Source organism: Streptoalloteichus hindustanus (assembly GCF_900129375.1).
Taxonomy (GTDB): domain Bacteria; phylum Actinomycetota; class Actinomycetes; order Mycobacteriales; family Pseudonocardiaceae; genus Streptoalloteichus; species Streptoalloteichus hindustanus.
Map to the genome: position 1 here is coordinate 460,489 of NZ_FQVN01000003.1, position 56,204 is coordinate 516,692.

A 56,204-nucleotide genomic window follows, 5' to 3' on the forward strand; every position below is an offset into this window, starting at 1 on the left:
GCCGTGCCGCTTCAGCGCGTCGTACCACTGGGCGACCTGCTTGGTCTTGACGTTCCAGTCGTTGAGGCCGTGCACGGCGAGCACCGCGGCGCGCACGCGACCGACGTCGTTGAGGTAGTTCCGCTCGTCCCAGAACTGGTTGTAGTCGCCGGTGATCCGGTCCTGCTCCTTGGCGAGCTTCTCGATCACCGGCTTGCAGACCGCGCGGTCGGAGCGGGTGTGCACGTACTCCGCGAGCACGTCGGCGTCCTCGCCCTGGTACCCGCCCGGCGCGACCACGGCGCCGTCGGCGCGGTAGTAGTCGTACCAGCTGGAGATCGCGCCGATCGGCACGATGGCCTCCAGGCCCCGGACACCGGTGGTGGCCACGGCGTTGGGCAGGGTGCCGTTGTACGACACGCCCATCATGCCGGTCTTGCCGGTGGTCCAGCCGGCGCGCACCTGCTCGCCCTTGGCGTTCCTGGCGCTGGCGCGGCCGTTGAGCCAGTCGACGACCGACTTCGCGCCGATGGTCTCGTTGCGGCCACCGGTCGTCGGGCAGCCGGTGGACTTGCCGGTGCCCAGCGACTCGCCGTAGACGACGGCGTAGCCGCGGGAGACGAAGAACTGCTCGTACTGCCAACCGATCGGCAGCGCGTTCGGCCCGGCGCTGCCCAGTGCGGCGGCGACGCGCTCGTCGCCGCGCGTGTCGTGCGACTGGCCGCTCCGCCCGCCCGGTCGACCGGGGCGCTCCGGCACGTGCAGCTCGACGTCGACGTTGTGGTTGGCGACCTTGTTGCCACCGGAGAAGTAGGGGCTGGCCTGGTACACGACCGGCACCCGCACACCCTGGTCGGTGGCGCGCGGCCGCACGACCTCCAGGTGGACCTCGTCGTCCTTGCCGTCGCCGTCGCTGTCGACGGGGGCCCGCACCCACACGTCCTCCCGGACCACGTCGGCCGGGTCGTAGACGGGCTGCGCCTGGCCGTCGGCGAAGACCGGACCCGGCGGCGCGGCGGACGCGATCCCCCCGGTCAACGGCAACGCCACCAAGGCGGCGAGCAGTGCGGCTCGTGCGGATCTCATGTTTACCCCCGGGATCTCCGGTCGAACGGCTCCTGGCACCCTCACCGCGCGCGCACGCCAATGTCAATCCCTCTTTCGTCGTCCACAGTGGACACCAAAGTCGGTTGACACCGCCCCGGCCGCGTCCGCGAGACTGCCGACGTGGACCCGTATCTGGCCGGACTTCTTCCGCTGCCGCTGTACGGCGAGGACCACTGCCGGGGGGACCTGGCCTGGTGAGACGCCCCGTCGTCGCCACGCCCCCGCCTCCCTCCCGGAAAGGACCCGTCATGCCCACCGACGTCCCGTCGTTCGTCGACGCGCTGCCCAAGGTCGAGCTCCACGTCCACCTCGTGGGATCGGCCTCCGTCGACACCGTCCTCACCCTCGCCCGCCGGCACGCGGACGGCCCGCCCCGCGCCCTCGCCGTGCCGACCGACCCCGAGCGCCTGCGGGCGTTCTACGAGTTCACCGACTTCGCGCACTTCATCGAGGTGATCCTCGCCGTCGGCGAGCTGGTCACCACCGGCGAGGACGTGACCACGCTGGTCGTCGGGCTGGCGCGGGACCTGGCCAGCCGGCGGGTGCGCTACTCCGAGGTCACCGTCACCCCGGTCAACCACCTGCTGGCCGGCGTCGACCAGGACGAGCTGGCCGAGGCGCTGGCGGTCGGCCGCCGCCGCGCCGCCGAGGAGCACGGCGTGGAGCTGGCCTGGATCTTCGACATCCCGGGCGAGAAGGGCCCGAAGGCCGGGCTGGACACCGTCGACTGGGTCCTGCGGCACCGGCCCGAGGGCACCGTCGGCTTCGGCCTCGGCGGCCCGGAGGACGGCTTCCCGCGCGAGCTGTTCCGGGAGGCGTTCGACCGGGCCAGGGCGGCCGGGCTGCGCAGCCTGCCGCACGCCGGGGAGACGACCGGGCCGGAGACCGTGTGGTCGGCGCTGCGGGACCTGGGCGCGGAGCGGATCGGGCACGGCATCAACGCGGTGGACGACCCGCGCCTGCTCGACCACCTCGCCGAGCACGGCATCCCGCTGGAGGTCTGCCCGACGTCGAACGTGCGCACCAGGGCGGTGCGGTCGCTGGCCGAGCACCCGCTGCCCCGGCTGCTGGCCGCCGGCGTGCCGGTCACCCTGGCCACCGACGACCCCGGCATGTTCGACACCGACCTGAACCGCGAGTACCTGCTGTGCCACACCGAGTTCGGGATGTCCCCCGCCGAGCTGGCGGAGCTGTCCCGGGCCGGGGTGCGGGCCGCGTTCTGCGACGAGGCCACGCGGACCCGGCTGCTGACCGAGATCGACGAGGTCGCCGCGGGGGCCTGACCTGCGGACGGCGTGGTCGCCCCGGGGCCGGTTCCCTGGGCGACCACGCCGACTCCGCCGGCCGGCCGCCGCGCGCCCGTCCTGGCGGCCGCCTGTCGTGGCGACCACGCCGACTCGTCCGTACGCTCGCCCCGGTACGCGTTGGCCCTCCTCGGGAGGTCCCGATGTCCGACAGCGGCGTGGACTGGCGCTTCGAGCTCGTCAGCCAGCTCGACTGGTACTGGATGAACCAGTTCCGGCCCCGGCTGGCCGGCCTCACCGACGACGAGTACCGGTGGGAGCCCGTTCCCGGCTGCTGGACGGTGCGCCCGGCGGCCGACGGCCGGCCCGTCCCGGACTGGGAGTGGCCAGCGCCGGAGCCGCCCCCGGTGACCACGATCGCCTGGCGGGTGGCGCACATCGGCGGCCCGGTGCTCGGGTTCCGGGCGAGCCAGCACTTCGGCGACGGCTCGCTCACCCTCGACACCGTCGAGTGGCCGGCCACCGCCGCGGCCGGGCTCGACTTCCTGGACCGGCAGTACGCCGCGTGGCGGTCCGGGCTGGAGGCGCTCGACGTGGCCGAGCTCGCCCGCCCGTGCGGGCCCGCCGAGGGACCGTACGCCGAGCTCCCGCTCGCCGCGCTGGTGCTGCACGTCAACCGGGAGGTGCACCACCACGGAGGGGAGGTCGCGCTGCTCCGCGACCTCTACCGCGCCAGCGGCGCGGGCAGCCGCTGGACGCCGCCGGGGTTCACCGGGGAGCGATGAACCCCGACTCGTAGGCGGTGATCACGGCCTGCACCCGGTCGCGGGCCCTGAGCTTGCCCAGCACGTTGCTGACGTGGGTCTTCACCGTCTGCACGCTGACGAACAGCTCGCCGGCGATCTCGGCGTTCGACAGGCCCCGCGCCATCAGCCGCAGCACCTCGGCCTCCCGCTCGGTGAGCTGGGCGCGCCGCAACCCGTCCGCGGCCTCCCGGCTGCGGCTGCGCTCGGCGAGCCCGCGGATGGCCGTCGGGAACAGCAGCGAGTCGCCCTGCACGACCACCCGCACCGCCTGCACGATCTCGGCCGGCCGCGCCCGCTTGAGCAGGAAACCGCTCGCGCCGGCACGCAGGGCCTCGTAGACGTAGTCGTCGTTCTCGAACGTGGTGACGACCAGGATCTTCGGCGGCTCGTCCAGGGTGTCCAGGAGGTGCCGGGTGGCCTGGATGCCGTCCACAGCGGGCATCCGCACGTCCATGAGCACCACGTCCGGGCGGAGCCGCCGCACCAGCGGCCCCACCTCGGCGCCGTCGGCGGCCTCGCCCACCACGCTCAGGTCCGGCTCGGCGTCGATGATCGCCCGCAGGCCGGTCCGCACGAGGTCCTCGTCGTCGACGAGCAGCACCCGGACGCTCATCGCGCGGCCCGCAGCGGGAGCCGGACCGCGACGCGCCACCGGTCGTCCTCCTGGCCCGCGCTCGCCGCGCCGCGCAGGATCGCGACCCGTTCGTTGATCCCCTTCAGGCCGCGGCCCCCGCCGTGGCGGGTGCGCCTGCGGGGCGCGGCGTCGATGGGATTGGTCATCTCCAGCTCCAGCTCGTCGACGTTGACCGCGAGGCGCACGGTCACCGGGACCTTCCCGGCGTGGCGCAGCGCGTTGGTGAGGCCCTCCTGCACGATCCGGTACGCCTCCCGCGAGACCACGAGCGGGATCCGGTGCACGTCCCCGTCCAGCCTGGCGTCCACCGTCACCCCGGTGGACCGGGTCTTGGCGAGCAGCCGGTCGAGGTCGGCGAGGGTGGGCTGCGGTTTGGTGGAGCTCGCGCCGTCCCGCAACAGGCCCAGCACGTGGTCGAGGTCCTCCAGCGCGCTGCGGCCGGTCTCCTCGATGGCCAGCAACGCGTTGCGGACGAACTCCGGGTCGGCCTCCAGCACGCGCTGCGCCGCACTGGCCTGGAGCGTCGTGATCGTCAGGGCGTGGCCCACCGAGTCGTGCAGCTCGCGCGCCAACCGGTTCCGCTCGGCGAGCTGGTCGGCCTGCTCCGCCAGCTCGGCCAGCCGCTCGGCCGCCGAGGGCCCCAGGAACGCCGGCGCGCACCGGCCGAGCAGCGCGCCGGTCGCCGCGCCCAGGTAGAAGGTGCCGACGATGACGGCGAGGCCGACCAGGGGCACCCAGGCCGCGGCGAGCGTGCCGTTGGTGGGGAACCGGACGCAGCCGAGTTCCATGCCGCCGGAGAGGAAGAAGGGCCCGACGAGCAGCGTGACGCCGATCGGCAGGGCCATCAGCAGGAGCAGCGTCAGCAGCGCGCCGACGGCCATGTGCAGGACGAACCACGCCGCCGCGCGCCACCGCGCGCTCCACGAGAGGGGCGCGCCGACGTGCGGGGGCACCCCCGCGTCGAGCAGCGCGCGGGCGGCGGCGGCCTCCAGCACGCGGACGCCGGGGATGAACGCCGGCATCCAGGAGATCGCGACCGCGAGGACGGTGAGCACCAGGCCCACCGGCCGGCCGCCGTCGGCCAGCTCCACGGTCATCAGTCGCAGCAACATCGCGTACAGCGCGATGTAGGGGATCACGAAGACGCCGCCGAGCAGCAGGAACACCCAGCGGCCGTAGGTGGACCTGCTCAGGAACGGACGCACCAGCGGGCGCGTCCATGCCGCGACGACTCCGGACACCGGCAGAGTCTGACAGACCCCCGGTCGGGTGACCTCCCCCACGCGCGGGAGCCCCACGATCCCCCGCGAGAGGGAGGCGGATCGGGCGTGAGCGGGACCTGTCGGGTGGCCCGGGCGGGAAGGCTGGGTGGGCCGTTGGGGACGGCGACGGGGCGGCGGGGAGCCGACTGGGGGTGGCTCCCCGCCCGCGACGCCGGCCAGTCACACGGTCTTGATCACGCCGCCGTCGACCCGGTAGTCGACCCCGGTGATGTTGGCGGCGTGCGGCGAGGCCAGGAAGGCCACCAGCGCGGCGATCTCCTCGGGCTCGGCGAGCCGGCCCGTGGTGATGCCCATGGTCTCCGGCAGCCCGGCGAGGAACTCCGCGTGGTCCAGGCCGGCCGCGCTGGCCAGGTCGCCGGCGAAGCCCTCGGGGTCCCGCCAGTTCTGGGTCAGGGTCGGCCCCGGCGAGACCGTGTTCACCCGGACGCCCCTGGGCCCGAACTCCTCGGCCAGCGCCTTGCCCAGGTTGGTGAGGGCGGCCTTGGCCGCGCCGTAGTCGACCGGCGGGTGCGCGAAGCGCGCGCCGATCGAGGAGATGTTGACGATCGCCCCCCGGCGCTCGACGAGGCTGGGCAGCGCGGCCCTGGTCACGCGCACCGCGCTGAGCAGGTTGAGGTCGAGCGTGCGCTGCCACGCGGCGTCGTCGATGGCGAGGAAGCCGTCGGTGTGGGTGGCGTTCTCCGCACCGCCGGCGTTGTTCACGAGCAGGTCAATGCCGCCGAGCTGGTCCAGCGCGTACGCGGCCAGCCGGTCGCCGGCGTCGGGCGCGGTGAGGTCGACCGGGAACGCGGCCACGTCGAGCGCGGCCAGTTCGGGGGTGACGGTGCGGGAGGCGCCGACCACGCGCATGCCCTCGGCGCGGAGCAGGCGGGCGATGGCCAGGCCGATCCCCTTGCTGGCTCCGGTGACGACGGCGGTGCGGCCGGACAGGCGAAGGTCCACGACGGACTCCTTTTTGACCTGTAGTTACAAAACAACGGTGGACGAAACCCCGCGACGCGCCCGGCGTCGCGAGGAGAAAGGGGGGTCAGAGCAGGTCGAGCGTGGCGTCGACGACGCGGCGCAGCTGGTCGGGGTGCTCGGCGGTCTTGGTGAGCACCCGCATCCCGTTGATGGCGCTCAGCAGGAACCCGGCCAGGGCGCCGGCGTCCCGACCGGGGGCGATCTCCCCGGAGCGCTGCCCCTCCTCGACCAGCGCGCGCAGCGTCCGCTCCAGGCGGTCGAACATCCGCCGCACCAGCCGCGTGGCCTCCTCGTCGCGCCCCGCGAGCTCCATCGCGGTGTTCACGGCGAGACAGCCTCGGCGGTCCGGGTCGGCGAAGTCCTCCTCGATGATCGTCTCCAGCGCGAGGCGCAGCCGCCGCCGCACCGGACCGGGACGGTCGAGCAGCTCGATCATGCGCACGGACTCCTGGTCGTGGTAGCGCCGCAGGACGCGGTGGAACAGCTGGTTCTTGCCCTGGAAGGCGTTGTAGAGGCTGCCCCGCCCGATCCCCAGCGCGTCGACCAGGTCCTGCGGGGACGTGCCGGCGTAGCCCTGACGCCAGAACACCTCCATCGCCTGGTCGACGGCGACGTCGGGATCGAACTTCCTGGGACGACCCATGACCGCACCCTACGCAGTTTTGTAACTGTAGGTCAATTACTACGGCGGCGGGGCGGGAGCGTCCCCCGCTCCCGCCCCGCCCGCCCGCCCGCCGGCTACAGGCTCGCGCCGCCGTCCACGACGACGTCGTGCCCCACCAGGAAGCTCGACTCCGGCGAGGCCAGCCACCGCACGGTCGCGGCGATCTCCTCCGTGGTGGCCACCCGCCCGGCCGGGACGGCCTCGCGCATGCGCGCGGCGCGGTCCTCCTCGGTCTCCCCCGGCTTCATCGACATCGACGTGTCCACCGCGCCCAGGCTGACCGCGTTGATCCGCACGCCCTCGCCGATGTACTCCAGCGCCGCGGTCTTCGTCATGACGACCACACCGGCCTTCGAGACCCCGTACGCACCCATGTTCTGCCGGGCCATGTGCGGGCCGAGGTTCGAGGCGACGTTGACGATGGCGCCGCCGCCGTTGGCCCGCATGTGCGCGATCTCGTGCTTCATGGACAACCAGGCGCCGGTGAGGTTGGTGGCCAGCACGGCGTTCCACTCCGCCTCGGCCAGCTCGCCCAGCGGGGCGGGGGTGCCGAGCACCCCCGCGTTGTTCACCGCCACGTGCAGGCCGCCGTGCCGGGCGACGGCCGTCTCCACCATGCGCGCCACGTCGGCCTCGTTCGTCACGTCCACGGTGACGTACGAGCCGGTCGCGCCCTCGGCCTCGACGAGCTCGACGGTCCGGGCCAGCGGCTCGGCGCTCCGCCCGGCGACGACGACGGTCGCTCCGGCGCGGCCGAACGACACCGCGATGTGCCGACCGATGCCCGAACCGGCGCCGGTGACCAGGACGACCTTGCCGGCGAACGACGTGCTCATGACTTCCTCCTGTGCTGACCGCGTGGGCCCTGTTGTTCGTGGACGCCGCACGGCACGCGACGTCCGAGGCGGCCAGAGCACGCCTCATTCAAGACTGATCGTTCTTATTTGTGGGCACACCACGCCCACTGACGCGGGGCGAACCCCGCCGACCGGGACCGGCTACCGCAGCAACCGGAAGGCCTGGGTGGTCGCGTCCCGCAGCCGCTCGGCCGAGGACGCGCCCCTCGCGAGGACGCGGATACCCTGGAGCAGGGTCAACAGCAGCCGGGCGAGCGCGCGCGGCTCGCTGTCCGCCGCCAGCTCCCCCTGTGCCCTGGCCCGGACCAGAGCCGTGGTCATGGCCACCTCCAGCGTGTCCCAGCTGGACGCGACCCTGCGCGCCACCAGCGCGTCCACCGGCGACCGCTCGACCGCCGCGTTGACGACGAGGCACCCCCGGCACCGCTCGTCCGCGACGGACTCGGCGACGTACCGCTCGACCAGCGCGCGCACCGCGGGCAGGGCGGGACCCGGCTGGGACAACGACTCGACCACCGCCGCGTCCTTCGCCCCCATGTACCGGTCGATCGCCTTCAGGTACAGGTCGTGCTTGCTCCCGAAGGTGGCGTAGATGCTGGCCTTGGCGACCCCGAGGCGCTCCACGAGGTCCGCCATCGAGGTCGCCTCGTAGCCGCGCTCCCAGAACAGCTCCAGCGCCGCCTCCAGGGCGACGTCCGGGTCGAACTCCTTGCTCCGTGGCACATGATCACCCTAGCCGATTCGAGACCGATCGGTCAAGAACGGAGCCCCCACACCGACGAGACCCCGACGACAGCCACCCGAGCCGACCGGAACGGGAGAACCGACGGAAACCGGACCGCGTCACGACCCGCGTCGTTACAGTCCCGTGCACAGGGACTCGCCGAACTCCCGGGAGACCAAGGTGACCGGACCCAGCTCCGAGCAGGCGACCCGACAGGTGCTCCTCCCGATCGTCTACGGCTTCGCGCTCTCCCAGATCGCCGGAACCGCGGTCCGGCTGGGGGTCTTCGAGGCGCTCGGCGACTCCGCGCTGCCGGTCGAGGAGCTGGCCGCGGCCACCGGCGCCCAACCCGACCCGTTGGCCCGACTGCTGCGCGCCGGCGTCGGGGCCGGTCTTCTCGCGTTCCGGGACGACGGCCGCGTCGTGTCGACCCCGCTCGGCCGAATGCTCCGCTCCGACTCGGGCTGGCCGCTCCACCGCTTCCTCACGCTGTACGGCGATCCCGCCGTGTGGCGCGCCTGGGGAGCGCTGGAGGACGCCGTGCGCACCGGGAAGCCCGCGTTCGACCTCGTCCACGGCACGCCCCTGTTCGACCACCTGCCGACGGACGACCGGCTGGCCGCGCGGTTCCACGCCGCGATGGCGGCGGGGACGGCGATGCAGAACCCGGTGATCGCGCGGAGCTACGACTTCGGCCGCTTCGAGCAGATCGTCGACGTCGGCGGCGGGAACGGCACGCTGCTGGCCACGGTCCTGGCGGCGCACCCCGAACAACGCGGCACGCTCTTCGACAGCACGGCCGCCCTGCGGAACGCGCCGAGCGTGCTCAGCGAGTTCGGTGTCGCCGACCGCTGCTCACTGGTGGCCGGCGACTTCTTCGCATCCGTGCCCGAAGGCGGCGACGCGTACCTGTTGAAGAACGTCCTGCACGACTGGAACGACCAGGAGTGCGTGGTGATCCTGCGCAACTGCCGGAACGCGATGAGCCCGGGCGGTCGGGTGCTCGTGCTCTCCGCACTCCTCCCGGAGCAACGGCAGGCCCCAGCTCCATCCACTGTGGACCCCTTATCTCCAGAGGACACAGTGGACAGTCCTGAAGGTGCGCTTTTCGTGTTGCTGCAAGACATCGAGATGATGGTCATGACAACCGGGCGCGAGCGGACGGTGAGCGACTACGCACGCCTCCTCGGCGACGCCGACCTCGTCCTCGGCGAGGTGATCCCGTTGTCCACGTCGAGCAGGTACCACCTGGTCGAGGCGCTGCCGGCCTGAGCCGAACCGCCGACCCGACCTGACAGCCGAAACCCGCCGCCCCGAAGGAGAACCACCCTGGGGCGGCCCTCTCGGGGCGGCGCGCGAACTCAGGACTTCTGCGCTTTCTCCCTGGCGTAGCGAAGAACCGCCTCCCGCTCCTCGACGTCGAGCACGATCCCGAGCTCGTCGGTGAGCAGCGCGGGCAGTTCGTCCAGGGTCACCGCGGCGGTCTCGCGAGCACCGTCCGCGAAGGTGGTCGTCAGGGTGTCGCCGTCCAGCGCCCGTTGCCGCCGCTCGTCATACCGCTGCACGACGATCCGCGTGACGAACGGCGACCGGGGACTGGTGGAGACGAAGTGGTTCCGCACGCCGAAGTCCGCGTGGTACTGCCGGTCGAGCCCGAAGCTGTAGAGGTCGAGCCAGCCGTCCGGGGTCAGTGAGCGCAGCACCCACTCGTCGGAGTCCTCGCGGTCGAGCCGGATGGTCCACCCGCCCTGGCGCGCCTCCGCCCCGTCGCGCAGCTCGATCGGCTCCAGCAGGCCCCCGCCCCCGAAGCCGACGTCGGCCAGCCACGAGTGCCCGTCGATCTCGATCCGCAGCAGCGCGTGGGTGGCCGGGCGGATCTTCCGACTGCCCATGAGGACCCGGGCGGCGAGCCCGCGCACCGGGTACCCGAGCCGTTCCAGCACCGCCGCGAACAGGGTGTTCTGCTCGTAGCAGTAGCCACCCCTGCGGCGTCGGACCAGTTTGTCCTGCACGCTCTCCAGGTCGACGAGGACCGGGCGGCCGAGGATGACGTCCAGGTTCTCGAACGGGATCGCCGCGATGTGGGCGCGGTGCAGTCGCCGCAGCGTCTCCAGCGTCGGCTCCTGGGGGCCGTCGTCGCCGAGGCGGTCCAGGTACGCCGGCAGGTCGAGCCGGTCCCCGCCCCACGACCGGCCGTCGGGCTCCGCGTCCCGACGTCCGGCTCGCTCGTCCATGCTCATCGCCGTCGCTCACTCCCCGCTATCGTCAGCCGCGCAGTGATCAGGTCGCGAAACACGTTAGGCGGCTAACGATCAGGTCGTCAAGGGGAGGGGCGCCACCGTGCGGGAGTGGGAGATCAGCGAGTGGGCCGACGACTTCCAGCCCGTGTTCTGGGCCGCCAAACGGGCCCTCACCCAGGCGGCGGAGGCCGCGTTCGCCGGCCACGGCGTGCGGGAGGGCCAGCAGTTCGTGCTGCTGTGCCTGTGGCGGGAGGACGGCCTGCCGCCAGGGGAGATCGCCCGCCGCCTCGGCCTGGCCACCCCCACCGTGACCAGGACGACCAGCCGGATGGAGGCGGCCGGGCTGGTCGCCCGCCGCCCGCACCCCACCGACGCCCGACTGGTGCTGATCCACCTCACCGAACGGGGGTGGGCGCTGCGCGAGACGCTGAACGCGGAGGCCAGGAAGCTCTCCGAACGCGCGTTGCACGGGCTCGACGCCGACGAGCGACGGGAGTTCGTCCGGATGCTCGACGTGCTGCGCCGCAACCTCGCCGAGGGCTAGCGCCGGTGGCGGTCGGCGGCCTCCCACCCTGGCGAGTTCCCTCGTCGGAGTGACATCCTCCTCGGTGACCAGGACGGAGGCACAGCATGATCGTGGTGGCACACGTGAGCGACATCCACCTCGACGGCGGGGAGCGGAGCGCGGAACGCGCCGAGCGGGTGTTCGCCTACCTCGACGCCCTCCCCCGCCCGGTGGACGCGGTGCTGGTCACCGGGGACATCGCCGACCACGGTCTCGCCGCCGAGTACGAGCGGGCCAGCAAGATCCTCCCCACCTCGGCCCCGGTGTTCACCTGCCCCGGCAACCACGACGTGCGCTCCGCCTACCGCCAGGACCTCCTCGACCAGCCGGTCGGCGACGAGCCGGTGAACCAGGTCCACCGGGCGGGCGGCGCGGTCTTCGCGCTCTGCGACTCCACCATCCCCACCCGCGACGACGGCGTCCTCACCGACCAGACGCTCTCCTGGCTCGACGAGGTCCTCACCGAAGCGGCCGACGAGCCGGTGTTCGTCTGCTTCCACCACCCGCCCGTCCGGTTGCACAGCCCGTTCATCGACGAGATCCGGCAGTACGGCGAGGACCAGCTCGCCGCCGTCCTCGCCCGCCACCCCCAGGTCGTCGCCGTCCTCTGCGGACACGCGCACACCGCCGCCGCGTCGACGTTCGCCGGCCGACCGCTCCTGGTGGCGCCCGGCGTGGTCTCCACGCTCCGCCTCCCGTGGGAGTCGGGCAGGACCCTGGACCACAACCTCCCGCCGGCGCTGGCCTTCCACGTCCTCGACGACGACCGCCGCTTGACGACCCACTACCGCGTCATCCCCTGACCACAGCCAGAGCCTCCGCCCTACTCAGCACCCGGCCACGTCGCCTCCGCCTCCGCGACCAGGCCCGCCGGCAGAGTGGTGGCGAGCAGCGTGCCCTTGGTCACCAGGAGCTGGCGGGTGGGCGAGAGCGACCGAAGGGCGCGGAACCGCCGCGTCACCGGAAGGCGCTCCACGACCCGTCCCTCGGCGTCCAGGTGGTGCAGAACGCCGGAACTGCCGGCGACGAGGAATCCGGCCCCGGTCGGGACCACCTGATCGACCAGGGTCTTCCGGAGATCAATCCGTCCCAGCACCCGGCCGTCCGTCGGATCGCCCACCGTGTAGCCGCCGCGCGGCTCCCTGAGCCACAACCGGCCACCGGCGTGTTCCGGCGCCACAGCGAGGAGATCGTGCCCGGCCCGAAGGAACTCCCGCCCCTGCTCGACCGAGGACCTGATCTCCGCGACAACACGGTCGCCGCACCGCACCAGAAAGCGATCCGGGTCGATTCCCAGGAAGGCCGCGTCGTCATGGTGATGCGCGAGAGGCTCCGGCAACGCCCAGGAGAAGAGCTCGCGGCCGTGGTTCCGGTCGATCAGGCGCACGGTGGTGTCACCAGGCTGGCCGATCAGGAAACCGTCTCCTGCGGCCGAGGGCTGGACCGTGTGAACCCGACGGCCCGTTTCCCACCGCGACCGGCCGGATTCCAGGTCCAGCGCGCGAAGTGGGGTGTACCCGCGCCAGCCACCCACGAGCACCACGTCGGCCGCCACCGCGAGATGCCCGGTGAGACAGGGGACGTCGGCACTCCAGACGCACTCCCCGGTCGCGAGGTCCAGACAGAGCACCTGGTTGGTGTTCTGGGGAATCACCAGGCAGCGCTGCCCGGCGATGACGACCTCCCGCGGCCACGTGCCGACGGCCGCGTCCCACCGCACCGACCCGTCCACCGGATCAAGGCTGACGAGCCTGGTGCTCCGCTCGTGAACGACGAGGTGCCCCGGAGCCAGCGCGAGCCCGGCGGTCGAGCCGCGCTGGTGGAGCGGCCGCTCCCAGCTCACGTGGATCACGGGGGAAGTTCAGCAGCCGCTCTCGTGCGGGGCCAACGAACTGTCGGAGCGCGCGGCGCGGGAGAGCACGTAACGCAGGATCAGTTGGTGGAGCGGGATGAGCGCCGGCCAGAGGACTCGGCTGGCGCGAGTGTCGAGTTGGACGAAGGTGGCCAGCACGACCGAGGTCGGGAGCGCGCGCAGCACGAGGTTGGCCCGCAGCCCGATCGTCCACTCGACCTCAAGGCGGACGTGGTCGGGCTCGTTCTCGCCGATCCGCCACCCCATCACGTGCGCCGGGGACGGGTACGGGCCGAGTCGCGCGCCGAACAGCGACCACCCGAACCGGAGGAACGCCCGGAGGGGCGCCGGCGCGTCGTCGAGGACCGCCCGGACCCACCGCTCGGCGCCGTCCCGCGCGGACGTGTCCACGGGGACGGCGAAGGCGTCCTGGTAGTCGACCCGCTCCACGGCAGCGTGCGACCGGACCACGTCGGGCACCGCGACCTTCCGCGCCCGCCGCCGCCCCGCCAGCCCGGCACCAGTCATCGTGCCGCCCCCCTTCCACCGTCCAGCCCTACTGGACACGTGTCTCACAGGAAGGTACGACCGCTAAGAGACACACGTCAACTAGTGTTCGCGGCATGGGACCACGCCGGCGACTCACCCCGGAACAGCGCCGTGGCGAGCTGCTCGACGTCGGGGCGGAGATGTTCGCGACCCGCCCCTACGACGACGTGCTGATGGAGGAGGTCGCCGAGCGCGCCGGCGTGTCCCGCGCCAACCTGTACCGCTACTTCGCGAGCAAGCGCGACCTGTTCGCCGCGATCTACCGCCGCGCGGCGGACGACCTGCTGGCGGCGACGCGGATCGACTCGGCCGGCTCGCTGGTCGACCAGGTGTCGGCCGGCCTGGACGCCCACATCGACTACTTCGTGGCGAACCGGCGGACCGTGCTGTCCGCGAACCGGGAACTGGCGGGCGACCCGGCGATCCAGGCCATCATCGCCGACGAGCTGACCCAGCTCCGCCGACGCGTCCTCGACGCCTCCGACCCCGACGGCCTCCAGCGCGAGGTCATGTCGGCCACGCTGCACGCGTGGCTGGTGTTCGTGCGCGCGATCTGCGTCGAGTGGCTGGCGCACGAGACCTTCTCCCGCGCCCAGCTCCGCGACATCTGCGTGGGCGCACTGCTCGGCGCCCTGAACCCGGCCACCACGCCGGAACAGTCCGCAAAGGACTAACCATTTTTCCTTGCCCTGCAAGGACAACACACCCCAGCCACAGTCTGGGGCTTTCGACTCCGATCCCGCCACCAGAAGCCCGCGCCGACCGCGCCGCAGAAATCCTTGCCCTGAAACAGAAACACGAGGTGGGGCCAGTCGACGACTGGCCCCACCTCGTGTCATCCGTCATCCGCTACCGCGGACCCCGAACCGGGGTCAGCTGCAGCCGGAGGTCGAGCCGCAGCCCTCGCAGACGTAGCAGGAGCCGGCGGGGCGCATCTTCGTGCCGCAGGTCAGGCACAGCGGGGCGTCCGCCGCCTTGCCGGCGTGCAGCTCGATCAGCTCGGTCGAGCTGCCCACCTTGCGCTCCCGGTCGGCGCCGTTGGGCACCGGCGGCTGCGGGCTGGCGTCCACCGTCGCCCGCAGGCCCTCGATGTCCACCTCGTCGCCACCGCCGGACGCGGTCGGCGTCTCCCCCGCCACCTGGGCCGCGCGCTCGTCGGCCGTGAAGACGCCGAGCTGCGACCGCTTCTCGTACGGCAGGTAGTCCAGCGCCAGCCGGCGGAACAGGTAGTCCAGCACGCTGGTGGCGAACCGGACGTCCGGGTCGTCGGTCATGCCCGCCGGCTCGAAGCGCAGGTTCATGAACTTCGAGACGTAGAACTCCAGCGGGATGCCGTACTGCAGGCCCACCGAGATGGACATGGAGAAGGCGTCCATCACGCCGGCCAGCGTCGAGCCCTGCTTGCCCAGCTTGACGAAGATCTCGCCGAGGCCGTCGTCCGGGTAGGAGCCGGCGTGCAGGTAGCCCTCCGCGCCGCCCACGGTGAACGACACGGTCTGGCTCGGCCGCTTCTTCGGCAGGCGCTTGCGCACCGGCCGGTACTCGACCACCGGCGCGTCCTTCTCCGCCTTGGCCGGGGCGGACTTGGCCGCCGACAGCGGCTGGCCCACCTTGCAGTTGTCGCGGTAGATCGCCAGCGCCTTCAGGCCGAGCTTCCAGCCCTCGAAGTAGATCTCCTCGACCTCCTCGACGGTGGCCGTCTCCGGCATGTTCACCGTCTTGGAGATCGCGCCGGAGATGAACGGCTGCACCGCGGCCATCATCCGCACGTGGCCCATCGGCGCGATGGAGCGCTCGCCCATGGCGCAGTCGAACACCTCGTAGTGCTCGGTGCGCAGGCCCGGCGCGTCCACCACGTGGCCGTGCTCGGAGATGAACTCGACGATCGCCTCGATCTGCTCGTCGACGTAGCCCAGCGCCTTCAGCGCCCTCGGCACGGTCTGGTTGACGATCTGCATCGAGCCGCCGCCGACCAGCTTCTTGAACTTCACCAGCGCCAGGTCGGGCTCGATGCCGGTGGTGTCGCAGTCCATCATCAGGCCGATGGTGCCGGTGGGGGCGAGCACGCTGGCCTGCGCGTTGCGCCAGCCGTTGCGGGCGCCGATCTCCAGGCCCTCCTGCCACGCCTTCGTCGCCAGCGCCTGCACGGCGGCGTCGTTGCGGTGGTAGGTGCGCACCAGGTCGTTGGCGGCGGCGTGCTTGCGCATGACGCGGCGGTGCGCGTCGGCGTTGCGGGCGTAGCCCTCGTACGGGCCGACCACGCCGGCCAGCTCGGCCGAGCGCTTGTAGGCGGTGCCGGTCATCAGCGAGGAGATCGCCGCGGCCAGCGCCCGACCGCCGTCGGAGTCGTAGGCGTGGCCGGTCGCCATCAGCAGGGCGCCCAGGTTGGCGTAGCCGATGCCGAGCTGGCGGAACTTCCGGGTGGTCTCGCCGATCGACGGGGTCGGGAAGTCCGCGAAGCAGATCGAGATGTCCATCGCGGTGATGATCAGCTCGACGGCCTTCGCGAAGGTCTCGCCGTCGAACGTGCCGTCCTCGCGGAGGAACTTCAGCAGGTTCAGCGAGGCCAGGTTGCAGCTGGAGTTGTCCAGGTGCATGTACTCGCTGCACGGGTTCGACGCGGTGATCCGGCCCGACTCCGGGCAGGTGTGCCAGTCGTTGATCGTGTCGTCGTACTGGATGCCGGGGTCGGCGCACTCCCACGCCGCCTTGGCGATCTTGCGGAACAGGCCCTTGGCGTCGACCTTCTGCACCGCCTCGCCGGTGGTGCGGGCGCGCAGCGCGAACTCGCCGCCGCCCTCCACCGAGCGCATGAACTCGTCCGAGACGCGGACCGAGTTGTTGGCGTTCTGGTACTGGACGCTGGTGATGTCCGAGCCGCCCAGGTCCATGTCGAAGCCGGCGTCCCGCAGGACGCGGATCTTCTCCTCCTCGCGGGCCTTGGTCTCGACGAACTCCTCCACGTCGGGGTGGTCGACGTCGAGGATGACCATCTTGGCCGCGCGCCGGGTGGCGCCACCGGACTTGATCGTGCCGGCGGAGGCGTCGGCGCCGCGCATGAACGACACCGGGCCGGAGGCGTTGCCGCCGGAGGACAGCAGCTCCTTCGAGGAGCGGATGCGGGACAGGTTCACCCCGGCCCCGGAGCCGCCCTTGAAGATCAGGCCCTCCTCCTTGTACCAGTCGAGGATCGACTCCATCGTGTCGTCCACCGACAGGATGAAGCAGGCGCTGACCTGCTGCGGCGAGGCGGTGCCGACGTTGAACCACACCGGCGAGTTGAAGCTGAACACCTGGTGCAGCAGCATCCAGGTCAGCTCGTGCTCGAAGATCTGGGCGTCGGCGTCCCCGGCGAAGTAGCCGTGCTCCACGCCGGCCGCGGTGTAGGTCCGCACCACGCGGTCGATGAGCTGCCGCAGGCTGCTCTCCCGCTGCGGGGTGCCCACGGCGCCGCGGAAGTACTTGCTGGTCACGATGTTGACCGCGTTCACCGACCAGAAGTCGGGGAACTCGACGCCACGCTGCTCGAAGTTCACCGAGCCGTCGCGCCAGTTGGTCATCACGACGTCACGGCGCTCCCAGGTGACCTCGTCGTACGGGTGGACACCCTCGGTCGTGTAGACCCGCCGCACGCGCAGTCCCTGACGCTTGCCGCCCCGGCGCTTGCCGTTCGGCGACGCCGTTGACTCCCCCGCGCCGGCTGCCGGGGTCCCGACGGTCTCCGTCATGACCTGTCTCTCTCCCTCTGCTGCTGCTCGCTCGACCGGCATCGGCCCCGTCCGGTCTCCCCGTCCGGTGCGGTCCGAACCGCCACTGCTGGAGCGATCTGTCTTCAGCGGTCTGATTCCTGGCAATGTGTCTTCACCGCTGCTCGGCGCACGCCGAACACCGGTTGAGTTCGTGTTCGCGGGCCTCCCGGCCCGCCGCTCGCCCCGCTGGGCGCGCCTGGCGGCCCGACCCGGCCGCCGCGTCTCCCGCCTACGCCGTCGGCGTCTCGGCGGTGCGCACCGATCTGAGGTCCGCGATCTCCTTCTCGAAGTCCTCCACCGAGGAGAAGGACCGGTAGACGCTGGCGAACCGCAGGTAGGCGACCTCGTCCAGGTCCCGCAGCGGGCCCAGGATGGCCAACCCCACCTCGTGGCTCGGGATCTCGGCGCACCCCGTCGCCCGGATCGACTCCTCGACCCGGTGCGCGAGCTGCTGCAACGCGTCCTCGTCCACCGGCCGGCCCTGGCAGGCGCGACGCACGCCGCGCACCACCTTCTCCCGGCTGAACAGCTCGGTCACACCGGAGCGCTTCACCACCGCGAGCACGGCCTCCTCCACCGTGGTGAAGCGTCGGCCGCACTGCGCGCAGGACCGCCGGCGGCGGATGGCCTGACCCTCGTCGACCTCACGGGAGTCCACGACCCGGGAGTCGGAGTTGCGGCAGAACGGGCACCGCATCTTCGTCACCCCTTTCCGCCCCGACCGCCCCGGCGAGCCCACGAAGGGGTGCGTCAGGAACGCGTCACCAGCACGGCCCGTAGACCGTCCGGCACGCTCCGAGACCCAACCTGTGGACTAACTACAGCGGTGTAACCACTAGATGTTGGGGAATCTATGCCTCGGCAGCCCAACGCGCAAATTGGCCTGGACACCCGCGCGTCACCCGTCTGTCCCAGTCCGGACACCCCGCCGGACCCCACTCCGAAGCACCCCTCCAGTGGCCCCGCCAACGCCCCGGGGCCGCGTGGCCGACCCCCGACACACGGCCGCGGAGGCCGCCCGCAGGGGCCCGCTCAGCGGTCCACCGGAACGACGAGCGCCTGTCCGGGGAGCACCGCCACCCCGTCGAGGGGATTCAGCTCACGAATGCGCCGGACGACCGCGTCCGGGTCGTGCCGGGGCGCCACCCGCCGCGCCACGTCCCACACCGACTCCCCGGGAGCGACGTGGACCGTCTCGGTGCCCGTCGGCACGGCGTCACGCCGGTCCGGCCCGCTCACGCCGAGCAGGACGACGGCCAGGCAGGCCGCGCCGACGAGGACCACCAGGGTCCACACGTGTGAGATCGGGCGCACACGACAGGGGGACAGCCGAAGGGAGGGCCGGGCCACCACCGGCTGGGGCCGGCCGGGCGGACGCCGCGTGCCGTCCACCACAGGACGCGCGCGAGGCGGGCCGTACCCGCGGGATGCCACCACCTCGCCCACCAGGACCGGAACCTCGCGACGCCACTCCCCCTGCGACGCCGGCGCCTTCTCCCGCTTACGGACGGCCATCAGCCTCCTTCCGCGCACCGGACCAGCGCGACACTCCGCAAGATCGAACAAGTGTTCGATCGAACTCCCGTGCGACTGTCTACCACCGCCGAAGATCGAACTGAAGCCACCCGGGCGATATCCTTCGAACAGGTGTTTGATCTCCGGGCGGAACCGGGCTAGCGTCGTCCTGTGGCGCACGTGACCGGCGACCCGAACGGGCAGGAGGGCAGCGACGTGGCACCCAGGCGTGACGGGGACGGGCCGACCGCCCACGGAGCCCCTGGAGACAGAGCCCTCGCGGACAGAGCCCCCAGCGCCCCGACAACCAGCGCCCCGACAACCGGCGCCCCCATCGACAGGGCGCCCGGGGCCGGAGCTCCCGGAGGCGGGGTCGACACGGACACCAGCGCCGGCGCCGGTCTTCCCGACGTGGCCGAGGTGCACCCGTTCCCCGAGCCGGCCGACAACTCGGCCAACACCGACGAGCTGACCCCCCGCCAGCGCCGCGTGCTGGAGGTCATCCGCGACCACCTGGAGCGCAACGGCTACCCGCCGAGCGTGCGGGAGATCGGCGAGGCGGTCGGCCTGACCTCCACCTCCTCGGTCGCCCACCAGCTCCGCGCCCTGGAGCGCAAGGGCTACCTGCGCCGCGACCCGCGCCGACCCCGCACCGTCGGCGTGCTCCCGCCGGACGCCGTGCCCGGCGCCGGCGTGTGGGCGCGGCCCGGCGGGCCGTCCACCGCTCCCGCCGAGCCGGGGGAGGCCGCCCCGGCCGCGTCGTCCCCGGCCGTCCAGCCCGCCTACGTCCCGGTGGTCGGCCGCATCGCCGCCGGTGGCCCGATCCTGGCGGAGCAGGCCATCGAGGACGTCTTCCCGCTGCCCAAGGAGATCGTCGGCGAGGGGTCGCTGTTCCTGCTGCGGGTCGTCGGCGACTCGATGGTGGACGCGGCGATCACCGACGGGGACTGGGTGGTGGTCCGGCAGCAGCCGGACGCCGACAGCGGCGACATCGTGGCCGCCATGATCGACGGCGAGGCCACGGTCAAGACCCTGAAGCGCCGGGACGGCCACGTGTGGCTGATGCCGCACAACCCGGCCTACGAACCCATCCTCGGCGACGAGGCCGCGATCCTGGGCCGCGTGGTGGCCGTGCTCCGCCGCCTCTGACGACGCCGGCGCTCGGGCAGCACCGGCTCGGGTAGCACCGGTTCCGACGGCACCAGTTCCGACGGCACCGACTCCGGCGTCGCTGGGCGGCCGGCCCGCCGCCGGAGGTCAGCGAGCCCGGCGTCGCCGGCCGAGCACCACCACGACCAGCGCCACCGCCACCCCGGCCACGCCCAGGGTTGACCAGGGCGTTCCCGACTCCGTGCCCTGTCCGGTGTCCTTCGCGGCGGCGTCCGCCCCGCCGTCCTGCGGGCGCGGTGTCGTGCCCGTGGCCGGAGGAGCGGCCGCACGCGCCACCAGCCCGGTCGCACCGGGGATGGCGCGGATGGGCGCGCTGGAGCCGCCGTCCCCGAACTCACCACCCGCCAACAACGTCCCGTCCGGCTCGAACGCGAGCGCCTCGCCCTGGGGTTCGTCGGGGAGCGGCACCCGCACCGGCTCCCGACCGAGAGCGGCGACCACGTCCCCGTCAGGAGCGCTGAACAGGTACGCGTCGGTGTAGGTGCGGAGCGCGACCACGGTGCCGTCGGCGCTGACCGCTCCCCCGGTCACGAGGACGGACCCGAAACTCCCGGCGGCCGGCGGTCCGCCCTTGGTGTCGGTCGGCCCGAGCCGGACGGTGCCCACCTTCTCCAGCGCCGTCGGGCCGGGCGCCGCCAGCGGCCCCACCGGCCGGTAGATGCCCGACGAGCCGAGGGGCTCCTTCGTCACCAGGTGCGGCACGCCCTTGCGGTCGAGGAGCAGGGCCTCGGCGTCGTGCGCCCGGTCCGGGTAGGTGAGGCGGTGCAGCACGGCCTTGCCGTTCGGCGAGACGGCGTGCAACGCGACGGTTTCCCGCTTCGCCCGGTTGTCCCCCGTGTCGGCCAGCCACAGGGTGCCGTCCGCGGCCCGGGCCATGTCCTCGACGTCGAACGGGTCGATGGGCGCGGTGATCACCCGCCGCACCGCGCACTCCCGGTTGAGCACGAAGACCTGGATCTGGCTCCCGTCGTCGGTGACGGCGTACCAGTTGGCGCCGTCCGACGCGAGCCCCGACACCTCGGCCAGGCGCGGGTCCCGAGTCCGGCAGACCTCACTGACCTGGGGCGACGCCGTGCGCGTGCCCGGCTCGGCCAGCGCGGTCGGCGCCAGTGGCCCGACCGCCAGCCCCACGACCGCGAGGGCGGCGGACAACACCGACAGGAACGGACGAGCTCGGTGGGCAGTCACCCCACCCAGTCTGGCGCAACCAGCCGACCGACGTCGGCGACGCGGAGCCCCCAAGCAGAACGCGAGGGTGGTCGTGGAGGGAGACCCCCACGACCACCCTCGCGCGGGTGATCCGTCGGACCGGGCGCGCCCGGTCCGTCAGCGGGCGCCGGCGGGGACGTCGAACTCCCCGAGCACGCCCGCGAGGTCCGGCCGCACCTTCGCCCGGAGCTGGGTGCCCTCGGCCGTGTGCTCCTCGGCCAGCACCTCGCCCTCGGCGTGCACCCGGGCCACCATGTCGCCCCGGGTGTAGGGGACCAGGACGTCGACCAGCACGTCGGGGTGCGGCAACCGCTCGGCGACGCGCTCGTGCAGCCGCGTGATGCCCACGCCGGTGCGGGCCGAGACGAACACCGCGTCCGGCAGCAGGTGGCGCAGCCGGGCGAGCGCGAGGTCGTCGGCCGCGTCGACCTTGTTCACCACCAGCAGCTCCGGCGGCATCGGCGCGTCGCGCTCCTCGGTGATCTCCGCGAGCACGTCGCGCACCGCGGTGACCTGCCGCTCGGGCGCCGGGTCGGAGCCGTCGACGACGTGCAGCAGCAGGTCGGCGTCGGCCACCTCCTCCAGCGTCGAGCGGAACGCCTCCACGAGCTGGTGCGGCAGGTGCCGCACGAAGCCGACGGTGTCGGTCAGCGTGTACGGCCATCCGTCCGGCGTGGTCGAGCGGCGGGTGGTCGGGTCCAGGGTGGCGAACAGGGCGTCCTCGACCAGCACGCCCGCGCCGGTGATGGCGTTGAGCAGGCTGGACTTGCCGGCGTTGGTGTAGCCGACGATCGCGACGCTGGGCACCGCGTTGGCGGTGCGCCGCCCCCGCTTGGTCTCCCGCACGGTCCGCATCCCGGTCAGCTCGCGACGCAGCTTGGCGATCCGCTTGTGGATGCGCCGCCGGTCGGTCTCCAGCTTCGTCTCACCGGGACCGCGCAGGCCGACGCCGCCGTTGCCGCCGCCGGCCCGGCCGCCGGCCTGCCGGGACATCGCCTCACCCCAGCCGCGCAGCCGCGGCAGCAGGTACTGCAGCTGCGCGAGCTCCACCTGCGCCTTGCCCTCCCGGGACCGGGCGTGCTGGGCGAAGATGTCCAGGATCAGCGCGGTCCGGTCGATGACCTTGACCTTGAGCTGCTCCTCCAGCTGGCGCAGCTGACCGGGCGAGAGCTCGCCGTCGCAGATCACGGTGTCGGCGCCGGAGGCGATCACGACCTCCCGCAGCTCCCTGGCCTTGCCCGCGCCGATGTAGGTGGCCGGGTCCGGCCGGTTGCGGCGCTGGACCAGGCCCTCCAACACCTGCGAGCCGGCGGTCTCGGCGAGCCGGGCGAGCTCGGCCAGCGACGCCTCGGCCTCGGTGCCGTCGCCCTCGGTCCACACACCGACCAGGACGACCCGCTCCAGTCGGAGCTTCCGGTACTCGACCTCGGAGATGTCTGCGAGCTCGGTGGACAGTCCGGAGACGCGGCGCAGGGCCACCCGCTCCGCCAGCTCCAGGTCGCCCGTCGAGGGGACCGCGTCCGGCTCGTCTTCGTGGACCCACAGGGGGTCATGCTTGATATCCGTCATACGCCTTCCATGCTCCCACTCCCGGCTACCCGTTTTCCCAGCTCGGCAACCGGAGGTGGTGGGGAGGCCGGGAGCGGGGCCGAGCGGCCCGACCCGTCGGCCGTCTTCTCGCCCCGTCCAACGTCGCGCGACCCGCGCGTGTTCCGCCGGCGCCGCGCCACCCGGACCGGTTCGGGTGGTACCCGGAGAAGTCCCCGGTCAGTACGGTCGGCGACCATGAGCGACACCGAGGTGCTCCTCGCCGACCTCCGGTTCGGCGAGGCGCCCCGACGGGGACCGGACGGCCGCCTCTACCTGTCCGACTTCTACGACCGGCAGGTGCTCGCCGTCGACCTGACGACCGGCGCCCGCGAGGTGGTGTGCGAGGTGCCCGGCCAGCCGTCGGGGCTGGGCTGGCTGCCGGACGGCCGGATGCTCGTGGTGTCGATGCTCGACCGCACGGTCCTGCGGCTGGAGCCCGACGGCCGGCTGGCGCTCCACGCGGACCTGTCCGGCCTGGCCACCTTCCACACCAACGACATGCTCGTGCACCCGAGCGGGCGCGCCTACGTGGGCAACTTCGGGTTCGACCTGCACGCCCAGCTCACCGAGCACGGCATGGCGGCGCTGGCCGCGCTGGCGGCCGACCCGCCCACGGCGGCGCTCGCCCTGGTCGAGCCGGACGGCGAGGTGCGGGTCGCCGCGAGCGGCCTGCGGTTCCCCAACGGCATGGTGCTGCTCTCCGACGGCACCCTGGTGCTCGCGGAGACCCTCGGGGCGCGCCTGCTCGCCTTCGACGTCGCCGAGGACGGCTCGCTGGGCGCGCGCCGCGTCTGGGCGGACCTGCGCGAGCATCTCGTGGCGCCGGACGGCGTCAGCGTGGACGTCGAGGACCGGGTGTGGGCGGCGGCGGGGATCAGTCCGTCCGCCGTCCGGGTGGGCGCGGGCGGCCACCTCCACGGCCGGGTGACGACGAGTCAGAACTGCTTCGCGGTCGGCCTGGCCGGCCCGGACCGGCGCACCCTGGTGTGCTGCACCGCGCCGTCGTCCCTTCCTGGCGAGGTCGCGGACCGACGGCTCGGCCGGCTGGAGGTCGTCGAGGTGGACGTCCCCGGGGCCTGACGGGTCCCCGGCGCGCCCCTGCCGGCGTCCGCCGCGGTGGTCGGTCGCGGCCGTCAGCGGTCGCGGGCCAGCGACGCGCGAGGTCAGCTATCGGCGGCGGCAGCGGACGCGGCGTCAGCGATCGGCGGCGGCCCACCAGTCGGCGTCCAGCTCGCCCCTGGCCACCAGCACGGCCGGTCCGGTGAGCGTGCTGCCGTCCTCGGTGATCTCCACCTGGACCGTGCCGCCGGGCACGTGCACGGTCCGGCGTCCGGCGCGCTGCCCCTCGGCGTGCAGGGCGGCGGCCACGACGGCGACGGTGCCGGTGCCGCAGGACCGGGTCTCCCCCACGCCCCGCTCGTGCACCCGCATCCGCAGGGTCCCCGCGTCGACGGTGTTGACCAGCTCGACGTTGACCCCCTTCGGGAAGACCGAGGTGTCGTAGGCGGGCTGGGTGGTCAGGTCGAACTCGTCGACCGGGAAGTCGGTGAGGCAGGCGAGGTGCGGGTTGCCGACGTCCACGGCGAAGCCGGGGAAGGACGTGCCGCCCAGGTTGGCGGTGGACCGGCCGGTCACCGTGGCCGGCCCCATGCCGACCGTGACGACGCCGTCGGCGCGCACCCTGGTCGGGCGCGGGCCCGAGCGGGTGCCGACGACGACCTCGCCGGCCTCGGCCAGCCCGGCCGACACCAGGTAGGTGGCGAACACCCGCACGCCGTTGCCGCACATCTCCACCACGGAGCCGTCGGCGTTGCGGTAGTCCATGAACCAGCCCGAAGGGTCCACAGTGGACGGAGCATCCTCCACGTGCGCCGCCCGGACCACGCGGAGCACGCCGTCCGCGCCGAGCCCCCGCCGTCGGTCGCACAGCGCGCGCACCCGCCGGTCGGTCAGCTCCAACACGCCCTCGGGATCGGGCAGCACGACGAAGTCGTTCTCCGTGCCGTGCCCCTTCACGAACTCCACTCCGCGCACGCCGCCAGCGTACGTGCGCCGGGGGCCCGACATCAGAGCAGGGACAGCGCGGCGTCCAACAGGTCGGGACGGGCCGCGTCGAGCCAGGTGATCCGCCGGTCGCGCCGGAACCAGGAGCGCTGCCGCCGCACGAACCGGCGGGTGGCGCGGGCCGTCTCGGACGCGGCGGTGTCCAGGTCGCACTCGCCGTCGAGCGCGGCCAACACCTGCTGGTAGCCCAGCGCCCGGGACGCGGTGCGCCCCTCGCGCAGCCCGACCGCCTCCAGCGCCCGGACCTCCTCGACCAGGCCGGCGGCGAACATGCGGCGCACCCGCTCGTCCACCCGCTCGTCCAGCTCGGCGACGTCCCGGTCCAGCCCGACCAGGACCGTGCCGTACCGGGCGGGCCCCGGGCGCGGCAGCGTCGCGGAGAACGGCCGGCCGGTGATCTCGATGACCTCCAGGGCCCGGACGACGCGCCGGCCGTTGCTGGGCAGGATGGCCGCGGCGGCGGCCGGGTCCGCCGCGGCGAGCCGGGCGTGCAGCGCGGCCGGGCCGACCTCGGTCAGCTCCGCCTCCAGCCGGGCCCGCACCTCGGGGTCGGTGCCGGGGAACTCCAGCTCGTCCAGCACCGCCTGGACGTAGAGGCCGGACCCGCCGACGAGCACCGGCACCCTGCCCCTGGCGAGCAGGTCCTCGACCGTGCGCCGGGTCTGCCGCTGGTAGGCGGCGACCGACGCGGTCTCGGTGACGTCGAGGACGTCCAGCAGGTGGTGCGGCACGCCGCGCCGCTCGTCGACCGCCAGCTTGGCGGTGCCGATGTCCATGCCCCGGTAGAGCTGCATGGCGTCGGCGTTGACCACCTCGCCACCCAGTCGGATCGCCAGGTCCACGCCGAGGTCGGACTTGCCGGTGGCGGTGGGGCCGATGACGGCGACGGGACGGAGCGGGCGGGTCGTCACGACGGGCCAGGGTACGGGTGGCCTCCAGAGATGCCACCGCCGCGGGCCGCCGCGGTGCTCACCCGCCGCCGCCGCTCAGTCCTCCGGGTCCCACACGGCGACGTGGTAGCCGACGCCGAGCGGCGCGTCCGAGTACAGCAGCTCACCCCGCCAGCGCCGGCCGTCGGCCAGCACCGCCCCGGCCAGCACCTGCCAGGCGGCCCGACCGCCGACGACCAGCTCGTCGGCCGTCGCGACGTCCAACGCCAGCAGGGCGGGGGCGTCCGCCGCCGCCAGCGCGTCCCGCACCCGTCCGTCGAACTCGGGCGCGCGGGAGTCCGGCCGGCCGGGCGCCCGGTCCGGGTGGCGGGCCGACCCGTCGCCCAGGACGAGCAGGCCGACCGGCTCGGGACGCGCGGCCAGGTCCGCGCCCAGCCGGCGGCACTCGTCGACCGACAGGTCGGGCGGGACCAGCTCGACGCGCACCGACCCGGCGTCCACCCGACCGCGCAGCCAGCCGGCGACGAGGGCGGGCAGCGGCAGTTCCGGGTCGACGTCGCCGGCCTCGGGGCCGAGCGCGACCGGCACGTCCACCCCGAACCCGCGGAACGTGCCGCGCGTGGTCGGCCCGACCGCCACCGGCCCGGCCAGGTCGGCCGCCACGGCCACCCAGTCGCGTGACCGCGCGGCCAGCCGGCGCGCGGCCGCCAGACAGGCGGCGCGGACCGGCTCGGTCCGGTCGGCCGCGCCCGCGACCAGTTCGGGCACCAACAACGGCGGGTGCGGCAGCGCCGCGGCTCCGACGATCACTCGGGCAGGCTAGCCGGCGACCGCCGGGGGCCGCCGCCGCGAGATCGGACCCGGAATCGGGATCGGAGTACCGGGGCGCGCTGTGACCTGTTTGAATGCGCGCACGGGGACAACTCGGGCAGACGGCGCCCACGGTGTCCCCGGTGGCGCAGGCCCCGCGGCGCGGGGCGCCCGCGACGCGCGGGCACGAGGTGGGCAGGCGAGGAGGAAGCCGGCATGACCGAGCACGGAACGACCCCGGAGACCACGGCCCCGGAGACCACGGACCGGGACGGTGGCGTTCAGCAGGCTGGGGAGCAGCGGTCTCCGGCGCAAGGGGACACCGCGCAGCCGGCGCCCCACGTGCCGGTCGCGTCCGACAACCCCGGACGCTGGGGTCGGGTGGACGCCGACGGCACCGTGTACGTGCGGACCGCGGAGGGCGAGCGGGCCGTGGGCTCGTGGCAGGCCGGCGAGCCGGCCGAGGGCCTGGCGCACTACGCGCGCCGGTTCGACGACATCCGCACCGAGGCCGAACTGCTGCAGGCGCGGCTCGCCTCGGGGGCCGGCGACCCGAAGCAGGCGCTGAACAGCGCCAAGCACCTGCGGGACAGCCTGGCCGACGCGTCGGTGGTCGGCGACCTGGTCACCCTGGCCGCCAAGGCCGACTACCTGGTGATCAGGGCCGAGGAGGCGGTCGAGGCCGCCAAGGTCGCCCGCGACCACGCCCGCGCCGAGGCGGTGGCCCGCAAGCAGGCACTGGTCGAGGAGGCCGAGCGGATCGCCGCCGAGGCCACCCAGTGGAAGGCGGCCGGCGACCGGCTGCGCGGGATGCTGGACGAGTGGAAGGCGGTCCGCGGCGTCGACCGCAAGACCGACGAGCAGCTCTGGAAGCGCTTCTCCCGGGCCAGGGACGCGTTCAACCGGCGGCGGGGCTCGCACTTCGCCGAGCTGGACCGGCAGCGGCTCGCGGCGCGGGCCCGCAAGCAGGAGATCGTCGCCGAGGCCGAGGAGCTGGCCGAGTCCTCCGAGTGGGGGCCCACCGCGGGCCGCTACAAGGAGCTGATGGTGGAGTGGAAGGCCGCGGGGCGGGCGCCGAAGGACGCCGACGACGCCCTGTGGCAGCAGTTCCGGGCGGCCCAGGACCGGTTCTTCGCCCGCCGGTCCGAGGCGTTCAGCGAGCGGGACGCGGAGTTCTCCGAGAACGCCAAGCTCAAGGAGGAGCTGCTCGCCGAGGCCGAGCACATCGACCCGAGGACGGACCTGGAGGCGGCCAGGGCGCACCTGTACCGCGTCCAGGAGCGGTGGGAGCAGATCGGCCGGGTGCCCAGGGAGCGGATCCGCGAGCTGGAGGGCCGGCTGCGCGCGGTCGAGGAGAAGGTGCGGTCCGCGGTGGACGCCCACTGGCGGCGCACCGACCCGGAGGCCGAGGCCAGGGTCGCCCAGTTCCGGGAGCGGGTCGAGCAGTTCGAGTCGCAGGCGGCCAAGGCCCGCGCGGCCGGCGACCGGCGCCGCGCCGAGCAGGCCGAGGCCCAGGCCGCGCAGTGGCGGGAGTGGCTGGCCGCAGCGGAGGCCGCCGTCAGCAGCCGCTGACCGACGACACCACGGGGGCCCGGGACCGCGCTGCGGTCCCGGGCCCCCGTCTTGAGTTCGTCCGGTCGATCCTCCCCCAGGGCCGCAAGCCTTCCCGGGCCCGGAAACACCGCCTTCTTCTTCCCTACAAGGGATCTACCCCAGGGGTGAACCCCCCATTTCCAGAGTTCCGGCCGGCACCGACAAAAAGTCCACCGGCGAGGACAACAGGGGGCAGAAGAACCAGATCAGGTGAATCCGCACTCCCGCGCGAGCCATGCGAGGCCCACTCCCCTCACGACCTGCGAAAATTAGGCCGCACCCGCACTACAGACTTTGCTAGGGGGATCCCCCCATTTCCAGTGTCCCCGACTGGGTCTGACACTTTTTCCGGCCGGAGCGGGCACCTGAGCCGAAAAACACGCAATCAGGTGAATTCACGCGGCGGAGCGGCCCCGAATGCCGACGGACCCGGCCACGAGATCGTGACCGGGTCCGTCGGGCGGTTCGAGGGGGTCAGCCGGTGGGGCGGGACGAGGCGATGCGGAACCACTGGATCGTCAGCAGGAACACCGCGGCCACCGCGACGATCAGGCCGGCGCCCGGTCCGGGGCCCGGGTCGTGGATCCGCCCGGTCTGCTGCGTCCACACCGAGAGCGCGCCGAGCACCGTCGAGAACGCGCAGCCCCACGCGCTGGCCCAGGCCAGCGCCCAGCGGCGCGTCGCGAGCGTGAGCACGGAGAGCAGTCCGCCGAGCAGGAAGACCGCCCCGGAGAACAACACGGGCACCAGGTGGACGCGCTGGCCCGGCGCGGCCTGGCCGAGCAGCACCTGCCAGCCGGTGGTGTCACCGACCCAGGGCAGGATCGCGGCGACGAGCAGCGCGACCACGCACACCGTCACCAGCATCGCCTTCGCGCCCGGCTCGATCCGGCGCAGCACGCCGTGCTCGACGGCGTCGATCTCGGCGCGGAGCCGGGCCAGGTCGGTCGGCTCCCCGGGGCTGGACGCGTGGCTCATCGGACCGAACACCCACCTGTCGGCGCTGGTTGGGCCGCGGGCGGCCCGAACGAGGGCAGTCCGAGGGTGACGCCGGACGTCTTCGGCCGCACCCCCGCCTCCCAGTTGTCACCCGCCCGCGTGCGGCGGTGGTCGAGGAGCGGGCCGTCGGCGACCAGGTGGTGCGGCGCGCCGTAGGTCACCACGGTGCGCACCACGTCGCCGGGGCGCACCTCGCCGGACAGGGCGTCGCCCACCGGCGTGAAGTGCACCAGCCGGCCGTCCCGCGCCCGGCCGCTCATCCGGTGGGTCTCGGCGTCCTTGCGGCCCTCGCCCTCGGCCACCAGCACCTCCACCGTCCGCCCGACCAGCTCCCGGTTCAGCTCCCAGGCGATCTCGTCCTGGAGGGCGACCAGCCGCTCGTAGCGCTCCTGGACGACCTCCTTCGGCACCTGCTGGTCCATGTCGGCGGCCGGGGTGCCGGGGCGCTTGGAGTACTGGAACGTGAACGCGCTGGAGAACCGCGCGGCGCGCACGACGTCCAGGGTGCCCTGGAAGTCCTCCTCGGTCTCGCCGGGGAAGCCCACGATGATGTCGGTGGTGATGGCCGCGTCCGGCATCGCGGCGCGCACCCTGTCGATGATCGACAGGTAGCGGTCGGAGCGGTAGGAGCGGCGCATGACCCGCAGGAGCCGGTCGGAGCCGGACTGCAGCGGCATGTGGAGCTGGTGGCAGACGTTGGGGGTCTCCGCCATCGCGGCGATCACGTCGTCGGTGAAGTCGCGGGGGTGCGGCGAGGTGAAGCGGACCCGCTCCAGCCCGTCGACGTCGCCGCAGGCCCGCAGGAGCTTGCCGAAGGCGTACCGGTCGCCGAACTCCACGCCGTAGGAGTTGACGTTCTGGCCGAGCAGCGTCACCTCCAGCACGCCCTCGTCGACCAGCGCCCGCACCTCGGAGAGCACGTCGCCCGGCCGGCGGTCCTTCTCCCGGCCGCGCAGCGACGGCACGATGCAGAAGGTGCAGCTGTTGTTGCACCCGACGGAGATCGACACCCAGCCGGCGTAGGAGGACTCGCGGCGGGCGGGGAGCGTGGACGGGAAGACCTCCAGCGACTCCAGGATCTCGACCTGCGCCTCGGCGTTGTGCCGGGCGCGCTCCAGCAGCACCGGCAGCGAGCCGATGTTGTGCGTGCCGAACACCACGTCCACCCACGGCGCGCGCCTGACGATCTCGCCGCGGTCCTTCTGCGCGAGGCAGCCGCCCACGGCGATCTGCATGCCCGGGTGGTCCTTCTTCACCGGGCGGAGGTGGCCGAGGTTGCCGTAGAGGCGGTTGTCGGCGTTCTCCCTGACCGCGCAGGTGTTGAAGACCACGACGTCCGGCGTGTTCTCCTCGTCGGTCGCGCGGACGTAGCCGGCGTCCTCAAGCAGCCCGGCCAGCCGCTCCGAGTCGTGCACGTTCATCTGACACCCGTAGGTGCGAATCTGGTAGGTCCGGGACACTCCTCAACCCCTTCTTCCCGACCTCCCAGGGTACGGCGCGGGGCGGGCACAATGCCCTGGTGCCCCCGATCCCGCGGCGAACCGCGCTGGCCGCGCTGGCCGGATTGGCCGGGTTGGGCGGCCTGCCGCTGCTCGCGGCGGGCTGCACCGGCTCCCGCCCGCCGGCGAGCCGCCTGACCATCGGCACCGGCAGCGCCGACGGCGTCTACTACGCGCTGGGCCAGGCGCTGGCCGGCACGTGGGCCGAGCAGTTGGGCGTCCGCTCCGAGGTGCGCACGACCGCCGGCTCGGTGGCCAACATCGAGCTGCTGCGCAACCGGAGCGTGGACGTGGTGTTCAGCCAGGTCGACGCGGCGGCCGAGCCCACACCCGACCCGCCGCTGTGCGCGCTCGCGCGGATGCACGACGACTTCATGCACGTGGTCGTGCGCCGCGACACGAACGTCACCACGCTGTCCGGGCTGCGGGGCATGCGGCTGTCGATGGGCGCGGAGCGCTCGGGCGTGCAGATGATCGCGCGCCGGCTGCTCGCGGAGGCCGAGCTGGACCCCGACCGGGACCTGCCGATCGAGCGGCTGAGCATCGACGAGTCGGTGCGGGAGATGCTGGCCGGCCGGATCGACGGGTTCTTCTGGTCGGGCGGGCTGCCGACGCTGGGGGTGCGGCGGCTGGCCGAGGCGATGCCGGTCCGGCTGCTGGACCTGAGGGAGGTGCTGCCCGGGCTGCGCCGGCAGTACCGCGTGTACGACCAGGGGACCATCCCCGCGTCGACCTACCGGCGCGGCGAGCCGGTGACCGCGCTGGTGGTGCGCAACCTCCTGCTGGTGCGGGCGGACATGCCGGACGATCTCGCCGAGGCGCTGACCAGGGGGTTGTTCGCCTCGCTCGGCGGGCTGGCCAGGGCCAACGCGGCGGCCGCGACGATCGGGGTGCGGGCGGCCATCGGCACCGCCCCGCTGCCGCTGCACCCCGGCGCCGAGCGCTACTACCGCGACGTGAAGAAGCACTAGGACGTGGGGCCTCGGAGCGCGAACCGGGCGGTGGCCGCCCGGTGGTCGCTGCCGTCGGTGCGGACCACGTCGGCGTCGACGGCGGTGAGGCCCCGGAACAGCACGTGGTCGGGGCGGGTGACCGGGAACGCGGCCGGCCAGGTGAACCCGAGTCCGGTGCCCGCCTCGCGCTGGGCGTCGCGCAGGGCGTCGGTCAGGCTGCCCATCCGGCGGTCGGTGCTGGCGGTGTTGAGGTCGCCGAGCACGAGCAGGCGCGGCCCCTCCGCGCGGACGGCCTCGGCGAGGCCGGCGAGGCTGCGGTCCCGGTCGGTGGTCGCGCCGGGTCGGGCCGAGCCGAGGTGCGCCACCAGGACGACGACGTCGCCACCCGGTGTCGCGACCCGGGCGCGCAGGGCGCGCGGCCAGCCGAGGCCGAGGTCCAGCGGGCGGTGGTCCCGGATGGGATGCCGGCTCCACAGCCCGACCGTGCCGACGACGACGTGGTGCGGGTACGCCTCGTCCAGGGCGGTCGCCGCGGACCGGTTCGCCATCTCCTGCACGGCCACGAGGTCGGCGCCCCGGTCGGCCAGCTCGGCGAGCGTGCGCCGCGGGTCGGGGTTGCCGGCGTAGAGGTTCTGGGTGATCACGCTCAGGTCGCCGGGGCCGGAGGCCGCGCCGGGCAGGAACGCGGTGCCGAACATCACGGTCCAGACGAGGACGGGCGCCACCAGCGCGAGGAGCCCGCGGCGCGCCCGCGTCACGAGCGCGACGACGGCGAGCACCGGGAGGAGCAACCCGAGCCAGGGCAGGCCGCTGTCGAGCAGCACGGCGACGCCGCCGGCGTCCGGGACCAGTCGGTGGCCGGCCAGCGCCGCGGCGACCGCCAGCGCGGCCAGCGTGAGAAGCACGTCACGTCCATGCCAGGGGCCGAGGCGTCGGCGCCGTCTCGGTCGCCGGGTGTTCGTGTCCGTGTTCGTGTCCGCTCGCGCGTGTTGGGCGGGCCGCAGGGGCTGGGTGTCGAGCGCACCGAGCTCCCGCATGTCGTTCACAGCCAGTCGGGGCGCAGGCGTCCGGACCTGCCGCCCCTGACCATCGGCCTCGCTCCTTGTGCTCCAAGTGCCATGGCAGCCACCGTGCACCAGGAAGCTGAGAGCAGGATGAGAACCGGCTGGTCGTAGATCGCCTGGTCCTGCGGGTGCCGGCGGTGACGGCGGTGACGGCGCCAGAGCCTGGTGGAGATCGAGGCGCCCTTCGCGCAGGGACCTGCCGGGCTCAGGACCGGGGCCTGGCGACCGTTTGCCAGGTCGCCGACACGCACGGCGGTCGTGGTGATCTCCGAGAACGCACTGGGTGTCGGAACGCTGGTTTGACTCCGCTTTCCCCGACAACACGAGGTTTGCGTCGTCGCGCGGCAGTCACCGTCGTACTGCCGCTGGCTGTTCGGCTCTCCCCGCGAGGCTTTGTCCTCTTGGGGCAGTTGAACTCAGCCCACTGCCAACACCCACTCGATGGAGTGCTTTCCCTGCGGCGTCGACAAATCTCCGGGAAATCTGTCAGTCCGCCCTGAAACACTGGAAGTGGGGGTTCCCCCAATACATAGGAGGTGTCGCGCGCGAGGCGTCCGTCCGCCCGCACGAGCGCGCTGAGACTCGGAGCCAACGGCCGCGTCACCAAAGATCAACGCACCCGCTCGGGGAGGCGGAGCACGACCCGCAGGCCGCCAGGCCCGTCCGGATCGTCGGGGCCCGGCAGCTCCAGCCGGAGCCCGCCGCCCGCGCGCTCCACGAGCGTGCGCACGATCGCCAGGCCCAGCCCCGAACCGGGCACGTTCTGGTGCGCGGGCGAGCGCCAGAACCGGTCGGTCGCCCGCGCCAGCTCGTCCGCGGTCAGCCCCGGGCCGTGGTCCCGCACCGCCAGCTCGACACCGTCCTCCGTCCGCCGGGTCGAGACGACCACCTCGCTGCCCTCGCGCGTGAACTTCACCGCGTTGTCCAGCACCGCGTCCAACACGGTGTCCAGCACCCCGGCGGGGGCGAGCGCCACCAGGCCGAGCTCCCCGGCCCGCCGGAACCGGACCGCCCGCACCTCGGCCAGCGTCTGCCAGGACTCCAGCCGGTCGGCGACCACCGCGTCGACGTCGACCGGCTCCACGTCGCGGCCCGCGGCCTCGGCACGCGCCAGCGCCAGCAGGTCGTCGAGCACGGTGGCCAGCCGCTCGACCTCCTCCGTGGCGCCCACGTAGTGCGGCTCGGCCTCGGCGTCCACGTGCCCGTCGAGGTTGTGCAGCCGCAGCCGCAACGCGGTGAGCGGGTTGCGGAGCTGGTGCGAGGCGTCGGCGACGAACGCGCGTTGCGCCGCCATGGCGTCGGCGACCGAGGCGGCCATCCGGTCGAAGGCCCTGGTGAGCCGGCGCAGTTCGACCGGCCCCGACGACGCGCCGACCGGCTCGGCCGGGCGCCCCCTGGCCACGCTCTCGGCGACGCGGTGCGTGGCGGCGTCCAACCGCTGCACGGGCCGCAGCAGCCACCGCACGACGGGCACCGCGAACGAGGTCGCCGCCGCCGCGAGGACGAGCAGCCCGGCCGCGAGCAGCACCAGCCAGATCACCAGGACCCGCTGCCGCAGGGAGCTGGTCGACGAGATGGTGACCGCCGCGCCGCTGGGCCGGCTGCCGACCACGATCGGCTCGGCCACCACCATGGGCCGCTCGTCCCACGGCAGGAACAGCCCGTAGGGCTCGGACGGCCGCCCGGCCAGCGCCACGTCGATCCGCTCCCGCAGGCCCTCCTGGTTCGGGTCGAACCCCTCCCCCGAGGCCACCAGCAGCTTGCGGTCGGCGTCCACCACCGCCGCGACCACGCCGTAGAGCTGCTGGTAGCGCTGCAGCTCCGCGCGCAGCCCCGCGGTCACCTCGTCGCTGCCCTCGACCAGCGGTTGCTGCGCGATCGCGGCGAAGCGCAGCGTGTCGCCCTGCCGGTCCAGGAACAGCTCCTGCTGGGCCGCGCCGGCGATGCTGCCGGCCAACGGGACCCCCAGACCGACCAGCACCAACGCCAACAGGGTCAGCACGATCGCGAGCAGCCGGCTGCGCACCCGCGCCTCCCCCGGTCAGTCCAGCGCCAGGCGGTAGCCGACGCCCCGGACGGTCTGCACGAGCTGGGGGCGGCCGAGCTTGGTCCGCAGCGTCGCCACGTGCACGTCGAGCGTGCGGTTCGCCCCCGGCCAGGTCTTGCCCCACACCTCGGCGATGATCCGCTCCCGGCTGCACACCGCGCCCCTGGCCGCGGCCAGGATCGCCAGCACCTGGAACTCCTTGCGGGACAGCACGACGGCCGCGCCGGCCACCGTCACCTCGTGCCGTTCGAGCTGGACCTCGACGTCGCCCACCCGGACCGGGCCGACCGGCTCGGCGTCGACCGCCCGCCGCCGCCGGCTGACCGCGTGCACGCGGGCCACCAGCTCCCCCACGTCGTACGGCTTGACCAGGTAGTCGTCCGCGCCGGAGTGCAGGCCCAGGATGCGGTCGTCCACCTCGCCCCTGGCCGACACCACGATCACCGGGACGTCGCTGACCACCCGGATGCGCCGGCAGACCTCCAGGCCGTCCAGGTCGGGCAGGCCCAGGTCCAGCAGCACCACGTCGACGTCGGCCAGGTTGTCCAGCGCGGCCCGCCCAGAGCCCACCCACCGCACCGCCATGCCCTGCCTGGCCAGGGCGGGCTGCAGCGCCTCGGCCACGCGGTGGTCGTCCTCGACCAACAGCACCCGCAAGGGACCCCCTCCCGAACGAAGCGCGACCCCCGCGACCAGCGCGGACGCCGTGCGACGCCGGCTGGCCGAACGATCGGGGGACGCGGCTGTGACCCAGTTGAAACCCTAAGTCTTGCTCAAGTCGCCTGGACTGTTGTGTCCGACGCCACCTAACGTCCCCGCGACATTCCACCCGATGACTCCGCCGCCCTCGCAGGGAGGATCTCGATGACCGCAGCCGCCGCGGCCACCCCCATGATCAGGATGTCGGGGGTGGACAAGTTCTTCGGGCCGCTGCACGTGCTCAGGAACATCGACCTCGAGGTGCCGAAGGGCCAGGTCGTCGTGGTCCTCGGGCCATCGGGCTCGGGCAAGTCGACGCTGTGCCGGACCATCAACCGGCTGGAGCCGATCGACAAGGGCACGATCGAGGTCGACGGCCAGCCGCTGCCCGCCGAGGGCCGCGCGCTCGCCAAGCTGCGCGCCGAGGTCGGCATGGTGTTCCAGCAGTTCAACCTGTTCGCGCACAAGACGATCGTCGAGAACGTCATGCTCGCCCCGGTGCGGGTGCGCGGCGTGGGCAAGGACGAGGCCCGGCGCACCGCGCTGGAGCTGCTGGAGCGGGTCGGCATCGCGACCCAGGCCGACAAGTACCCGGCGCAGCTGTCCGGCGGACAGCAGCAGCGGGCGGCCATCGCCCGCGCGCTGGCCATGCGGCCGAAGGTGATGCTCTTCGACGAGCCGACCTCCGCCCTGGACCCGGAGATGGTCCAGGAGGTGCTGGACGTGATGACCACGCTGGCCGCGGAGGGCATGACGATGCTCGTCGTCACCCACGAGATGGGCTTCGCCCGCAAGGCCGCCGACCGCGTGCTCTTCATGGCGGACGGCGAGGTGGTCGAGGACGCCACCCCGGAGGAGTTCTTCGGCGCGCCGAAGTCGGCGCGGGCCAGGGACTTCCTCGGCAAGATCCTCACCCACTAGGTCCACCCACCAGGGACCCGGACGGGGCGTGCGCGCCCCGGTGTCGAACGATCGGAGGGAACAGCAGAATGCGGTTCACCCGGATGCTGCGCGTTGGCGCCGCCGTGGCCGCGCTGGCGCTGGCCGCCGCCTGTGGCGGCGGTGGCGGCGGCACGAGCGGCAAGTCGCTGGCCCAGCGGGCCAAGGACACCAAGAAGCTGACGGTCGGCATCAAGTTCGACCAGCCGGGCCTCGGCCAGAAGACGCCGGACGGCAAGTTCGAGGGCTTCGACATCGACGTCGCCCGGTACGTCGCCAAGCAGCTCGGCGTCGACGAGGGCAACATCGAGTTCAAGAAGGCCGAGTCCGCCCAGCGCGAGAACATGATCGAGAAGGGCGAGGTCGACTACGTCGTCGGCACCTACTCGATCAACGACAAGCGCAAGGAGAAGGTCTCCTTCGCCGGCCCGTACTTCGTGACCGGCCAGGACCTCCTGGTGCGCGCGGACAACACCGACATCACCGGGCCGGACGCCCTCAACGGCAAGAAGCTGTGCTCGGTGAAGGGCTCCACCCCGGCCCAGAAGATCAAGACTGACTTCTCCCAGCAGGCCGAGCTGCAGGAGTACGGCGGCTACTCCGAGTGCCTGACCGGCCTGTCCACCGGCAAGCTCGACGCGCTGACCACGGACGCGGTCATCCTGGCCGGCTACGCCGCCCAGAACCCGGGCAAGTTCAAGCTCGTCGGCAAGGTCTTCACCGAGGAGAAGTACGGCATCGGTCTGAAGAAGGGCGACGCCGAGGGCCGGGACGCGATCAACAAGGCCATCGAGAAGATGATCTCCGACGGCGCGTGGAAGGCGTCGCTGGAGAAGCACGTCGGGCCGGCCGGGTACAAGATCCCGGACCCGCCCACCGTCTCCGAGAAGTGATTTCCCGATTCGGCTGAGGGCGACGGGCCGGTCGCTCCGGGTGTGAGTGTCCCCCGCAGGACACCGGGCGGGTGTCCCCCGGGGACACCCGCCCGGCGCGCCGGCCCGTCGCCGTTCGACCCGTAGGAGCTCTGGTGGACTTCCTGAGCAGGTACGACTTGCTCGGCGCCTTCTGGGTGACCGTGCAGCTCACCGTGTTCTCCGCGATCGGCTCGCTCGTCTGGGGCACGGTCCTGGCGGCGATGCGGGTGAGTCCGGTGCCGGTGATGCGGGCCTTCGGCACCGCCTACGTCAACCTGGTCCGGAACACGCCGCTCACGCTGATCATCATCGGCGCCTCGCTCGGGCTGTACTCCACGCTCGGGCTGGCGCTGGCCGACGACACCTCGGGCACCTTCCTGAAGGACAACAACTTCCGGCTCGCCGTGCTCGGCTTCGTCGCCTACACCGCGACGTTCGTCTGCGAGTCGCTGCGGGCCGGCATCAACACGGTCCCGGTCGGGCAGGCCGAGGCGGCCCGCGCGCTGGGCCTGCGGTTCGGCCAGACGCTGGGGATCGTGGTGCTGCCGCAGGCGTTCCGGGCGGTGATCGCCCCGCTGGCCAGCGTGCTGATCGCCTTGACCAAGAACACGACGGTGGCCAGCGCGATCGGCGTCGCCGAGGCGTCGCTGCTGATGAGCGAGATGATCGAGAACGAGAGCGACAAGCTGTTCCTGGTGTTCGCCTCGATCGCGGTCGGGTTCGTGGTGCTGACCCTGCCGACCGGCCTGCTGCTGGGCTGGGTGGCCAAGAAGGTGGCGGTGAAGCGGTGAGCGCTCCCTCGGTCCTCTACGACGCGCCCGGCCCCAGGGCCAGGGCCCGCAACGTCGGTTACACCGTCGCGTTCTGCCTCGCGCTGGTCGCGGTGGCCTGGTTCGTGCTGAGCGGGCTCAACGACAAGGGCCAGCTCGACGGGCAGCTGTGGGAGCCGTTCGTCACCGACTCGCGCATCTGGTCGGAGTTCCTGCTGCCCGGCATGGGCACCACGCTCCAGGCCGCGGCGGTCGCGATCGTGATCGCCCTGCCGGTCGGCGCGGTCTTCGGCATCGCGCGGTTGTCCGACCACGCGTGGGTGCGGGCGGTCGCCGGTGTGGTGGTGGAGTTCTTCCGCGCCATCCCGGTGCTGATCCTGATGATCTTCGCCAGCGAGTTCTACTTCCTGTTCACCGACGTCTCGGCGGACAGCCGCCCGTTCTGGGCGGTGGTGACGGCGCTGGTGCTCTACAACGGCTCGGTGCTGGCCGAGGTGGTGCGGGCGGGCATCCAGTCGCTGCCGAAGGGGCAGAGCGAGGCGTCGCTGGCGCTGGGCTTCCGCAAGACCCAGACCATGACGCTGATCCTGCTGCCGCAGGCGGTCACGGCGATGCTGCCGGCGATCGTCAGCCAGCTCGTCGTGGTGCTCAAGGACACCGCGCTCGGCGGCGCGCTGCTCACGCTGCCGGACCTGCTGAGCCAGTACAAGCTGATCGCGAACAACTACAACAACACGATCCCGACGCTGATCGTGATCGCGGTGCTGTACATCGCCATCAACACGGTCCTCACCCAGCTCGCGGCCCGGCTGGAGAAGCGCCTGTCGCGACGGGGCCGGCCTCCGGCCGGAGTGCGGGAAGATCACATCGAGCAGCAGGACGTGCACCTGGCCGAGACGAAGACCGGCGACGCCAGCGGCGCCTGAGGCGGGCGCGCACGCTCTCACGACGGGCCGGTCGGGAACTCTCCCGGCCGGCCCGTCGGCTTCTCACCGGGAGGTCGGCGTGGGGCTCCCGGCGCTCGTCTCGGGAGTCGTTCCACCGGTCGTTGCCGTCGTTGACGAAACCTCCGGCGGCGTCCCGGTCACGCCGAGGGGGGCGAGCGTCGCGTCGAACGCCCGCTGCCACCGGCCGTCGCGCACCGCGGCGCGCAGCAGTTCGTCGATCTTGGTCTGGAACGGCTTGTCCTTGGCGGAGACCGCGACGAAGTGGGACTGCCCGCCGCTGACCAGGTAGGGGCCGGCGAGGGCGACCCGGCCCTGCTGGGCGTCGCTCTCCCCCGCGCCGCCGAGCAGCAGGTCGAGGTCGTGGCTGGCGACCGCGCCGACGCCGAGCGGGCCGGGCAGCGGCTTGAACTCGATCTTCGCCGGGTCCACCCGCAGGCCGGCGGCCAGGACGCGGGCGATCTCCACCTCGAAGCCGCTGTGCTCCTGGGTGTTGGGGTCGCGGAAGGCCCAGCCCTGCTTGTTGGCCCGCACGCCGACGACCAGCTTGCCGCGCTGGGAGATCCGCGAGTAGGTCGGCGAGTTGGGCACCAGCGGCGGGGTCGTGGTGGCGGTCGTCGGCGGCGCGGCGGACGCCTGGGCCGGGGGCCGGGGCGGTGGGTCGTTCTTCTCGCCCTCCCACCACAGCAGGAAGAACACGCCGGCGACCACCCCGGCGATCAGCGTGACCAACGCCTTGCGCATGAGCCAGCATCGTTCCCAGCCGTGATCGCGCTGTCCAGCGGGCGGCCGGGGCGGGTGGCGCGCCTCGCTCCGCTCCCACCACCCGATCAGGGATCATCGGCGCCGTCTCAGCCAGCGCTCAGGTTGGGCGGGCACGGTGGAGCCGGACGGAGATCACCGGGTCGATGGCGAAGCGGAGGAGCACGCCATGCCGCACGACACCCCCCACGGACACCGACCGACCACCGACCTCGTCGCGCGCCACGACGACCGCCCATCCTCAGTCCACAGTGGACAGTTCGAGGGTGGGACCGGCGACGCGGGACGGGCGGATTCGGCGCTGGCCCCGACCATGCCGCCCCGCCCGACCCGCACCCCGAGCGAGGCTCCTTCGACACAGACACCGTCACCGACACCGCGCCGTGCGGTGGCCCGGTGGCTTCGCCGTCCGTCGGTGCGCTGGGTGGCCGCCGCCGGCCTTCTGGGCGTGCTCGTCGGCGCCGCCAGCCTCGCGGCCTCGCCCTCCGCCCCGACCGACCAGGAGCAACGGCCGTCCAGCGTCAACCGCCCCAAGGGCGGCCACCCGCAGGGCAAGCACAGCCGCGGCGCCGCTGGGCAGGACGGCGCCGCGGACGGGGCCGGCTGAGCGGAAACCCCCGCGACGCACGGGGTCCGCCACCGCTAGTCCTTCCGCCGGCGGAACAGCCCGAACAGCGGGTCGTAGTGGCGGTCCACGACGCGTTCCTTCAACGGGATCAACGCGTTGTCCGTGATCCTGATGTGCTCGGGGCAGACCTCGGTGCAGCACTTGGTGATGTTGCAGAAGCCCAGGCCGTGCTCGGCCTGGGCCAGCTCGCGCCGGTCCCCGCCGGTCTCGCCGTGGCTGTCGAGCGGGTGCATCTCCAGCTCCGCCACCCGCATCAGGTAGCGGGGCCCGGAGAAGGCGCGCTTGTTGTCGTCGTGGTCGCGGATGACGTGACAGGTGTTCTGGCACAGGAAGCACTCGATGCACTTGCGGAACTCCTGGGACCGCTCCACGTCCACCTGGCGCATCCGGTACTCGCCGGGGGCGGTGCCGGTCGGCGGGTGGAAGGACGGGATCTCCCTGGCCTTCTCGTAGTTGAACGACACGTCCGTCACCAGGTCGCGCACGACCGGGAAGGAGCGCATCGGGGTCACCGTCACCGTCTCGTCCTCGGCGAAGACCGACATCCGCGTCATGCACAGCAGCCGCGGGCGCCCGTTGATCTCGGCCGAGCAGGAGCCGCACTTGCCCGCCTTGCAGTTCCACCGCACGGCCAGGTCCGGGCACTGGGTGGCCTGGAGCCGGTGGATGACGTCGAGCACCACCTCGCCCTCGTTGACCTCGACCCGGAAGTCACGCAGCTCGCCGGCGCCGGCGTCGCCCCGCCACACCCGGAAGTGCGCCTCGTAGCCCATTCGTCGTCCTCTCGCCCGGCGGGACCGCCGCCGGCACGCGTCGGGGTCGGGGGTCGGGTCACGCCCGCCAGGCGGGGTGGCCGGTCAGCTCGTCGTCCAGGAAGTACTTCCGCAGCTCGGCCAGGTCGAACAGGGCCAACAGGTCGGGCCGCAGGAGCGGCTGCTCGTGCCGGGAGACGCGCACCTCGCCGGCCGGGTCGGCGACCAGCTCGCAGCCGAGCAGGGCGCGACGCCACTCGGGGTCCATCTGGGGGAAGTCGTCGCGGGTGTGCCCGCCGCGGCTCTCGGTCCGCTCCAGGGCGGCCCGCGCCACGCACTCGCTGACCGCGAGCATGTTCGCCAGGTCGAGGGCGAGGTGCCACCCGGGGTTGTACTGCCGGTGGCCCTCGACGGCGACGTTGCGGGCCCGGCGCTTGAGCTCGTCGAGCTTCTTGACCGCCAGCTCCATCTCGTCGCTGCGCCGGATGATCCCGACCAGGTCGTTCATCACCTGCTGCAACTCCACGTGCAGCGTGTAGGGGTTCTCGGGTGGGCCGTCCGCCGGGGAGCCGCCGAACGGGGCCAACGCGCGGCGCTGGGCCTCGTCGACGTCGCGGGCCGCCACCGCCGGCTTGTGCTGGCCGAGCGACGCCACGTAGGCGGCGGCGCCGACGCCGGCCCGCCGCCCGAACACCAGGAGGTCGGACAGGGAGTTGCCGCCGAGCCGGTTGGAGCCGTGCATGCCGCCGGCCACCTCGCCGGCCGCGAACAGCCCCGGCACCCGCGAGCCGGCGGTGTCCGGGTCGACCTCGACGCCGCCCATCACGTAGTGGCAGGTCGGCCCGACCTCCATCGCCTCCCGCGTGATGTCCACGTCGGCCAGCTCGCGGAACTGGTGGTGCATGGACGGCAGCCGCCGGATGATCTCGGCGGCCGGCAGGCGGCTGGACACGTCCAGGAACACCCCGCCGTGCGGCGACCCGCGCCCGGCCTTGACCTCGGCGTTGATCGCCCTGGCCACCTCGTCACGGGGCAGCAGCTCGGGCGGCCGGCGGTTGTGGTCGGGGTCGGTGTACCAGCGGTCGGCCTCGGCCTCGTTGTCGGCGTACTTGTCCTTGAACACCTCGGGGACGTAGTCGAACATGAACCGCCGGCCCTCGGCGTCGCGCAGCACGCCGCCGTCGCCGCGCACCGACTCGGTGACCAGGATTCCCTTGACGCTGGGCGGCCAGACCATGCCCGTGGGGTGGAACTGGACGAACTCCATGTTGATCAGGCGGGCGCCGGCGCGCAGGGCGAGCGCGTGCCCGTCGCCGGTGTACTCCCAGGAGTTCGAGGTCACTTTGAAGGACTTGCCGATGCCGCCGGTGGCCAGGACGACCGCCGGCGCCTCGAACACCACGAACCGGCCGCTCTCCCGCCAGTAGCCGAACGCCCCGGCGACGCGTCCCCCGTCCATGAGCAGGTCGGTGACCGTGCACTCGGCGAAGACCCGCAGTCCGGCCTCGTAGTCGCCGAACTCCCGGAAGTCGGCCTGCTGCAGGGAGACCACCTGCTGCTGGAGGCTCCGGATCAGCTCCAGGCCGGTGCGGTCGCCGACGTGCGCCAGGCGGGGGTACTCGTGCCCGCCGAAGTTGCGCTGGCTGATCCGACCGTCCTTGGTGCGGTCGAACAACGCGCCGTAGGTCTCCAGCTCCCAGACCCGGTCCGGCGCCTCCCGCGCGTGCAGCTCCGCCATCCGCCAGTTGTTGAGGAACTTGCCGCCGCGCATCGTGTCGCGGAAGTGGACCTGCCAGTTGTCGTGCGGGTTGACGTTGCCCATGGCGGCGGCGATGCCGCCCTCGGCCATGACCGTGTGCGCCTTGCCGAACAGCGACTTGCACACCACCGCCGTGCGCATGCCCCTGGCGCGTGCCTCGATGGCGGCCCGCAGCCCGGCCCCGCCAGCGCCGATCACCACGACGTCGACGGCGTGGCGTTCGATCTCGGTCATTCTCGGGCCATCCCCTTTTCAGTTGACCGGTTCTCAGTTGAACAGGCGCGGATCGGCGAGGGCGCCGCTGGCCACCAAGGTCACGTAGAGGTCGGCGAAGCCGACCGAGAACAGCGACAGCCAGGCCAACGGCATGTGCCGGGCGTTGAGCCACGAGATCCTGGTCCACATCCAGTACCGGACGGGGTGCCGGGAGAAGTGGGCGAGCCGGCCGCCCACGATGTGCCGGCACGAGTGGCAGGACAGCGTGTAGGCCCAGATGAGGATCACGTTGGCCAGCAGGACCAGCGTGCCGAGCCCGACGCCGAACCCGCCGTCCGCGCCGTGGAAGGCGATCACGACGTCGTAGGTGAGCACCGCGGCGACGGGGATCGCCGTGTAGAAGAAGTAGCGGTGCGCGTTCTGCAGGATCAGCGGGAACCGGCGTTCTCCGGTGTAGCGGCGGTGCGGTTCGGCGACCGCGCACGCGGGGGGCGACAACCAGAACGACCGGTAGTACGCCTTGCGGTAGTAGTAGCAGGTCAGCCGGAACCCGAGCACGAACGGCAGCACGAACAGCGGCGGCGTGACCAGGAACCCCAGGTCGGGGAACCACCGCCCCCAGTGCGCCGAGCCGGGCACGCAGACCTCGCTCAGGCACGGCGAGTAGAAGGGCGCGAGGTACTGGTACTCGCCCACCCAGTACCACTTGTTCATGAACGCGCGGATCACGCCGTAGATCACGAAGGTGGTCAGGCCGAGGAAGGTGAGCAGCGGCGGCAGCCACCACCGGTCGGTGCGCAGGGTGCGCGCGTCGATCCGCGCCCGGCCGGGGCCCTGGGTGGGAGCGGTCATGGTCTCCTCGTTCGCTGGAGCGGTCCGCGGGAGGCAGCGGTTCGCCACCCGCGGGCGACGACCGGGTGCGGGCGTCCCGCGGGAAGGGGCCGAGGGGCGGGGGACGGGGTCACTCCCGGTGGTACCCGCCGACGCCCTCGTCGTCGGCGTCGTGCCACAGCTTCGGGTCGTACGGGGTGTCCGGGACGTGCACGATCTCCGGGCCCTTCCCCTCGGTGCGGGGCGCGGGGGCGGTGGGCAGCCCGCCGAGGTCGGCCACGTCGATGTCGAGTCGCTCGACGTCGTTGACCAGTCGGCGGACCGGGGGCACGTCCCCGTACCGGGAGCGCAGCTCGCCCACGCGCTGCCGCAACTCGCCCATCGCCCGGTGCAGGGCGGCCATCTCCGATGTGACGGTCATGTCGCACACCTCCGGCTCGGTGGTGGCGTCCCTGGGGACGCGAGTCGGTTCGTGCGCCGACCCCCTCTCCAGCGCCTGCGCCGACTCTGCCCCCGCCCGCGGCGTGTGACAAGCCCCACACGCCGAGATTCCCTCGGTGATCGCAAGGAGCCGCCGCCGGCGGGGTCGGGCGCGGCCCGCCCGCCGGCCCCGGACCTGCTCCGAGCGGGTGTTTCCGGCTCCGACCAGCGCCGTCCCCGAACCACCCGGTTGGGGGGCGTCCGACCGGGAAACCCAAATTGGTTTAGACATCTGTATCGGTTTGGAGCTGGCGGCCCACTGCCCCTAACGTGTGAACTGAGCAACGCTTCGCGACGCCAACGTCGTCGTCGCCGATCAGCCGAGGTTCGAGTGATCGACGAGGAGACGTCGGATGAGTCAGCTCCATCCCGTGGTCGCCGAGGTCACCGCGCGCGTCGCCGCGCGGAGCGAGCGGACCCGCCGGGCGTACCTGGACCGGATGGCCGCGGCCGCCAGCGACAAGCCCACCCGCACCGCGCTTCCGTGTAGCAACCTCGCCCACGGCTTCGCCGCCTGCGGCGTCGAGGACAAGCTGACCCTGCGCGGCGCGACCAAGCCCGGCGTGGCGATCGTGTCCGCCTACAACGACATGCTCTCCGCGCACCAGCCGTTCCTGGAGTTCCCGGCCTGGCTGAAGTCCGCGGTCCGCGAGGCGGGCGGCGTCGCCCAGTTCGCCGGCGGCGTCCCCGCCATGTGCGACGGCATCACGCAGGGGCGCACCGGCATGGAGCTGTCCCTGTTCAGCCGCGAGGTCATCGCGATGGCCACCGGCGTGGCGCTGTCGCACGAGATGTTCGACGCCGCGCTGCTGCTCGGCGTGTGCGACAAGATCGTGCCGGGCCTGCTGATCGGCGCGCTGGCCTTCGGCCACCTCCCGGCGATCCTGGTGCCGGCCGGGCCGATGGCCTCCGGCCTGCCCAACAAGGAGAAGGCCAGGATCCGGCAGCTCTTCGCCGAGGGCAGGGCCACCAGGGAGGACCTGCTGGAGGCCGAGGCCGCCTCCTACCACTCGCCGGGCACCTGCACCTTCTACGGCACCGCGAACTCCAACCAGCTCGTGGTCGAGGTGATGGGCCTGCACCTGCCGGGCGCGAGCTTCGTGCAGCCCGGCACCCCGCTGCGCCGCGCGCTGACCGAGCATGCCGGCCGTCGGGCGGTCGAGCTGTCCGGCGGGGGCGAGCACACCCCGCTCGCCCAGATCGTCGACGAGAAGTCGGTGGTCAACGGCGTGGTCGCGTTGCTGGCCACCGGCGGCTCCACTAACCACACCCTGCACCTGCCGGCGATCGCCGCCGCGGCCGGCATCAAGCTGACCTGGGACGACTTCGACGACCTGTCGGCGGTGACCCCGCTGCTGTCCCGCGTCTACCCGAACGGCAGCGCGGACATCAACCACTTCCACGCCGCGGGCGGGGTGCAGTTCCTGGTCGGCGAGCTGCTCGACGCCGGACTGCTGCACCCCGACGTGCGCACCGTGGCCGGGCCCGGGCTCGACCGCTACCGCCAGCAGCCGTTCCTGGACGGCGACCAGCTCGTGTGGCGGGACGGCGCGACGCGGTCGCTGGACACCGACGTGCTGCGCGGCGTCGCGGAGCCGTTCGCCCCGGACGGCGGCCTGCGCCTGCTGCAGGGCAACCTGGGCCGGGCGGTGATCAAGGTGTCCGCCGTGGCGCCCGAGCACCGCGTGGTGCTCGCGCCGGCGCGGGTGTTCACCTCGCAGGCGGACTTCACCGCGGCGTTCCGGGCCGGCGAGCTGGACCAGGACGTGGTGGTCGTCCTGCGCAACCAGGGGCCGCGCGCCAACGGCATGCCGGAGCTGCACGGGCTCACCCCCGCCCTCGGCGTGCTGATGGACCGCGGCCACCGGGTCGCGCTGCTGACCGACGGGCGGATGTCCGGGGCCTCGGGCAAGATCCCGGCGGCCATCCAGCTCACGCCGGAGGCGGCCGCGGGAGGGCCGCTGTCCCTGGTGCGCGACGGCGACGTGGTCCGGGTGGACGCCGAGCGGGGCACGGTGGAGGTCCTGGTGCCCGACGCGGAGCTGGCCGGGCGGACCGCGGTGGACGGGCCCGCCGCCGACGCGGACTGGGTCGGCACCGGCCGGGAGCTCTTCGCCGTGCTGCGGCGCGGGGTGGGGCCGGCTGACCGGGGCGCGACGGTGTTCGGCACGCTGTCCGGACAGGACACCGGCGACACCGTCGACGCCGGGGGCTCCGCGCCCGTGGCGGACCCGTCGGAGGCGGCCGTGGCCAGCGCGTCCCTGATGCCCACGCAGGGACGCTGACCGGCCCCGTCGACCGGGTCCGGTGTCCCGCACAAGTCAACGGCGTCGGGGGCGGCCCGCCGGTCCGGCCGGGCCGCCCCCGACGCCCACCCGGTGCGGACGTTCCGCACAGGCACAGGAGGTGACCGCGTGAACAATCCGCAGGAGCTGTTCGACCTCGGACCGGTGGTACCCGTCGTCGTGCTGGACGAGGCCGCGCACGCCGTGCCCCTCGCCCGCGCCCTGCTGCGCGGCGGCATCCGGGTGATCGAGGTGACCCTGCGCACCCCGGCCGCGCTGGCCGCGATCGAGCGGATCGGCGCCGAGGTCCCGGACGTGGTGGTCGGCGCCGGCACGGTGACGACCGGGGAGCAGGCCGAGCAGGCGGCCAAGTCCGGGGCGAAGTTCCTGATCTCGCCGGGCGCCACCGACCGGGTGCTCGACGCGATGGAGCAGACCGGCCTGCCGTTCCTGCCCGGGGTGGCCACGGTGTCCGAGGCCATGCGAGCCGCGGAGCGCGGGCTGACGGCGCTGAAGTTCTTCCCGGCCGAGGCGGCCGGCGGGGTGCCGTACCTGCGCTCGATCGCCGGCCCGCTGCCCGGCCTGCGGTTCTGCCCGACCGGGGGCATCACCCCGGCCAGGGCGGGCGCCTACCTGTCGCTGCCCAACGTGGGCTGCGTCGGCGGCTCGTGGCTGACGCCGGCCGACGCGTTGGCCGAGGGCGACTGGTCCCGGATCGAGGCGCTCGCCAGGGACGCCGCCGCCCTCCGCTGACCCGCCCGCGTCCGACCGCCGGGATGTCTCCGGGACGTCCCCAGGATGTCCGCGGCCGCTGGCCCTGTGCCCCCGCGACACGGGAAGATCGTGGAGACCGGGTCGTACGGGCACAGGGCGGGGCCCGGGCGCCCGGTGAGCATCGGACGGCGGGGGCGGATGGGCTGGCACACGAGTTCTGACCTGCGGGAACACGTCGCGAACGCCGACGCGTTCCTGCGGGAGCGGCCGGTGGAGAACACGGTGCTGCTGACCGTCGCGACCACTCTCCACGAGCGGGGCCGGCACAGCTTCGGGGCGGACGAACCGCTGTTCGGCTGGTGCCGCTCCGCCGGGGGCGCGGTGGTCGGCGCGTTCCTCCACACCCCGCCGCGGGGCGTGGTGCTCAGCCACATGCCCCCCGAGGCGGCCCGGGCCCTGCCGGGGGTCCTGGCCGGCCTCGGCCACCGGTTCGGCGAGGTCCACGGCGAGGCGGGCCTGGTCGGGGCGTTCGCCGCCGGTCAGAGCGAGATCGCCGGCGCGCCGCGCGAGATCCGGCGCGAGCGGCTGTACCGGCTGGGTGAGCTCACACCGCCGACGCCGGGGCCGCCGGGGGCCGCCCGACGGGCCGGGCCGGCGGACCGCTCGCTGCTGGTGCCCTGGTACGAGGCGTTCGCCAGGGAGATCGGCGACCCGGACAGCGTCCCCGCGGTCGCGGTGGACTACCGGGTCAGTTACGGGGGCCTCCTGCTGTGGGAGGCGGACGGGGTGGTCAGATCCATGGCCGCCGTCAGCCGGCCGGTGGCGGGGACGTCCCGGATCGGCCCGGTCTACACCCCGCCGGAGTTCCGGGGGCGCGGCTACGCGGGCGCGGTGACGGCGGCGGCCAGCGTGGCCACGCGCGAGGCCGGCGCCAGGGACGTGCTGCTGTTCGCCGACCAGGCCAACCCCACGAGCAACCGCCTCTACCAGCGGTTGGGCTTCCGCCCGGTGGCGGACTACCTCATGGTGGCCTTCGACTGAGCCGCCCGGCCGGACCGGGTGGACCGGGTGGACCGGGTGGCTCCGCCTCGTCCCGCCGAGGTCAGGCGTCCGTCGTCCGCGCTGGCTGATGATCGGAGTTCTCGACGTCGGCGCGGGACACGGCCGCGACGAGATCCGCGGCCTGGTGCGCCGGCCGCACGTCGTGCACCCGGCATCCACGCATCGCCCGACCACCGCCGCCACCAGGCTGGCCGATCCCCGCTCGTGCCTGTCCGGGCCGGAAGACTTCCGAGAAAGATCTTGTGCGAGGCGCCGAGCGACAGCGGGTGGCCGAGCGCAGCGTAGTGGTCCACGGCGGCGAGCAACCGCACCGCCTGACCCCGGCCTGCCGGGGTCAGGCGGCCCGCGCGCCCTGGACCAGGGCCATCGCCTCGGCCACCGAGTCGGCGACCGGCGCGCCGGTCGCCTCCAGCGCGGAGCGGCTCATCATGCCCGTGCTGACCAGCACGCAGCTCGCGCCGGCTTGCTGGGCGGCGTGCGCGTCGTCGGCCACGTCACCGATGAGGACCACGTCGGCGGGGTCGAGCCGCAGCGCGTCCAGGTGCTCCACCAGGTGCTCGGCCTTGGAGCCGCCGCCCACGTCGACCCGGAGCCCGTCGACCCTGGCGAACAGCTCGGCCAGCCCCATCTCGGTGATCAGCGGCACCAGCTCGTCGTGGAACCACATGGACAGCAGGGACTGCGTCCCACCCGCCGCCGACCACGCGTGCAGATGGTCGGGAACACCGGCCGCAAGGCCGCAGGTGGACAGCAGACCGCGGTAGGTGTCGTGGTAGCGCCGGTCGAGGTCGGCCCACTCCTCCAGGGTCAGCGACCGGTCGAGCACCCGCTCGTAGCAGGCCAGCAGCGGCCGGCTGAACATCTCCCGCCACTGGTCGAGCGTGAGCGGCTCGCGGCCGTAGGAGCGGCAGACGGCGTTGACGCCCTCCAGCACCGCGTGGTTGTCGTCGAGCAGAGTGCCGTTCCAGTCCCAGACCACGTGCCGCGCGCCCCGCGCGAGTCCCCAGCCAGTCACGAGGCACCACCCTACGTGCCGCTCCCAGGGCCGCAGCCAGCGGTTTTCCGCTCCCCGACCGGAATGACGACGGCGGGACGCCGCGCTGTGCGGGAGCTCACAGCTCGTCGAGCAGGTCGGTCTCCTCGCCGGCCCGGCGCAGCTCGTCCCGCACGACCCGCAGGGCCAACCCCTCGCCGTAGCCCCTGCGTGCGAGCATCCCGACGAGCCGGCGGACGGCGGTCGCCTGGTCCCTGCCCCGCACCGAACCCAGCCGGCGGCGCACCAGCTCCCTGGCCCGCTCCTCCTCGGCCTCCGGGTCCACCTCGGACACGGCGGCGGCGACCACGTCGTCGGCGATGCCGCGGCGCCGCAGCTCGGCGGTCAGCGCCCGGCGACCCAGCCCCTGGTACGTGTGCCGGGACCGCACCCAGGTCTCGGCGAAGGCGGCGTCGTCGATCAGCCCCACCTCGTCGAACCGGGACAGCACCCGCTCGGCGACCTCCTCGTCGACCGCCTTGCGCACCAGCGCCCGGCGCAGCTCGGCCCGGGTGCGCGGGCGGGCGGCGAGCAGGCGGAGGCACAGCTCCCGCGCCCGGGCCTCCGGGTCCTCGGGCTGGTGGCGTTCGGCGGCCGACCGGGAGGGGCGGGCACCCCTCCCGGCGGCCGGGTCACGCTCGGTCACGGCGGTCAGAAGTCGACCGGCGCCGGGTCGCTCTCGGCGTCGAGCTGGGGCCCGATGCCGAGCTTCTCCTTGATCCGCTTCTCGATCTCGTTGGCCACGTCCGGGTTCTCCCGCAGGAACTTGCGGGCGTTCTCCTTGCCCTGGCCGAGCTGGTCGCCCTCGTACGTGTACCAGGCGCCGGACTTGCGGACGATGCCGTGCTCGACGCCCATGTCCAGCAGCGAGCCCTCCCGGCTGATGCCCATGCCGTAGAGGATGTCGAACTCGGCCTGCTTGAACGGCGGGGCCACCTTGTTCTTGACCACCTTGACCCGGGTGCGGTTGCCGACCGGGTCGGTGCCGTCCTTGAGGGTCTCGATCCGGCGGACGTCCAGCCGGACCGAGGCGTAGAACTTCAGCGCCCGACCACCGGTGGTCGTCTCCGGGCTGCCGAACATCACGCCGACCTTCTCGCGGAGCTGGTTGATGAAGACCGCGGTGGTCTTGGAGGCGTTCAGCGCACCGGTGATCTTCCGCAGCGCCTGGCTCATCAGCCGGGCCTGGAGGCCGACGTGGCTGTCGCCCATCTCGCCCTCGATCTCGGCGCGGGGCACCAGCGCCGCCACCGAGTCGATGACGATGATGTCCAGCGCGCCGGAGCGGATCAGCATGTCCGCGATCTCCAGCGCCTGCTCGCCGGTGTCCGGCTGGGAGACCAGCAGCGCGTCGGTGTCCACGCCGAGCGCCTTGGCGTACTCGGGGTCCAGCGCGTGCTCGGCGTCGATGAACGCGGCGATGCCGCCGGCGCGCTGCGCGTTGGCCACCGCGTGCAGCGCCACCGTGGTCTTACCGGAGGACTCCGGGCCGTAGATCTCGACCACCCGGCCGCGCGGCAGGCCGCCGATGCCGAGCGCGACGTCCAACGAGATGGAGCCGGTGGGGATCACCTCGATCGGCGCGCGCCCCTCGTCGCCGAGGCGCATCACCGACCCCTTGCCGAAGTTCTTCTCGATCTGGGCCAGCGCCAGCTCGAGCGCCTTGTCCCTGTCGGGTGCGGGTGCCATGGGAAGTCTCACCTCGGTCGCTTGGGGCCGCGCGGTTCGGGGTCCGGGGGAGTTCCCGGCTCCCGCGAAGGGCGGCCCGAAGTAGTGGTGTTGTCGCGGTGCTGCTTGCGCTGCTGTCGTGCTGCCGAACGTGTGTGTCGTTCGTCTGTCGGGGCCGACGCTACGACGTGGCACCGACATTCCCGGGGTCGGTGCGCCGGCGACGGCGGCAATCACCCAGGTGGGGAGGACGCCGCCACCCTAACGAACACGTGTTCGAGATCGGAACTCGCCCGGACGGGGTATCCCCCGTCCGATGCCCCATCACGTGGGTGCGACGACCAGGGCGGCGACGCGCGTCGAGGCGCACACTCGACCGTGTGAGAGACGCACGCCCACGGCGAGGAGGTGCGCATGAAACTCGACCCCTACCTGCCACCGGACCACCCGCTGAGCCGGATCTACCGCGGGGGCGCCGTGCTCTTCGGCGTCGGGCTGGCGGTGTTCGGCGTGCTCGGCCTCGTCCGGGGGCTGCCGTTCATCACCACCAACGGCGTGGAGATCTTCGGGCTGGCGACGAACGGGCTGCTGGCGGTCATCTCGATCATCGTGGGGGTGATCCTGGTGATCGCCGCGCTGCGGGGCGGCGCCGCCGCCTCCACCACCACGACCGTGATCGGCGTGTTGTTCTTCGCCTCGGGGCTGCTCAACCTGGCGGTGCTCAACTCGTCGTTCAACATCCTGGCGTTCAAGATCCAGAACGTGGTGTTCAGCCTGGTCGCCGGCATGCTGCTGGCGTTCCTCGGGCTCTACGGCCGGGTCACCGGCGGCCTGGGCGAGGACAACCCCTTCGTCCGGTACCGGCACCACGAGGCGCCGGACGCCGACCACAGCGCCGAGCTGGCCGCCGACCGCCGGCGGCTGGCCGAGATCGACGAGCTGGCCAGGGCCGAGCTGGCCGTGGCCGAGGGCAAGGCGACCCCGGAGCAGGAGCTCACGGTGCGCGCCGAACGGGCCCGCCGGGCCCGGGAGGCCAGGGCCGACGCCTACCGGCGCAAGAACGCCGAGGTGCCCGGCGCGGCGAACAACCCCTACTACTGACCCGCACGGGGACGGGTGCGCGACCGACGGGTGTCGGTCGCGCACCCGTGTCCGGTCAGGGACGGAGCAGGGTCACGGGCGGCCCTACCGGCGTTCGAACGGGACCTCGAAGGCGTCGCAGATGGCCAGCCAGACCTGCTTGGGCTCCTGCCCGGCCTCCAGCGCCTCCTCCACCGTGCGCCCGCCGAGGGAGGACAACACGTGGTCGCGGGCGATCGTCTCGGCCCGGATCTCGCCGAACTCGTCGGCCATCAGCCTGCGGAAAACGGTGTTGCGCATCGGGGACCAGGCTACGCGGCGCGTCCTGCTCCCCCGCGCGCCCCAGTAACCTCGGGGTGTGATCGGTGTGACATCGCTGTTCGACATGACGGACTCGGCCGACCCGACCGGTCTGTCCTCCCCGTTGGGGCAGATCGTCATCGTCGCGGGGTTGGTGGCCTCGGTCGTGGTCGGGCTGCGCTGGTGGTGGCAGCAGCGCAGGAAGTGAGGGCGCTCAGCCCGACTCCTCGACGGCCGGCACGGCGGTCAGCTCGGGGATCAGCGCGGTGGCGAGTTCCCCCCGCCACGCGGTGACGGCGAAGGCGTGGGCGGCGGACACCAGCGTGGCGTGGTGGTGCCAGCCCCGGAACGACCGGCCCTCGAAGTCGCACAGCCCGAAGTCGTCGCGCACCGCGGCGACGTCGACCAGCGCCCGGTCGCGGAGCCGGACCAGCGCGGGCGCGTCGGCGGCCGGCAACGCGGGGGTGGCGATCCAGCGCCGCCCGCCGTCCTCACCCGGCTCGACGACCACGTGGAAGGGGTGCGCGCCCGCCGCGGGGCGACGGCAGGCCCCGACGAGCTGGACGGGCACCACGCCGAGCCGGGTGCGCCGGGCCAGCGGCGCCCGCGCCCGCCCGAGCTGGCCCACGGCGACTGGCCGCGCACCCTCGGGACCCGCCTGACCGGGCCGGACCGGCTCGACCGCCGCGAGGTGCCTGGCGTCGACCACCGCCACCCTGTCGTCCACCTCCACCAGCGCGGGCAGTCCGCGCGCGGCGAGGCCGAGGAGCAGCGGGGCCGGGTCGCGCACGCCGGTGGCGTCCGCCAGCACCGGGACGGGCTCGCCCAGGCGTCGGGCGCGCAGCTCGTCGACGAGGTCGAGCGCGACCTCCCAGTCCTCGCGCACGCGCTCGTCCTCCGGTAACCCCACCCTGCGCCGCAGCGTGGCGTCGCTGCCCCAGGGCTCGGCGAGCAGCAGGCGCCAGTCCACCGGGATCGCCGCCCGGGGAGAGGCGAGGAACACCCCCATGCCGAGCTGGCAGTTCACCGTCCGGCCCAGGGCCGGGACGAACCGCCGGGCCACGCCCACCGAGTGGCGACCGCTCTTCGGGATCACCGTCTCCGCCAACAGCCACGCGGCGGGCCGGAGCGCCTCGGCCACGTGCTCGGCCAGCCGGCGCCGGACCGGCCGCCAGTCCCACGGGCTCTGGTTGACGAACTGCTGCAACGACTGGAGGACCGGCTCGGTCAGGTCCGCCCCGGCGATCCGCCGCAGCGACTTGCGGCCGGGAACCGTGAGCAGACCCCGCACATAGCGTTCCGCGCGCCGGCGTTGGTCGGACCGGGACAGCGAAGCGAACACCCGGGCCACGAAAGGGCCCAGTTCCTCCTCGGCCGCGCCGGGGCACGGGCTCCACGAAGAACCTGCTCGCACGAGACCCCCAATGCGCCGGCACCGTTCGTGACCATGATCGTGCCGACGTCGCCGCTGGTCCGGCAAGCGCGCGCCGCGCGGGACCGGCGTGCGGGAGGAAATACAACGGAAAGACGTCCGGGGCCGGGAACCGGCATCAGTCATCCGAACAGCCGCGCTGGTGCGCCCGTTCCACCCCTTGACATCTATTTCTCAACGAAACACTGTCCACCGAGGGCCGTGGCGATTCACACAGAAATTCTTCTGACATTTTTTGCCGCTCCCGCAACCCGCGGGACTCACTCCGCGCGGCGCGCCGCGTGGGCCACGCACACCACGAGCAGGGGCAGCGCCACGAACCCGACGACGAGCCCCAGCACCGCGTAGGACGCGGCGGTCACCAGCACGCCGGCGGCCAGCCCGCCGACCGCCCCACCCACGTTCATCACGAGGTCGCTCAACCCCTGCACGGCGGGGCGCCGGGCCAGCGGCACCGACTCGGTCAGCAGGGCCGACCCGGCCACCAGCCCGGCGGACCAGCCCAGCCCGAGCAGCACCAGGCCCACGGCCAGCTGCGGCGCGTCGTGCGCGGGGGCCATGCCGGCGATCCCGGCCGACGCCACGGTCAGGGCCGCGCCGAGGGCGAGCACCCACACCCGGCCCAGCCGGTCGGCGAGCCAGCCGAACAGCGGGCTCGCCGCGTACATGCCCGCGATGTGCAGGCTGATGACGACGCCGACGATCCGCAGCGAGGCCCCGCCGTGACCCATGTGCACCGGGGTCATCGACATCAGACCCACCATCGTGGTGTGGCAGACCATGATGCCGACCATCCCGAGCCGCGCCGACCCGCTCAGCATCCGCCACACGCCGCCCCGCTCGACCTGCCCTCCGGAGCCCGACGTGCTCGCCGCCGGTTCCGCCTCCATCGTGCGGGCGAGCACCAGCGGGTCCGGGCGCAGGCCGACCGCGATCCCCAGCGCGGCGAGCCCGAAGGCCACCACGCCGAGCAGGAACGGGCCTACGCCGGCGGGCACGCCCAACGCCGTGGCGAGCTGGCTCGCCGGGTCCGCGAGGTTCGGCCCGGCCACCGCGCCGATCGTCGTGCACCACACCACCGCGGACAACGCGCGGGCGCGACGCGTCGGCTCGGCGAGGTCGGTGGCCGCGTACCTGGCGGCCAGGTTGGCGGTGGACCCGCCGCCGAACAACACCAGCGCCGCCAACAACAGGGGCCACGACCCGAGCGCCACCGCGACCGCCGCCAACGCCGCGCCCACCATGCCGGTGCCGTAACCGAGCAGCAGGGCGGGCCGGCGACCTCTGCGGGCGGCCAGCCGGGCCATCGGCACCGCGAGCACCCCCGCGCCGAGCACGGCGCACGTCTGCGCGATCCCGCCCACGGCCTCGGACCCGGACAGCGACGCGGCGATCAGCGTGCTGATCGCGACGCCGGTCGCCATGCCGGCCCCGCCAAGCACCTGCGTGACCGTCAACGCTCCGAGAACGCGTCGCTGGACCTGGCGGACGTCATTTGCGGTGGCTGTCTCGGGGGGTGGCGTCGCGATCACCGCCCGATCGTCGCACGCCCCACTCGTCCGGGTCGCCTACCAATGCGTTCCGTAGCTGGCCTTATGAAACGCCGTCTCAACGCTCCGGATCGAGATCGGCACAGACCAGCGTGAGCGCCACGGGACCAGGCACATCGACCAGGACGTCATCCCCGGCCCCGCACACCCGCTCCTTGTGGACCCCGCCCACCAGCTCGTACGCCCGGTACTCCATCCGACCCCGCACGCGCTGCTCCACGGTCCACAGGTACGGCACCCCAGCCGCCGCATAGGCAGCCACCTTGGTCTCCCGCTCCCTGGACGTGTTGCCGGGACTCCAGACCTCCACGACCAGTTCGAGGGCCTCAGCCGGATAGCTGACCTCGGTCGGCGGACGATTGAGCACGGCCACGTCCGGAATCAGCGCGGTGCGGAGCGCCGTCGTGATCTCCACGCCAACCGCGAGGACCGGGTGCAGATCCTTCCGCCCAGCGGCACGCACCGCGTCCCACAAAGCCCGGTAAAGAGCGCCGGTGGCGTACTGGTGAGGACCGCCTGGTGGTGGAGACACGTGGAAATAGCCCCAGATCAACTCAAGGCGACCGCCGTCGCTCGGATGCTCGGCGTTGCGCCACTCCTCGACCGTATGCGGGCCGATGGGGTGCTGGAGTTCGGTAGCAGCGGACACCAGCGTCACCTCCCTGGCTCGCGTGCGGGCCAGTGTCCCACGGTCGATCCCTCTCGATCGCGGTCCTCGCCGGCCCCGACGGGCCGGCGCTTCCACCGCAAAGCTAACGCAAAGTACC

The 56,204-nt window shown here is 73.1% G+C and carries 55 protein-coding genes (1 of these 55 running past the window's edge); 20 read left to right on the top strand and 35 right to left on the bottom strand.

Features of this window, described 5'->3' with window-relative positions; translation table 11 throughout:
* On the bottom strand, window positions 1–1,065 hold the 5' portion of the coding sequence (locus tag BUE43_RS11280) for a Xaa-Pro dipeptidyl-peptidase (protein WP_073481860.1). It extends 780 nt beyond the left edge of the window; only the first 1,065 of its 1,845 coding nucleotides appear in the window; the start codon lies at window positions 1,063–1,065; its stop codon lies off the left edge, out of view.
* Window positions 1,066–1,334: 269 nt separating this feature from the next.
* On the opposite strand from BUE43_RS11280, the gene add reads away from it, so the two are divergent.
* Both add and BUE43_RS11290 read left to right on the top strand, forming a co-directional pair.
* On the top strand, window positions 1,335–2,369 hold the full coding sequence (gene add, locus BUE43_RS11285; RefSeq protein WP_073481862.1) for an adenosine deaminase: 1,035 nt from the start codon (window positions 1,335–1,337) through the stop codon (window positions 2,367–2,369).
* A gap of 164 nt (window positions 2,370–2,533) precedes the next feature.
* Window positions 2,534–3,115, top strand: a complete 582-nt coding sequence (locus BUE43_RS11290; protein WP_073481865.1) for a DinB family protein — start codon at window positions 2,534–2,536, stop codon at window positions 3,113–3,115.
* Here the strand turns inward: BUE43_RS11290 and BUE43_RS11295 are convergent.
* From BUE43_RS11295 to BUE43_RS11320, 6 genes are all read right to left on the bottom strand, one after another.
* Complete coding sequence (locus tag BUE43_RS11295; RefSeq protein WP_073482642.1) at window positions 3,099–3,749, bottom strand: response regulator; 651 nt, start codon at window positions 3,747–3,749, stop codon at window positions 3,099–3,101. The two genes, BUE43_RS11290 and BUE43_RS11295, sit on opposite strands and share 17 nt — an antisense overlap.
* Window positions 3,746–5,011 (bottom strand): sensor histidine kinase, encoded by a 1,266-nt coding sequence (locus BUE43_RS11300; protein ID WP_234995660.1) that lies wholly within the window; start codon window positions 5,009–5,011, stop codon window positions 3,746–3,748. Before BUE43_RS11300 ends, BUE43_RS11295 begins: the two co-directional genes overlap by 4 nt.
* A gap of 201 nt (window positions 5,012–5,212) precedes the next feature.
* Window positions 5,213–5,995 carry an oxidoreductase gene (locus BUE43_RS11305; RefSeq protein WP_073481867.1) on the bottom strand — a complete coding sequence of 261 codons (783 nt, stop codon included), beginning with the start codon at window positions 5,993–5,995 and terminating at the stop codon, window positions 5,213–5,215.
* 85 nt (window positions 5,996–6,080) lie between these two features.
* Complete coding sequence (locus BUE43_RS11310) at window positions 6,081–6,659, bottom strand: TetR/AcrR family transcriptional regulator (protein WP_073481870.1); 579 nt, start codon at window positions 6,657–6,659, stop codon at window positions 6,081–6,083.
* Between the two features lie 95 nt (window positions 6,660–6,754).
* Window positions 6,755–7,516, bottom strand: coding sequence for an SDR family NAD(P)-dependent oxidoreductase (locus tag BUE43_RS11315; protein ID WP_073481873.1), 762 nt, complete (start codon window positions 7,514–7,516; stop codon window positions 6,755–6,757).
* Between the two features lie 162 nt (window positions 7,517–7,678).
* The gene (locus BUE43_RS11320; protein WP_073481876.1) at window positions 7,679–8,260 is read right to left on the bottom strand and encodes a TetR/AcrR family transcriptional regulator; all 582 of its coding nucleotides are present in this window, start codon (window positions 8,258–8,260) and stop codon (window positions 7,679–7,681) included.
* Between the two features lie 181 nt (window positions 8,261–8,441).
* On the opposite strand from BUE43_RS11320, the gene BUE43_RS11325 reads away from it, so the two are divergent.
* On the top strand, window positions 8,442–9,533 hold the full coding sequence (locus tag BUE43_RS11325; RefSeq protein ID WP_073482646.1) for a methyltransferase: 1,092 nt from the start codon (window positions 8,442–8,444) through the stop codon (window positions 9,531–9,533).
* An 89-nt stretch (window positions 9,534–9,622) separates the two neighbouring features.
* Here the strand turns inward: BUE43_RS11325 and BUE43_RS11330 are convergent, their stop codons facing one another.
* Window positions 9,623–10,501: an arylamine N-acetyltransferase family protein gene (locus BUE43_RS11330; protein ID WP_200797460.1), complete on the bottom strand. Its 879-nt coding sequence runs from the start codon at window positions 10,499–10,501 to the stop codon at window positions 9,623–9,625.
* 100 nt (window positions 10,502–10,601) lie between these two features.
* Between BUE43_RS11330 and BUE43_RS11335 the strand changes: the two genes are divergently transcribed.
* Window positions 10,602–11,045 (top strand): MarR family winged helix-turn-helix transcriptional regulator, encoded by a 444-nt coding sequence (locus BUE43_RS11335; RefSeq protein ID WP_073481880.1) that lies wholly within the window; start codon window positions 10,602–10,604, stop codon window positions 11,043–11,045.
* Window positions 11,046–11,131: 86 nt separating this feature from the next.
* Window positions 11,132–11,869 (top strand): metallophosphoesterase, encoded by a 738-nt coding sequence (locus BUE43_RS11340; RefSeq protein WP_073481883.1) that lies wholly within the window; start codon window positions 11,132–11,134, stop codon window positions 11,867–11,869.
* A gap of 20 nt (window positions 11,870–11,889) precedes the next feature.
* On the opposite strand, the gene BUE43_RS11345 is transcribed toward BUE43_RS11340, so the two are convergent.
* Together BUE43_RS11345 and BUE43_RS11350 are read right to left on the bottom strand one after the other, a co-directional pair.
* Window positions 11,890–12,918: an outer membrane protein assembly factor BamB family protein gene (locus BUE43_RS11345; protein ID WP_073481886.1), complete on the bottom strand. Its 1,029-nt coding sequence runs from the start codon at window positions 12,916–12,918 to the stop codon at window positions 11,890–11,892.
* A gap of 9 nt (window positions 12,919–12,927) precedes the next feature.
* A complete protein-coding gene (locus BUE43_RS11350; protein ID WP_073481889.1) occupies window positions 12,928–13,446 on the bottom strand; it encodes a hypothetical protein in 519 nt (172 codons plus the stop codon).
* A gap of 95 nt (window positions 13,447–13,541) precedes the next feature.
* On the opposite strand from BUE43_RS11350, the gene BUE43_RS11355 reads away from it, so the two are divergent.
* Window positions 13,542–14,141, top strand: a complete 600-nt coding sequence (locus BUE43_RS11355; protein ID WP_073481891.1) for a TetR/AcrR family transcriptional regulator — start codon at window positions 13,542–13,544, stop codon at window positions 14,139–14,141.
* A gap of 198 nt (window positions 14,142–14,339) precedes the next feature.
* Here BUE43_RS11355 and BUE43_RS11360 read toward each other — a convergent pair whose 3' ends face one another.
* The 3 genes from BUE43_RS11360 to BUE43_RS11370 all read right to left on the bottom strand — a co-directional run bounded on the left by BUE43_RS11360 (window position 14,340) and on the right by BUE43_RS11370 (window position 18,731).
* Complete coding sequence (locus BUE43_RS11360; protein WP_073481895.1) at window positions 14,340–17,195, bottom strand: vitamin B12-dependent ribonucleotide reductase; 2,856 nt, start codon at window positions 17,193–17,195, stop codon at window positions 14,340–14,342.
* 250 nt (window positions 17,196–17,445) lie between these two features.
* Complete coding sequence (nrdR, locus tag BUE43_RS11365) at window positions 17,446–17,913, bottom strand: transcriptional regulator NrdR (protein ID WP_073482650.1); 468 nt, start codon at window positions 17,911–17,913, stop codon at window positions 17,446–17,448.
* A 335-nt stretch (window positions 17,914–18,248) separates the two neighbouring features.
* Window positions 18,249–18,731 (bottom strand): LysM peptidoglycan-binding domain-containing protein, encoded by a 483-nt coding sequence (locus BUE43_RS11370; protein WP_083959566.1) that lies wholly within the window; start codon window positions 18,729–18,731, stop codon window positions 18,249–18,251.
* 411 nt (window positions 18,732–19,142) lie between these two features.
* Here BUE43_RS11370 and lexA point away from each other — a divergent pair, with 411 nt between their 5' ends.
* The gene (lexA, locus tag BUE43_RS11375; RefSeq protein ID WP_073481898.1) at window positions 19,143–19,880 is read left to right on the top strand and encodes a transcriptional repressor LexA; all 738 of its coding nucleotides are present in this window, start codon (window positions 19,143–19,145) and stop codon (window positions 19,878–19,880) included.
* Window positions 19,881–19,988: 108 nt separating this feature from the next.
* On the opposite strand, the gene BUE43_RS11380 is transcribed toward lexA, so the two are convergent.
* Entirely contained in the window at window positions 19,989–21,089 is a 1,101-nt protein-coding gene (locus BUE43_RS11380) for an SdiA-regulated/phytase-like domain-containing protein (protein WP_407697113.1), read from the bottom strand.
* Between the two features lie 138 nt (window positions 21,090–21,227).
* Window positions 21,228–22,679 (bottom strand): GTPase HflX, encoded by a 1,452-nt coding sequence (gene hflX, locus BUE43_RS11385; RefSeq protein WP_073481901.1) that lies wholly within the window; start codon window positions 22,677–22,679, stop codon window positions 21,228–21,230.
* Between the two features lie 216 nt (window positions 22,680–22,895).
* Between hflX and BUE43_RS11390 the strand changes: the two genes are divergently transcribed.
* On the top strand, window positions 22,896–23,780 hold the full coding sequence (locus tag BUE43_RS11390) for an SMP-30/gluconolactonase/LRE family protein (protein ID WP_073481904.1): 885 nt from the start codon (window positions 22,896–22,898) through the stop codon (window positions 23,778–23,780).
* A gap of 114 nt (window positions 23,781–23,894) precedes the next feature.
* Here the strand turns inward: BUE43_RS11390 and dapF are convergent, their stop codons facing one another.
* From dapF to BUE43_RS11405, 3 genes are all read right to left on the bottom strand, one after another.
* A complete protein-coding gene (gene dapF, locus BUE43_RS11395; protein ID WP_073482657.1) occupies window positions 23,895–24,734 on the bottom strand; it encodes a diaminopimelate epimerase in 840 nt (279 codons plus the stop codon).
* A gap of 32 nt (window positions 24,735–24,766) precedes the next feature.
* Entirely contained in the window at window positions 24,767–25,675 is a 909-nt protein-coding gene (miaA, locus tag BUE43_RS11400; RefSeq protein WP_073481907.1) for a tRNA (adenosine(37)-N6)-dimethylallyltransferase MiaA, read from the bottom strand.
* A 75-nt stretch (window positions 25,676–25,750) separates the two neighbouring features.
* Window positions 25,751–26,464 (bottom strand): class III extradiol ring-cleavage dioxygenase family protein, encoded by a 714-nt coding sequence (locus BUE43_RS11405; protein WP_073481909.1) that lies wholly within the window; start codon window positions 26,462–26,464, stop codon window positions 25,751–25,753.
* Between the two features lie 216 nt (window positions 26,465–26,680).
* On the opposite strand from BUE43_RS11405, the gene BUE43_RS11410 reads away from it, so the two are divergent.
* On the top strand, window positions 26,681–28,036 hold the full coding sequence (locus tag BUE43_RS11410; protein WP_073481912.1) for a DUF349 domain-containing protein: 1,356 nt from the start codon (window positions 26,681–26,683) through the stop codon (window positions 28,034–28,036).
* 495 nt (window positions 28,037–28,531) lie between these two features.
* Here the strand turns inward: BUE43_RS11410 and BUE43_RS11415 are convergent, their stop codons facing one another.
* Both BUE43_RS11415 and miaB read right to left on the bottom strand, forming a co-directional pair.
* Window positions 28,532–29,035, bottom strand: coding sequence for an Rv2732c family membrane protein (locus tag BUE43_RS11415; RefSeq protein WP_073482659.1), 504 nt, complete (start codon window positions 29,033–29,035; stop codon window positions 28,532–28,534).
* The gene (miaB, locus tag BUE43_RS11420; RefSeq protein ID WP_073481915.1) at window positions 29,032–30,516 is read right to left on the bottom strand and encodes a tRNA (N6-isopentenyl adenosine(37)-C2)-methylthiotransferase MiaB; all 1,485 of its coding nucleotides are present in this window, start codon (window positions 30,514–30,516) and stop codon (window positions 29,032–29,034) included. The genes BUE43_RS11415 and miaB overlap by 4 nt, the downstream gene beginning before the upstream one ends.
* A 59-nt stretch (window positions 30,517–30,575) precedes the next feature.
* Between miaB and BUE43_RS11425 the strand changes: the two genes are divergently transcribed.
* Window positions 30,576–31,526: a TAXI family TRAP transporter solute-binding subunit gene (locus BUE43_RS11425; protein WP_234995661.1), complete on the top strand. Its 951-nt coding sequence runs from the start codon at window positions 30,576–30,578 to the stop codon at window positions 31,524–31,526.
* Here BUE43_RS11425 and BUE43_RS11430 read toward each other — a convergent pair.
* The 3 genes from BUE43_RS11430 to BUE43_RS11440 form a co-directional block, all read right to left on the bottom strand.
* Entirely contained in the window at window positions 31,523–32,413 is an 891-nt protein-coding gene (locus BUE43_RS11430; protein ID WP_073481917.1) for an endonuclease/exonuclease/phosphatase family protein, read from the bottom strand. The genes BUE43_RS11425 and BUE43_RS11430 overlap by 4 nt on opposite strands.
* A 769-nt stretch (window positions 32,414–33,182) precedes the next feature.
* On the bottom strand, window positions 33,183–34,598 hold the full coding sequence (locus BUE43_RS11435) for a sensor histidine kinase (RefSeq protein WP_073481920.1): 1,416 nt from the start codon (window positions 34,596–34,598) through the stop codon (window positions 33,183–33,185).
* A gap of 15 nt (window positions 34,599–34,613) precedes the next feature.
* Window positions 34,614–35,276, bottom strand: a complete 663-nt coding sequence (locus tag BUE43_RS11440) for a response regulator transcription factor (RefSeq protein WP_073481923.1) — start codon at window positions 35,274–35,276, stop codon at window positions 34,614–34,616.
* A 234-nt stretch (window positions 35,277–35,510) separates the two neighbouring features.
* Between BUE43_RS11440 and BUE43_RS11445 the strand changes: the two genes are divergently transcribed.
* From BUE43_RS11445 to BUE43_RS11460, 4 genes are all read left to right on the top strand, one after another.
* Window positions 35,511–36,239 carry an amino acid ABC transporter ATP-binding protein gene (locus BUE43_RS11445; protein ID WP_200797482.1) on the top strand — a complete coding sequence of 243 codons (729 nt, stop codon included), beginning with the start codon at window positions 35,511–35,513 and terminating at the stop codon, window positions 36,237–36,239.
* Window positions 36,240–36,307: 68 nt separating this feature from the next.
* Window positions 36,308–37,150 (top strand): glutamate ABC transporter substrate-binding protein, encoded by an 843-nt coding sequence (locus BUE43_RS11450; protein ID WP_073481928.1) that lies wholly within the window; start codon window positions 36,308–36,310, stop codon window positions 37,148–37,150.
* 131 nt (window positions 37,151–37,281) lie between these two features.
* Window positions 37,282–37,962 carry an amino acid ABC transporter permease gene (locus BUE43_RS11455; RefSeq protein WP_073482663.1) on the top strand — a complete coding sequence of 227 codons (681 nt, stop codon included), beginning with the start codon at window positions 37,282–37,284 and terminating at the stop codon, window positions 37,960–37,962.
* Window positions 37,959–38,867: an amino acid ABC transporter permease gene (locus BUE43_RS11460; RefSeq protein WP_073481931.1), complete on the top strand. Its 909-nt coding sequence runs from the start codon at window positions 37,959–37,961 to the stop codon at window positions 38,865–38,867. The genes BUE43_RS11455 and BUE43_RS11460 overlap by 4 nt, the downstream gene beginning before the upstream one ends.
* A 63-nt stretch (window positions 38,868–38,930) precedes the next feature.
* On the opposite strand, the gene BUE43_RS11465 is transcribed toward BUE43_RS11460, so the two are convergent.
* Entirely contained in the window at window positions 38,931–39,629 is a 699-nt protein-coding gene (locus BUE43_RS11465; protein WP_073481933.1) for a transporter substrate-binding domain-containing protein, read from the bottom strand.
* Window positions 39,630–40,062: 433 nt separating this feature from the next.
* Between BUE43_RS11465 and BUE43_RS11470 the strand changes: the two genes are divergently transcribed.
* A complete protein-coding gene (locus BUE43_RS11470) occupies window positions 40,063–40,254 on the top strand; it encodes a hypothetical protein (RefSeq protein WP_143174087.1) in 192 nt (63 codons plus the stop codon).
* Between the two features lie 35 nt (window positions 40,255–40,289).
* Here the strand turns inward: BUE43_RS11470 and BUE43_RS11475 are convergent, their stop codons facing one another.
* The 4 genes from BUE43_RS11475 to BUE43_RS11490 form a co-directional block, all read right to left on the bottom strand.
* On the bottom strand, window positions 40,290–41,048 hold the full coding sequence (locus tag BUE43_RS11475) for a succinate dehydrogenase/fumarate reductase iron-sulfur subunit (protein WP_073481939.1): 759 nt from the start codon (window positions 41,046–41,048) through the stop codon (window positions 40,290–40,292).
* A 58-nt stretch (window positions 41,049–41,106) separates the two neighbouring features.
* Window positions 41,107–43,020: a fumarate reductase/succinate dehydrogenase flavoprotein subunit gene (locus BUE43_RS11480; RefSeq protein ID WP_073481940.1), complete on the bottom strand. Its 1,914-nt coding sequence runs from the start codon at window positions 43,018–43,020 to the stop codon at window positions 41,107–41,109.
* Window positions 43,021–43,053: 33 nt separating this feature from the next.
* Window positions 43,054–43,854: a hypothetical protein gene (locus BUE43_RS11485; RefSeq protein WP_073481943.1), complete on the bottom strand. Its 801-nt coding sequence runs from the start codon at window positions 43,852–43,854 to the stop codon at window positions 43,054–43,056.
* Between the two features lie 109 nt (window positions 43,855–43,963).
* Entirely contained in the window at window positions 43,964–44,254 is a 291-nt protein-coding gene (locus BUE43_RS11490; protein WP_073481946.1) for a hypothetical protein, read from the bottom strand.
* Between the two features lie 412 nt (window positions 44,255–44,666).
* Here BUE43_RS11490 and edd point away from each other — a divergent pair, with 412 nt between their 5' ends.
* The 3 genes from edd to BUE43_RS11505 all read left to right on the top strand — a co-directional run bounded on the left by edd (window position 44,667) and on the right by BUE43_RS11505 (window position 48,353).
* Window positions 44,667–46,598, top strand: a complete 1,932-nt coding sequence (gene edd, locus BUE43_RS11495) for a phosphogluconate dehydratase (protein WP_073481948.1) — start codon at window positions 44,667–44,669, stop codon at window positions 46,596–46,598.
* Window positions 46,599–46,727: 129 nt separating this feature from the next.
* Window positions 46,728–47,351 (top strand): bifunctional 4-hydroxy-2-oxoglutarate aldolase/2-dehydro-3-deoxy-phosphogluconate aldolase, encoded by a 624-nt coding sequence (gene eda / locus BUE43_RS11500; protein ID WP_073481951.1) that lies wholly within the window; start codon window positions 46,728–46,730, stop codon window positions 47,349–47,351.
* 135 nt (window positions 47,352–47,486) lie between these two features.
* The gene (locus BUE43_RS11505; RefSeq protein WP_200797462.1) at window positions 47,487–48,353 is read left to right on the top strand and encodes a GNAT family N-acetyltransferase; all 867 of its coding nucleotides are present in this window, start codon (window positions 47,487–47,489) and stop codon (window positions 48,351–48,353) included.
* A 355-nt stretch (window positions 48,354–48,708) separates the two neighbouring features.
* On the opposite strand, the gene BUE43_RS11510 is transcribed toward BUE43_RS11505, so the two are convergent.
* The 3 genes from BUE43_RS11510 to recA form a co-directional block, all read right to left on the bottom strand.
* A complete protein-coding gene (locus BUE43_RS11510; protein WP_073481957.1) occupies window positions 48,709–49,389 on the bottom strand; it encodes an HAD family hydrolase in 681 nt (226 codons plus the stop codon).
* Between the two features lie 97 nt (window positions 49,390–49,486).
* On the bottom strand, window positions 49,487–50,053 hold the full coding sequence (locus BUE43_RS11515) for a regulatory protein RecX (protein WP_083959570.1): 567 nt from the start codon (window positions 50,051–50,053) through the stop codon (window positions 49,487–49,489).
* Window positions 50,054–50,058: 5 nt separating this feature from the next.
* The gene (gene recA / locus BUE43_RS11520; protein WP_073481959.1) at window positions 50,059–51,096 is read right to left on the bottom strand and encodes a recombinase RecA; all 1,038 of its coding nucleotides are present in this window, start codon (window positions 51,094–51,096) and stop codon (window positions 50,059–50,061) included.
* Window positions 51,097–51,489: 393 nt separating this feature from the next.
* Here recA and BUE43_RS11525 point away from each other — a divergent pair, with 393 nt between their 5' ends.
* Entirely contained in the window at window positions 51,490–52,176 is a 687-nt protein-coding gene (locus BUE43_RS11525) for a DUF4383 domain-containing protein (protein ID WP_073481962.1), read from the top strand.
* Window positions 52,177–52,260: 84 nt separating this feature from the next.
* On the opposite strand, the gene BUE43_RS11530 is transcribed toward BUE43_RS11525, so the two are convergent.
* Window positions 52,261–52,455 carry a DUF3046 domain-containing protein gene (locus tag BUE43_RS11530; RefSeq protein ID WP_073481965.1) on the bottom strand — a complete coding sequence of 65 codons (195 nt, stop codon included), beginning with the start codon at window positions 52,453–52,455 and terminating at the stop codon, window positions 52,261–52,263.
* 58 nt (window positions 52,456–52,513) lie between these two features.
* On the opposite strand from BUE43_RS11530, the gene BUE43_RS34150 reads away from it, so the two are divergent.
* Window positions 52,514–52,663 (top strand): hypothetical protein, encoded by a 150-nt coding sequence (locus BUE43_RS34150; RefSeq protein WP_159447724.1) that lies wholly within the window; start codon window positions 52,514–52,516, stop codon window positions 52,661–52,663.
* Window positions 52,664–52,669: 6 nt separating this feature from the next.
* Here the strand turns inward: BUE43_RS34150 and BUE43_RS11535 are convergent, their stop codons facing one another.
* From BUE43_RS11535 to BUE43_RS11545, 3 genes are all read right to left on the bottom strand, one after another.
* The gene (locus BUE43_RS11535) at window positions 52,670–53,869 is read right to left on the bottom strand and encodes an IS701 family transposase (RefSeq protein ID WP_456114868.1); all 1,200 of its coding nucleotides are present in this window, start codon (window positions 53,867–53,869) and stop codon (window positions 52,670–52,672) included.
* A gap of 278 nt (window positions 53,870–54,147) precedes the next feature.
* Entirely contained in the window at window positions 54,148–55,329 is a 1,182-nt protein-coding gene (locus BUE43_RS11540; RefSeq protein WP_234995662.1) for an MFS transporter, read from the bottom strand.
* A 166-nt stretch (window positions 55,330–55,495) separates the two neighbouring features.
* A complete protein-coding gene (locus tag BUE43_RS11545) occupies window positions 55,496–56,095 on the bottom strand; it encodes a Uma2 family endonuclease (RefSeq protein ID WP_073481971.1) in 600 nt (199 codons plus the stop codon).
* Window positions 56,096–56,204 lie beyond the last annotated feature (109 nt).

Bases quoted from the DNA above. Each gene is read 5' to 3' on its own strand.
- add (WP_073481862.1), top strand. From the start codon at position 1,335: ATGCCCACCGACGTCCCGTCGTTCGTCGACGCGCTGCCCAAGGTCGAG.
- BUE43_RS11290 (WP_073481865.1), top strand. From the start codon at position 2,534: ATGTCCGACAGCGGCGTGGACTGGCGCTTCGAGCTCGTCAGCCAGCTC.
- BUE43_RS11295 (WP_073482642.1), bottom strand. From the start codon at position 3,749: ATGAGCGTCCGGGTGCTGCTCGTCGACGACGAGGACCTCGTGCGGACC.
- BUE43_RS11310 (WP_073481870.1), bottom strand. From the start codon at position 6,659: ATGGGTCGTCCCAGGAAGTTCGATCCCGACGTCGCCGTCGACCAGGCG.
- BUE43_RS11315 (WP_073481873.1), bottom strand. From the start codon at position 7,516: ATGAGCACGTCGTTCGCCGGCAAGGTCGTCCTGGTCACCGGCGCCGGT.
- BUE43_RS11330 (WP_200797460.1), bottom strand. From the start codon at position 10,501: ATGAGCATGGACGAGCGAGCCGGACGTCGGGACGCGGAGCCCGACGGC.
- BUE43_RS11340 (WP_073481883.1), top strand. From the start codon at position 11,132: ATGATCGTGGTGGCACACGTGAGCGACATCCACCTCGACGGCGGGGAG.
- BUE43_RS11350 (WP_073481889.1), bottom strand. From the start codon at position 13,446: ATGACTGGTGCCGGGCTGGCGGGGCGGCGGCGGGCGCGGAAGGTCGCG.
- BUE43_RS11355 (WP_073481891.1), top strand. From the start codon at position 13,542: ATGGGACCACGCCGGCGACTCACCCCGGAACAGCGCCGTGGCGAGCTG.
- BUE43_RS11360 (WP_073481895.1), bottom strand. From the start codon at position 17,195: ATGACGGAGACCGTCGGGACCCCGGCAGCCGGCGCGGGGGAGTCAACG.
- nrdR (WP_073482650.1), bottom strand. From the start codon at position 17,913: ATGCGGTGCCCGTTCTGCCGCAACTCCGACTCCCGGGTCGTGGACTCC.
- BUE43_RS11370 (WP_083959566.1), bottom strand. From the start codon at position 18,731: ATGGCCGTCCGTAAGCGGGAGAAGGCGCCGGCGTCGCAGGGGGAGTGG.
- hflX (WP_073481901.1), bottom strand. From the start codon at position 22,679: ATGACGGATATCAAGCATGACCCCCTGTGGGTCCACGAAGACGAGCCG.
- BUE43_RS11390 (WP_073481904.1), top strand. From the start codon at position 22,896: ATGAGCGACACCGAGGTGCTCCTCGCCGACCTCCGGTTCGGCGAGGCG.
- BUE43_RS11410 (WP_073481912.1), top strand. From the start codon at position 26,681: ATGACCGAGCACGGAACGACCCCGGAGACCACGGCCCCGGAGACCACG.
- BUE43_RS11415 (WP_073482659.1), bottom strand. From the start codon at position 29,035: ATGAGCCACGCGTCCAGCCCCGGGGAGCCGACCGACCTGGCCCGGCTC.
- BUE43_RS11445 (WP_200797482.1), top strand. From the start codon at position 35,511: ATGATCAGGATGTCGGGGGTGGACAAGTTCTTCGGGCCGCTGCACGTG.
- BUE43_RS11450 (WP_073481928.1), top strand. From the start codon at position 36,308: ATGCGGTTCACCCGGATGCTGCGCGTTGGCGCCGCCGTGGCCGCGCTG.
- BUE43_RS11465 (WP_073481933.1), bottom strand. From the start codon at position 39,629: ATGCGCAAGGCGTTGGTCACGCTGATCGCCGGGGTGGTCGCCGGCGTG.
- BUE43_RS11475 (WP_073481939.1), bottom strand. From the start codon at position 41,048: ATGGGCTACGAGGCGCACTTCCGGGTGTGGCGGGGCGACGCCGGCGCC.
- BUE43_RS11480 (WP_073481940.1), bottom strand. From the start codon at position 43,020: ATGACCGAGATCGAACGCCACGCCGTCGACGTCGTGGTGATCGGCGCT.
- BUE43_RS11485 (WP_073481943.1), bottom strand. From the start codon at position 43,854: ATGACCGCTCCCACCCAGGGCCCCGGCCGGGCGCGGATCGACGCGCGC.
- BUE43_RS11490 (WP_073481946.1), bottom strand. From the start codon at position 44,254: ATGACCGTCACATCGGAGATGGCCGCCCTGCACCGGGCGATGGGCGAG.
- edd (WP_073481948.1), top strand. From the start codon at position 44,667: ATGAGTCAGCTCCATCCCGTGGTCGCCGAGGTCACCGCGCGCGTCGCC.
- recA (WP_073481959.1), bottom strand. From the start codon at position 51,096: ATGGCACCCGCACCCGACAGGGACAAGGCGCTCGAGCTGGCGCTGGCC.
- BUE43_RS11525 (WP_073481962.1), top strand. From the start codon at position 51,490: ATGAAACTCGACCCCTACCTGCCACCGGACCACCCGCTGAGCCGGATC.
- BUE43_RS11530 (WP_073481965.1), bottom strand. From the start codon at position 52,455: ATGCGCAACACCGTTTTCCGCAGGCTGATGGCCGACGAGTTCGGCGAG.